The sequence below is a fragment of the Comamonas jiangduensis genome (genome assembly GCF_030162955.1).
GTDB lineage: Bacteria > Pseudomonadota > Gammaproteobacteria > Burkholderiales > Burkholderiaceae_C > Comamonas > Comamonas jiangduensis.
In genome coordinates, this window is record NZ_JARXOV010000002.1 from 228,232 (window position 1) to 283,914 (window position 55,683).

General features: G+C 58.3%; 57 protein-coding genes and 1 pseudogene (2 of these 58 cut by a window edge). 41 read left to right on the forward strand and 17 right to left on the reverse strand.

Going from position 1 to position 55,683, the window contains the following annotated elements:
• Window positions 1–315 carry the end of an arginine/lysine/ornithine decarboxylase gene (locus tag QEP12_RS02500; RefSeq protein ID WP_284213264.1) on the forward strand. It extends 2,085 nt beyond the left edge of the window, so the window shows 315 of its 2,400 coding nt (coding positions 2,086–2,400); its start codon lies beyond the left edge, outside the window; its stop codon occupies window positions 313–315.
• 134 nt (window positions 316–449) lie between these two features.
• Here QEP12_RS02500 and QEP12_RS02505 read toward each other — a convergent pair whose 3' ends face one another.
• The 5 genes from QEP12_RS02505 to fabI form a co-directional block, all read right to left on the reverse strand.
• Window positions 450–1,319, reverse strand: coding sequence for a DNA ligase (locus QEP12_RS02505; protein WP_284213265.1), 870 nt, complete (start codon window positions 1,317–1,319; stop codon window positions 450–452).
• Between the two features lie 180 nt (window positions 1,320–1,499).
• Window positions 1,500–3,374 (reverse strand): potassium transporter Kup, encoded by a 1,875-nt coding sequence (locus QEP12_RS02510; protein ID WP_284213266.1) that lies wholly within the window; start codon window positions 3,372–3,374, stop codon window positions 1,500–1,502.
• A gap of 292 nt (window positions 3,375–3,666) precedes the next feature.
• Window positions 3,667–4,194, reverse strand: coding sequence for a superoxide dismutase family protein (locus tag QEP12_RS02515; RefSeq protein WP_284213267.1), 528 nt, complete (start codon window positions 4,192–4,194; stop codon window positions 3,667–3,669).
• A gap of 160 nt (window positions 4,195–4,354) precedes the next feature.
• Window positions 4,355–5,293: a ZIP family metal transporter gene (locus QEP12_RS02520; protein WP_174863750.1), complete on the reverse strand. Its 939-nt coding sequence runs from the start codon at window positions 5,291–5,293 to the stop codon at window positions 4,355–4,357.
• 243 nt (window positions 5,294–5,536) lie between these two features.
• Window positions 5,537–6,337 carry an enoyl-ACP reductase FabI gene (gene fabI, locus QEP12_RS02525; RefSeq protein WP_284213268.1) on the reverse strand — a complete coding sequence of 267 codons (801 nt, stop codon included), beginning with the start codon at window positions 6,335–6,337 and terminating at the stop codon, window positions 5,537–5,539.
• Window positions 6,338–6,436: 99 nt separating this feature from the next.
• Between fabI and QEP12_RS02530 the strand changes: the two genes are divergently transcribed.
• The 5 genes from QEP12_RS02530 to QEP12_RS02550 all read left to right on the forward strand — a co-directional run bounded on the left by QEP12_RS02530 (window position 6,437) and on the right by QEP12_RS02550 (window position 12,609).
• Window positions 6,437–8,284 (forward strand): extracellular solute-binding protein, encoded by a 1,848-nt coding sequence (locus QEP12_RS02530; RefSeq protein WP_284213269.1) that lies wholly within the window; start codon window positions 6,437–6,439, stop codon window positions 8,282–8,284.
• A gap of 3 nt (window positions 8,285–8,287) precedes the next feature.
• Window positions 8,288–9,316: a microcin C ABC transporter permease YejB gene (locus QEP12_RS02535; RefSeq protein ID WP_284213270.1), complete on the forward strand. Its 1,029-nt coding sequence runs from the start codon at window positions 8,288–8,290 to the stop codon at window positions 9,314–9,316.
• 3 nt (window positions 9,317–9,319) lie between these two features.
• On the forward strand, window positions 9,320–10,435 hold the full coding sequence (locus tag QEP12_RS02540) for an ABC transporter permease (protein ID WP_284213271.1): 1,116 nt from the start codon (window positions 9,320–9,322) through the stop codon (window positions 10,433–10,435).
• Window positions 10,432–12,051, forward strand: a complete 1,620-nt coding sequence (locus tag QEP12_RS02545; RefSeq protein WP_284213272.1) for an ABC transporter ATP-binding protein — start codon at window positions 10,432–10,434, stop codon at window positions 12,049–12,051. The genes QEP12_RS02540 and QEP12_RS02545 overlap by 4 nt, the downstream gene beginning before the upstream one ends.
• 114 nt (window positions 12,052–12,165) lie before the next feature.
• Window positions 12,166–12,609: an RcnB family protein gene (locus QEP12_RS02550; RefSeq protein WP_284213273.1), complete on the forward strand. Its 444-nt coding sequence runs from the start codon at window positions 12,166–12,168 to the stop codon at window positions 12,607–12,609.
• Window positions 12,610–12,775: 166 nt separating this feature from the next.
• Here QEP12_RS02550 and QEP12_RS02555 read toward each other — a convergent pair whose 3' ends face one another.
• Window positions 12,776–13,495 carry a lipocalin family protein gene (locus QEP12_RS02555; protein WP_284213274.1) on the reverse strand — a complete coding sequence of 240 codons (720 nt, stop codon included), beginning with the start codon at window positions 13,493–13,495 and terminating at the stop codon, window positions 12,776–12,778.
• Window positions 13,496–13,764: 269 nt separating this feature from the next.
• Between QEP12_RS02555 and QEP12_RS02560 the strand changes: the two genes are divergently transcribed.
• From QEP12_RS02560 to QEP12_RS02600, 9 genes are all read left to right on the forward strand, one after another.
• Window positions 13,765–13,932, forward strand: a complete 168-nt coding sequence (locus QEP12_RS02560) for a hypothetical protein (protein WP_219164369.1) — start codon at window positions 13,765–13,767, stop codon at window positions 13,930–13,932.
• Between the two features lie 212 nt (window positions 13,933–14,144).
• Window positions 14,145–14,534, forward strand: coding sequence for a thioredoxin family protein (locus tag QEP12_RS02565; RefSeq protein WP_284213275.1), 390 nt, complete (start codon window positions 14,145–14,147; stop codon window positions 14,532–14,534).
• A gap of 192 nt (window positions 14,535–14,726) precedes the next feature.
• A complete protein-coding gene (rimP, locus tag QEP12_RS02570; protein ID WP_284213276.1) occupies window positions 14,727–15,305 on the forward strand; it encodes a ribosome maturation factor RimP in 579 nt (192 codons plus the stop codon).
• A gap of 73 nt (window positions 15,306–15,378) precedes the next feature.
• Window positions 15,379–16,866, forward strand: coding sequence for a transcription termination factor NusA (gene nusA, locus QEP12_RS02575; protein WP_219164372.1), 1,488 nt, complete (start codon window positions 15,379–15,381; stop codon window positions 16,864–16,866).
• A gap of 25 nt (window positions 16,867–16,891) precedes the next feature.
• Window positions 16,892–19,738, forward strand: a complete 2,847-nt coding sequence (infB, locus tag QEP12_RS02580; protein ID WP_284213277.1) for a translation initiation factor IF-2 — start codon at window positions 16,892–16,894, stop codon at window positions 19,736–19,738.
• Window positions 19,739–19,830: 92 nt separating this feature from the next.
• Window positions 19,831–20,211, forward strand: coding sequence for a 30S ribosome-binding factor RbfA (rbfA, locus tag QEP12_RS02585; RefSeq protein ID WP_174863747.1), 381 nt, complete (start codon window positions 19,831–19,833; stop codon window positions 20,209–20,211).
• A 2-nt stretch (window positions 20,212–20,213) separates the two neighbouring features.
• Window positions 20,214–21,179: a tRNA pseudouridine(55) synthase TruB gene (truB, locus tag QEP12_RS02590; protein WP_284213278.1), complete on the forward strand. Its 966-nt coding sequence runs from the start codon at window positions 20,214–20,216 to the stop codon at window positions 21,177–21,179.
• A 24-nt stretch (window positions 21,180–21,203) separates the two neighbouring features.
• The gene (gene typA / locus QEP12_RS02595) at window positions 21,204–23,030 is read left to right on the forward strand and encodes a translational GTPase TypA (protein WP_284213279.1); all 1,827 of its coding nucleotides are present in this window, start codon (window positions 21,204–21,206) and stop codon (window positions 23,028–23,030) included.
• 208 nt (window positions 23,031–23,238) lie between these two features.
• On the forward strand, window positions 23,239–24,336 hold the full coding sequence (locus QEP12_RS02600; protein ID WP_284213280.1) for an enoyl-CoA hydratase/isomerase family protein: 1,098 nt from the start codon (window positions 23,239–23,241) through the stop codon (window positions 24,334–24,336).
• A 417-nt stretch (window positions 24,337–24,753) separates the two neighbouring features.
• On the opposite strand, the gene smpB is transcribed toward QEP12_RS02600, so the two are convergent.
• Window positions 24,754–25,227, reverse strand: a complete 474-nt coding sequence (gene smpB, locus QEP12_RS02605; protein WP_219164377.1) for an SsrA-binding protein SmpB — start codon at window positions 25,225–25,227, stop codon at window positions 24,754–24,756.
• Window positions 25,228–25,379: 152 nt separating this feature from the next.
• Between smpB and QEP12_RS02610 the strand changes: the two genes are divergently transcribed.
• Together QEP12_RS02610 and QEP12_RS02615 are read left to right on the forward strand one after the other, a co-directional pair.
• Entirely contained in the window at window positions 25,380–25,820 is a 441-nt protein-coding gene (locus QEP12_RS02610) for a type II toxin-antitoxin system RatA family toxin (RefSeq protein ID WP_284213281.1), read from the forward strand.
• Window positions 25,821–25,830: 10 nt separating this feature from the next.
• Window positions 25,831–26,145 (forward strand): RnfH family protein, encoded by a 315-nt coding sequence (locus QEP12_RS02615; protein WP_174863742.1) that lies wholly within the window; start codon window positions 25,831–25,833, stop codon window positions 26,143–26,145.
• Between the two features lie 45 nt (window positions 26,146–26,190).
• On the opposite strand, the gene QEP12_RS02620 is transcribed toward QEP12_RS02615, so the two are convergent.
• Window positions 26,191–26,586: a DUF4124 domain-containing protein gene (locus tag QEP12_RS02620; RefSeq protein ID WP_246254417.1), complete on the reverse strand. Its 396-nt coding sequence runs from the start codon at window positions 26,584–26,586 to the stop codon at window positions 26,191–26,193.
• A 241-nt stretch (window positions 26,587–26,827) separates the two neighbouring features.
• Here QEP12_RS02620 and guaB point away from each other — a divergent pair, with 241 nt between their 5' ends.
• From guaB to QEP12_RS02690, 14 genes are all read left to right on the forward strand, one after another.
• A complete protein-coding gene (guaB, locus tag QEP12_RS02625) occupies window positions 26,828–28,303 on the forward strand; it encodes an IMP dehydrogenase (RefSeq protein WP_284213282.1) in 1,476 nt (491 codons plus the stop codon).
• 99 nt (window positions 28,304–28,402) lie between these two features.
• A complete protein-coding gene (locus QEP12_RS02630; protein ID WP_174863739.1) occupies window positions 28,403–28,663 on the forward strand; it encodes a type II toxin-antitoxin system Phd/YefM family antitoxin in 261 nt (86 codons plus the stop codon).
• Window positions 28,660–29,094: a type II toxin-antitoxin system VapC family toxin gene (locus QEP12_RS02635; protein WP_174863738.1), complete on the forward strand. Its 435-nt coding sequence runs from the start codon at window positions 28,660–28,662 to the stop codon at window positions 29,092–29,094. Before QEP12_RS02630 ends, QEP12_RS02635 begins: the two co-directional genes overlap by 4 nt.
• A 35-nt stretch (window positions 29,095–29,129) precedes the next feature.
• Complete coding sequence (guaA, locus tag QEP12_RS02640; RefSeq protein ID WP_284213283.1) at window positions 29,130–30,746, forward strand: glutamine-hydrolyzing GMP synthase; 1,617 nt, start codon at window positions 29,130–29,132, stop codon at window positions 30,744–30,746.
• Window positions 30,747–31,050: 304 nt separating this feature from the next.
• Window positions 31,051–32,253: a tyrosine-type recombinase/integrase gene (locus QEP12_RS02645; protein WP_000954590.1), complete on the forward strand. Its 1,203-nt coding sequence runs from the start codon at window positions 31,051–31,053 to the stop codon at window positions 32,251–32,253.
• A gap of 147 nt (window positions 32,254–32,400) precedes the next feature.
• Window positions 32,401–32,622: a helix-turn-helix transcriptional regulator gene (locus tag QEP12_RS02650; RefSeq protein WP_001179606.1), complete on the forward strand. Its 222-nt coding sequence runs from the start codon at window positions 32,401–32,403 to the stop codon at window positions 32,620–32,622.
• A 4-nt stretch (window positions 32,623–32,626) separates the two neighbouring features.
• Window positions 32,627–33,454 carry a helicase RepA family protein gene (locus QEP12_RS02655; RefSeq protein WP_001162384.1) on the forward strand — a complete coding sequence of 276 codons (828 nt, stop codon included), beginning with the start codon at window positions 32,627–32,629 and terminating at the stop codon, window positions 33,452–33,454.
• Window positions 33,441–34,322: a replication protein C, IncQ-type gene (repC, locus tag QEP12_RS02660; protein WP_000743064.1), complete on the forward strand. Its 882-nt coding sequence runs from the start codon at window positions 33,441–33,443 to the stop codon at window positions 34,320–34,322. Before QEP12_RS02655 ends, repC begins: the two co-directional genes overlap by 14 nt.
• A gap of 1,032 nt (window positions 34,323–35,354) precedes the next feature.
• Window positions 35,355–35,543, forward strand: coding sequence for a FitA-like ribbon-helix-helix domain-containing protein (locus tag QEP12_RS02665; RefSeq protein WP_000024442.1), 189 nt, complete (start codon window positions 35,355–35,357; stop codon window positions 35,541–35,543).
• Between the two features lie 140 nt (window positions 35,544–35,683).
• Window positions 35,684–36,463 (forward strand): P-type conjugative transfer protein TrbJ, encoded by a 780-nt coding sequence (gene trbJ, locus QEP12_RS02670; protein ID WP_000836966.1) that lies wholly within the window; start codon window positions 35,684–35,686, stop codon window positions 36,461–36,463.
• Between the two features lie 12 nt (window positions 36,464–36,475).
• Window positions 36,476–36,712: an entry exclusion lipoprotein TrbK gene (trbK, locus tag QEP12_RS02675; protein WP_000718002.1), complete on the forward strand. Its 237-nt coding sequence runs from the start codon at window positions 36,476–36,478 to the stop codon at window positions 36,710–36,712.
• Window positions 36,713–36,722: 10 nt separating this feature from the next.
• The gene (trbL, locus tag QEP12_RS02680; RefSeq protein ID WP_001405816.1) at window positions 36,723–38,150 is read left to right on the forward strand and encodes a P-type conjugative transfer protein TrbL; all 1,428 of its coding nucleotides are present in this window, start codon (window positions 36,723–36,725) and stop codon (window positions 38,148–38,150) included.
• 4 nt (window positions 38,151–38,154) lie between these two features.
• Window positions 38,155–38,403 (forward strand): hypothetical protein, encoded by a 249-nt coding sequence (locus tag QEP12_RS02685; RefSeq protein WP_000213809.1) that lies wholly within the window; start codon window positions 38,155–38,157, stop codon window positions 38,401–38,403.
• A 63-nt stretch (window positions 38,404–38,466) separates the two neighbouring features.
• The gene (locus tag QEP12_RS02690; protein ID WP_000211355.1) at window positions 38,467–38,691 is read left to right on the forward strand and encodes a type I toxin-antitoxin system ptaRNA1 family toxin; all 225 of its coding nucleotides are present in this window, start codon (window positions 38,467–38,469) and stop codon (window positions 38,689–38,691) included.
• A 36-nt stretch (window positions 38,692–38,727) separates the two neighbouring features.
• On the opposite strand, the gene QEP12_RS02695 is transcribed toward QEP12_RS02690, so the two are convergent.
• The 5 genes from QEP12_RS02695 to QEP12_RS02715 form a co-directional block, all read right to left on the reverse strand.
• Window positions 38,728–38,931 (reverse strand): hypothetical protein, encoded by a 204-nt coding sequence (locus QEP12_RS02695; protein ID WP_000131871.1) that lies wholly within the window; start codon window positions 38,929–38,931, stop codon window positions 38,728–38,730.
• A 114-nt stretch (window positions 38,932–39,045) separates the two neighbouring features.
• Entirely contained in the window at window positions 39,046–40,113 is a 1,068-nt protein-coding gene (gene arsB, locus QEP12_RS02700) for an ACR3 family arsenite efflux transporter (protein WP_001272375.1), read from the reverse strand.
• Window positions 40,110–40,616: an arsenate reductase ArsC gene (locus QEP12_RS02705; RefSeq protein WP_000140066.1), complete on the reverse strand. Its 507-nt coding sequence runs from the start codon at window positions 40,614–40,616 to the stop codon at window positions 40,110–40,112. The genes arsB and QEP12_RS02705 overlap by 4 nt, the downstream gene beginning before the upstream one ends.
• A complete protein-coding gene (gene arsH / locus QEP12_RS02710) occupies window positions 40,613–41,380 on the reverse strand; it encodes an arsenical resistance protein ArsH (protein WP_001239389.1) in 768 nt (255 codons plus the stop codon). The genes QEP12_RS02705 and arsH overlap by 4 nt, the downstream gene beginning before the upstream one ends.
• Complete coding sequence (locus tag QEP12_RS02715) at window positions 41,377–41,709, reverse strand: ArsR/SmtB family transcription factor (protein ID WP_000447876.1); 333 nt, start codon at window positions 41,707–41,709, stop codon at window positions 41,377–41,379. The genes arsH and QEP12_RS02715 overlap by 4 nt, the downstream gene beginning before the upstream one ends.
• 147 nt (window positions 41,710–41,856) lie before the next feature.
• Between QEP12_RS02715 and QEP12_RS02720 the strand changes: the two genes are divergently transcribed.
• The 3 genes from QEP12_RS02720 (at window position 41,857) to QEP12_RS02730 (ending at window position 44,519) form a co-directional block, all read left to right on the forward strand.
• The gene (locus QEP12_RS02720) at window positions 41,857–42,594 is read left to right on the forward strand and encodes a recombinase family protein (protein WP_001366550.1); all 738 of its coding nucleotides are present in this window, start codon (window positions 41,857–41,859) and stop codon (window positions 42,592–42,594) included.
• Window positions 42,591–42,815 (forward strand): hypothetical protein, encoded by a 225-nt coding sequence (locus tag QEP12_RS02725; RefSeq protein WP_000743213.1) that lies wholly within the window; start codon window positions 42,591–42,593, stop codon window positions 42,813–42,815. Before QEP12_RS02720 ends, QEP12_RS02725 begins: the two co-directional genes overlap by 4 nt.
• 210 nt (window positions 42,816–43,025) lie before the next feature.
• Window positions 43,026–44,519, forward strand: a complete 1,494-nt coding sequence (locus QEP12_RS02730; RefSeq protein WP_001120888.1) for an IS91-like element ISCR2 family transposase — start codon at window positions 43,026–43,028, stop codon at window positions 44,517–44,519.
• A gap of 235 nt (window positions 44,520–44,754) precedes the next feature.
• On the opposite strand, the pseudogene glmM reads toward QEP12_RS02730, so the two are convergent.
• Window positions 44,755–44,997 (reverse strand): annotated as a pseudogene (glmM, locus tag QEP12_RS02735) (phosphoglucosamine mutase); the annotation flags it as partial.
• Between the two features lie 86 nt (window positions 44,998–45,083).
• Window positions 45,084–45,899, reverse strand: coding sequence for a sulfonamide-resistant dihydropteroate synthase Sul2 (sul2, locus tag QEP12_RS02740; protein WP_001043260.1), 816 nt, complete (start codon window positions 45,897–45,899; stop codon window positions 45,084–45,086).
• A gap of 408 nt (window positions 45,900–46,307) precedes the next feature.
• On the opposite strand from sul2, the gene QEP12_RS02745 reads away from it, so the two are divergent.
• The 7 genes from QEP12_RS02745 (at window position 46,308) to QEP12_RS02775 (ending at window position 52,939) form a co-directional block, all read left to right on the forward strand.
• Window positions 46,308–47,315 carry an ion transporter gene (locus QEP12_RS02745; protein ID WP_284213285.1) on the forward strand — a complete coding sequence of 336 codons (1,008 nt, stop codon included), beginning with the start codon at window positions 46,308–46,310 and terminating at the stop codon, window positions 47,313–47,315.
• 247 nt (window positions 47,316–47,562) lie between these two features.
• Entirely contained in the window at window positions 47,563–48,168 is a 606-nt protein-coding gene (locus QEP12_RS02750; protein WP_284213286.1) for a hypothetical protein, read from the forward strand.
• A 328-nt stretch (window positions 48,169–48,496) separates the two neighbouring features.
• The gene (locus QEP12_RS02755) at window positions 48,497–49,543 is read left to right on the forward strand and encodes a methionine ABC transporter ATP-binding protein (RefSeq protein ID WP_284213287.1); all 1,047 of its coding nucleotides are present in this window, start codon (window positions 48,497–48,499) and stop codon (window positions 49,541–49,543) included.
• A gap of 3 nt (window positions 49,544–49,546) precedes the next feature.
• Entirely contained in the window at window positions 49,547–50,212 is a 666-nt protein-coding gene (locus tag QEP12_RS02760; RefSeq protein WP_219164412.1) for a methionine ABC transporter permease, read from the forward strand.
• Between the two features lie 247 nt (window positions 50,213–50,459).
• Complete coding sequence (locus QEP12_RS02765) at window positions 50,460–51,257, forward strand: MetQ/NlpA family ABC transporter substrate-binding protein (protein WP_219164413.1); 798 nt, start codon at window positions 50,460–50,462, stop codon at window positions 51,255–51,257.
• Window positions 51,258–51,320: 63 nt separating this feature from the next.
• Window positions 51,321–51,839, forward strand: a complete 519-nt coding sequence (locus tag QEP12_RS02770; RefSeq protein ID WP_284213288.1) for a cupin domain-containing protein — start codon at window positions 51,321–51,323, stop codon at window positions 51,837–51,839.
• Window positions 51,836–52,939, forward strand: coding sequence for a DUF6817 domain-containing protein (locus tag QEP12_RS02775; RefSeq protein ID WP_219164415.1), 1,104 nt, complete (start codon window positions 51,836–51,838; stop codon window positions 52,937–52,939). The genes QEP12_RS02770 and QEP12_RS02775 overlap by 4 nt, the downstream gene beginning before the upstream one ends.
• Before the next feature lie 329 nt (window positions 52,940–53,268).
• On the opposite strand, the gene QEP12_RS02780 is transcribed toward QEP12_RS02775, so the two are convergent.
• Both QEP12_RS02780 and QEP12_RS02785 read right to left on the reverse strand, forming a co-directional pair.
• Window positions 53,269–54,666 (reverse strand): APC family permease, encoded by a 1,398-nt coding sequence (locus tag QEP12_RS02780; protein ID WP_257469246.1) that lies wholly within the window; start codon window positions 54,664–54,666, stop codon window positions 53,269–53,271.
• A gap of 590 nt (window positions 54,667–55,256) precedes the next feature.
• Window positions 55,257–55,683, reverse strand: partial view of a MetQ/NlpA family ABC transporter substrate-binding protein gene (locus QEP12_RS02785; protein WP_284213289.1) — the 3' portion only. Its footprint extends 365 nt past the window's final position; 427 of the gene's 792 nt are visible here — the last part of the coding sequence; its start codon lies beyond the right edge, outside the window; its stop codon occupies window positions 55,257–55,259.

The window sequence follows — 55,683 nt, forward strand, 5'->3', positions numbered from 1 at the left end:
GTGGGCCGCACCACCGTGGGTTTGGTGACACCATACCCACCCGGCATTCCGCTGCTGATTCCCGGTGAAGTCTTCAACAAGAAGATCGTGGACTACCTGCTGTTCGCCCGCGAATTTGCCAAGGAGTGCCCCGGCTTTGAAACCGATATCCACGGTCTGGTGGAGATCGAAGACGACAAGGGTGAAGTGCGCTACTACGCAGACTGCGTGGTGCAAGACAAGCCCCAACCCGCTGCCAAGAAGGCTGTGGCACCCCGCGCCAAGTCGCCCGTGCGCAAGCCTGCTGCCAAGTCCACCGGGGGCGCAGCGAAGTAAATAGCTGCCGCAGTCAAAGCCTTGGCCAATGTGCGAAGGCTTAAAAATAAGAGCTTGTAGCGCTTGTCTTGCTTGGTTTTCAGGTGTTAAAGCATCTGAAACCCTCTAGATATAAGCGCTGCAAGCTCTCTTTTTTATCGATCCGGGCTGGAGGCGGGAGCTGAAGCTTCGCCGCGCACACGCCAGTAGCGGGCGAAGCGCGGCAACCCACTGGGGTGGGAGCCGTTGTGGCGATAGGTGATGGTGCTGCCAACCGGGGGCGGGTTGGCGCGGTCTGCGTCGCTCAAGCCACTGCCAATTTTGAAGCGCTGCCCGCCGGGCAGCTCCACCAGCAGCGCGCCCGTCATGCCTTGGTATTTGCCTTTGCCGGGCAGGTGGGCCACCACCACGGCTTCCGCATCGTCAAACAGTTTGAGTTTGATGAGGTCATCGCTGCGGCCTGCGCGGTAGGGGCTGTCGGCACGGCGCAGCATCAGCCCTTCGGCGCCTTGCTGGCTCACGCTGCGCAACTGGCGCATCAGCGCCTCGTGGCTGGTCACCTGCCATTGCGGTGCCTGCTGCACCCAGCTTTGGCCAATGGCGCGCACGTTGCGCTGCAACTGCTGCTGGCGCTGCACCAAGTTGCCAGCATGCCCGGGCACATCAAACACCATATAGCGTACAGCACGCCAACCGGCTTCGTCGACAGCGCCTTGTGCCACGGTCGATTGCACGGCTGCAAACTGGCCGCGGCCGGCCCATAACTCACCGTCCAGCGCTGTGCTGGGCCAGTGGTGGGTGAACCATGCCGGAGCAGCAATCGGAATGCCCTGGCGGCTGAGCAATTGCTGGCCTGTCCAGTGGGCGCGAATGCCATCGTATTTTTCACTGACCCAGTAGTGGGCAAGGTTCAAGCCGGGGTGATAGCCGTTCGCCAGGGTGAGTGTCGACCCTTGTGCGTGCGCAGGGGCGCACACCAGCACGCTGAAGGCAACAAAACCGAGCAAGTAAGTGCGACGCAACATGGCTGCAGCATAAAAAATGTGGCGCTGCTGGCTAGTCCGCTGGTCTGGTTGTTGGAGAAAGTTGACCTGCCTGCACAGTCGGATGTGCAGGCAACGCACGCACTGCGCTGTGTGTTGCTGGTACAGGAGCGTATGCGTAGGTGGGTGCAGTGTGGGGCGCGCGGTGCGCCGCACCGCGTCTCAAATCACAATTTGGCTGCCCAGTTCCACCACATTGCGGTTGGGCAGATGCAAGAAATCTGCAGCAGAGCTGGCGTTACGGTACATCTGCGCAAACAGTTTTTCGCGCCACAGCGCCATGCCACGGCCATGCTGCGCCACGATGATGTCGCGCGAGAGAAAGTAACTGGTTTCCATCACAGAGGCCTTGGGCAACTCACCTTTGAGAGACAGCAGCTTCAGGGCATTGGGCACATGCGGCTCATCTTTGAAGCCAAAGTGCAGCACCACCTGCCAGCAGTCGTGGCCCAGGTCATGCGCGGTTGCTCGGCTGTCCGACGGTACGTGGGCGACTTCGTGGTTGCGCACCGTGACGAAAACATTGCGGGCATGCAGCACCTTGTTGTGTTTGAGGTTGTGCAGCAAAGCACTGGGCACGGTGCCTACTTGGGAAGACAAAAACACCGCCGTACCTTCCACGCGGGTGACGCTATCGCGGCGCAGCATGGTTAAAAAATCGATCAAAGGCAGGGCGTGTGGCCGCAATGATTGCAGCACCAACTCGCGCCCGGTATGCCAGGTGCGCATGAGCAAAAACATGCCTGCGCCAATGGCCAGCGGGAACCAGCCCCCATCGGTCAGCTTGAGCAAATTAGAGGCAAAAAAGCTCACATCCACGGCCAGGAAAAAGGCGGTGGCTGCAGCGATGGGCAGCAGCGGGTATTTCCAGCCCCAGCGCACCACAAAGAAGGTCAGCACGGTGGTGATCAGCATGTCCAGCGTGACTGCAATGCCGTAAGCCGCAGCCAAAGCACCGGAGGACTGGAAGAAAATGACGGCCAGCGCAATGCCTGCGCACAGCCCCCAGTTCACCAAAGGCAGATAAATCTGGCCCGTGTCTGTTTCGCTGGTGTGCAGCACTTGCAAGCGCGGCAGATAGCCCAGCTGTATGACCTGTTTGGTGACGCTGAATGCGCCTGTAATCAGCGCTTGCGAGGCAATCACCGTAGCCGCCGTGGCCAGCACCACCATGGGCAGCAGCAGGGCGCGTGGTGCCATGGCAAAGAAGGGGTTGCTGACGGCATCGGGCTGCTGCAGCAGCAAAGCCCCTTGGCCCAGGTAATTGATCAGCAGTGCGGGCATGGCAACGCCAAACCACGCTTGTCGAATGGGGCGTTTGCCAAAGTGGCCCAAGTCTGCATACAGCGCTTCAGCACCTGTGACGCACAGCACGACGGCGCCCAGCAGCAAAAATGCCACCCCCGGCTCCTCCCACACAAATGCGAACGCATAGTGGGGGCTGAGGGCCCACAAAATTTGCGGATGCTGGGCAATGTGCCAAAAGCCCAATGCAGCCAGGCTGAGAAACCACAGCCCCATGATGGGGCCAAACCAGCGGCCAATGCCGGCGGTACCGCGCTTTTGCACCGCAAAAAGCACGAACAAAATCAGCAAAGTCAGCGGTACCACCGCCGAGGAAAAACGGGGGGAGAGCACCGCCAACCCTTCCACGGCCGACAGCACGGAAATTGCCGGGGTAATCACACCGTCGCCGTAAAACAGGCAGGTGCCAAAAATACCAATGGCCATCAACCAGCGGCGCAAACGCGGGTGGCCTTCTACGGCGCTCGCTGCCAATGCCAGCATGGCCACCAGGCCGCCTTCCCCACGGTTGTCAGCGCGCAGCACCAAGGTGACGTATTTGAGTGAGACGATGACCGTCACTGTCCACACCACCAGCGACAGCACACCGTACACATGGGCCGTGGTGAGCGCGACATGGCCAGAACTAAAAACTTCTTTGAGCGCATACAGCACGCTGGTGCCGATATCGCCATACACCACGCCCAAAGCACCAAGGGTGAGGGCGGCCAACGATGATTTTTCAGATTGCACAAACAAAGCCTGCAGATGCGATGGTCGCCATTGTCTGAGTTCGCGCCTGCGTCGTCGATGGCCGTACAAGGCTATGTTGCATGCAGGGGTATGCGCCGCCAGAGGCTTGCGGTGCAAGGCGTTGTTTGATAGGTAAGAAAAACATAGCTGTCTGCGCTTGCTGTATCTGCGTTAGATGCCAAAAAAAGTAAAAAACCGACAGTCCAAGATGTCGGTTTTTTAGGGTGTGGAGGCGTGTTGGCTCTGGGGCGCAACTGCTACTCGGCGCGCCGTTGCCGCCAGCGATGGCTTGTTACTGCGGTTGAATGACCCCGCAGGCCAGTCGCGCCCCAGCGTTGCCTGTGGGTTGGGTGGTGTAGTCGTCAGGGTCAGCATGCACGATCAATGCACGATTAGCGATATTGTTGGTGCCGCTGCCCAGGCTGATTTGGTTGGTTTCATAGTGCACGACAGCCATGCCATTGGCATTGGCATGCAAACTAGGCAAGTCGCCAGCGTGCTGCGGTGCATGGCCGTGCTTGCCATGGGCGGTGTTTTGCGGGTTGAAGTGACCGCCTGCGCTGGTGCCATCGGGGCTGGAGCAGTCGCCTTTTTCATGGATGTGAAAGCCGTGCTCGGAGTTGGGCTTGAGACCACTGATTTGCCCTGTCACCTTCACCATGCCGTGTTTGTGCTGCAAAAAATGCACTTTGCCGGTGACCGTGCTGCCGGTAGTGGGTTTGAGCTCGGCAGTGGCGGAAGGGTCGTTGAGAACGCCTGCGCAGCCAGCCAGTGCTGCGGCCACGGCCAAGCTTGAGAGCAAGAGGGGGTAGGTGGTCATAGGGTCTCCCTTGGGGTGAAGTGGTTAAGCAATGAACACACTTTTTCACAGCTATTGCCTGCGCGGGCGTACGCGCAGTCTGAGCTTGGCGTAGTGTTTTGCCGTATGACAGCCCTGTTCAGCCCCCCGCCGTGCAAGCGCAGGGTGCACGGGGCAGGCGCTAGCCGAAAGCGGTGTCCATCACCATCATCAGCACAAAGCCCAGCATCAGGCCGCCGGTGGCAAAGGTTTCATGGCCTTTGCGGTGTGATTCGGGAATGATTTCGTGGCTGATGACAAACAGCATGGCACCTGCGGCAAAGCCCAGCCCCCACGGCAAAATGCCTGCCGATGCGCTGACCACGGCAGCACCCAGTACGGCACCGACAGGCTCCACCAAGCCACTGAGCATGCCCAGCGTCACAGATACTTTGCGGCTGTAGCCTGCCGTCAGCAACGCCATGGCAACCACCAAACCCTCGGGTACGTCTTGGATGGCAATGCCCGTGGCCAAGGCATTGCCTGCCATGCCATCACTGGCGTAGCCAACGCCAATTGCCAGGCCTTCTGGCAGGTTGTGCAAGGTGATGGCAAACACAAACAGCCAAGTGCGTTGCAGGCGCCGTGCCGCGTCCAGATCCATGCCTTCACGGCCCTTGATAAAGTGCTCGTGGGGCAGCAAGCGGTCCATCAGCAGCATGACGGCAGCGCCCAGCAAGATGGCGGCACCGATTACCAACGCCGCAGCGCTATCGGAGCCGCCAAACAACGCTTGGCTACGCACAGCCTCCATACCGGGCAGGATGAGTGAGAACGCACAGGCCGCCAGCATCACTCCCGCACCAAAACCAAACAAGGTGTCCTGGGTGCGCGCACTCATGCTGTGGGAAAACATGACAGGCACGGTTCCCAAGGCGGTCGCAAAGGCCGCGACCATGCCGCCGCCCAAGGCTTGAAGCACGACGGGTTGCTGCTGCGCATAGCTCCAGAACATGCTAAATAGCGCCCAAATACCTGCCACAGAGATGGCAAAACCGACCCACAAGCGCACGCTGTGCTTGATGCCAAGCACGCCCACGCTCAGAGGGGTGTGCGTATCTGAGGCAGCGTTCTTTTTCATAAGTGCTTATCCAGAGTGGTCAGTGCAGCGTGATAGTGGTTGTGCGGCAGCGGTGTCAGTCAATCACTGATTGTCGTTAGATGCGATTCATTCTTGTTTTGGTGGGCGTAAATTCCCCGCAAACCTTCGTGGTTGCCGCCTGGGGTAGAGGGGATGCACAGCAATTGGCCTAATAAAAAAAGCAAAAAGGCCCTGCAGGCCAATGGACCTGCAGGGCTTGGGGCAGCAGCGTGTGCGGAGTTTTTAGACTTGGTCTGCAGACAGGCCGGCTGTCTGGCTGAAACCACCGTCCACATAGGTGATCTCTGCGGTAATGCCCGAGGCCATGTTCGACAGCAAGAAAGCGGCGGTGTTGCCCACATCTTCAATGGTCACGTTGCGGCGCAGGGGGGCTGCATCGGCCACGCGGCCCAGCAGCTTGCCAAAGTCCTTGATGCCCGAGGCGGCCAAGGTCTTGATGGGGCCTGCAGAAATGCCATTCGCACGGATGGCGCGGCCATCTGCGGTGCGGCCTACGGCTTCGGCCAGGTAGCGCACAGAAGCTTCCAGCGACGCTTTGGCCAGACCCATGGTGTTGTAGTTGGGGATGGAGCGCAGGGCACCCAGGTACGACAGCGTCAGCAGCGAGGACCTGTCGTTCAGGTAAGGCAGGGCCGCCTTGGCCATGGCGGGGAAGCTGTAGGCGCTGATATCGTGGGCGATCTTGAAGGATTCGCGACTCAGACCGTCCAGGAAGTTGCCCGCAATCGCTTCGCGGGGTGCAAAACCGATGGAGTGCACAAAGCCGTCAAACGTGCCCCAGGCTTCGCCCAGGCCCTTGAACATGGCTTCGATTTGCGCGTCGTCGGCCACATCGCAGTCAAACACCAGCTTGGAGTCAAACTCCGCGGCAAACTCGGTGATACGGTCTTTGAAGCGCTCGCCCACATAGCTGAAAGCCAGCTCTGCACCTTGTTCGTGGCAGGCTTTGGCGATGCCGTAAGCGATGGAACGGTTGGACAGCACGCCCGTAATCAGCAGCTTCTTGCCGGTCAAAATACCCATTGTTCTTCTCCTTGAGGAAATACGTCGATGGCCGGCCGCGTGGTTTTGCGTGAAGCAAAAAAAGCAGGGCGGCGGGCCGCTGTGGTGCAGAATTGTCTCATGCGCTTTTGGAAGTTTTGTTTCTTGCTCGCAGGAGCCTCTACGGTGACCCCCACTTGGGCTGACCACGCCTATGCTTTGTGGGGCCAGCCCAAATATGCGCAGAGCTTTGCGCACTTTGACTATGTGAACCCGCAAGCCCCGAAAGGTGGGGAGTTGCGGTTGGTGAGCAATCTGCGCACCTCCACCTTTGACAAATACAACCCCTTCACCATCAAAGGCAGTGCGCCGGCGTATTTGTCCAACTTGATGTTTGACACCTTGCTCACGGGCAGCATGGACGAAACGGCCACCGGCTATGGTTTGCTGGCCGAAGATGTGACCGTGGCAGCCGATGGCTTGTCGGCCACGTTCCGGATTCGCCCGCAGGCCCGCTTTCACGATGGCAAGCAGGTGCTGGCACACGATGTGAAGCACAGCTACGAAACGCTGGTGGGTCCCCACACTTCCCCAGGTTACAAAACCATGCTGGCGGAGGTTGCTGCGTGTGAGGTGCTCAATGACCGTACCGTGCGTTTCACCTTCCGGTCCCCCAACCGCGAGTTGCCATTGACCGTCGGCGGTTTGCCGATTTTTAGCCGCGACTGGGGGGCAGGCAAGCCTTTCAACGAAGTGGTGATGGACACGCCCATAGGCAGCGGGCCCTACAAAATCGGCCCCGTGCGCTTTGGCAAAGACATCACCTATGTGCGCGATGCCCATTACTGGGCCAGAGATTTGCCCGTACGCCGGGGTACGGTCAACTTTGACCGTATCAGCGTCAAAATTTACAAAGACAACACCGCCAAGCTGGAAGCGCTGAAGGCCGGAGAGTTTGACTTGATGCGCTTTTTCAGCGCAGGTGATTGGGCGCGCCGGGTGGATGGGCGCAAATTCCGCACGGGGGAGTTGGTCAAAGGGGAGTTCGCGCACAAGCTGCCCACGGGCTTTCAAAGTTATGTACTCAATACGCGCAGGCCTTTTTTGCAAGACGTGCGTGTGCGCGAAGCGCTGGGCCTGGCGCTGGACTATGAATGGATGAACCGCCAGATGTTCTACGGCGCCTACCAGCGCGTGAATGGCATTTTTGGCAACACCGTGTGCCAGACCACGGGCAGCCCGTCCCCCCAAGAGTTGGCCTTGATGCAGCCTTTCGGGGATGTGCTGCCGCCCGCTGCGTTTGGCCCGATGACCGTACCGCCACGCACCGATGGCGACAGCAGCTTGCGCGATAACCTGCGCAAAGCCCAAGGATTGCTGGCCGCAGCAGGCTGGACGGTGCAAGGCGGCGTGCTGCGCAACAGCGATGGCCAGGCGCTGGTGCTGGAATACATGGACAGCGGCGAAGGCGGCCAGCGCACCGTGGCACCCTGGCAGCGCAATCTGCAAAAACTGGGGATTGAGCTGAAATACCGTGCCGTGGACTTTGCGCTCTACCAGCAGCGCCTGCAAAAGTTTGACTTCGACATCACCAGCATTGCCTACCAAGGCACCAACAATCCGGGCCAGGAGTTTGCCGATTTGTTTGGCAGCGCGGCGGCAGACCAGGAAGACTCGGGCAACTTCCCCGGTGTGAAAAGCAAAGCGGTGGATGCGTTCATCCATGCCATGGTCTCGGCCAAGACGCAGGAGCAGCTGCTGCCCGCCTGCCATGCGCTGGAGCGTGCCATTGCCCACGGCCACTACCTGATTCCGCAGTGGTCGGCCAACACGCACCGCATGGCCTACAACCAGTGGCGCCTGGAGCACCCGGCTGTGATTCCGCCCTATTCCAGCGGTGAAGGCTGGGTGATCGATACGTGGTGGGCGCGCATGCCACCGCTCACGGCAGACACTGCCGCTGCTGCACTGCGCAAAGGGGGGCAGTAAGCCATGTTCGCCTATATCCTCAAGCGTATTTTGCTTATGGTGCCTACGCTGCTGGGGGTGCTGCTGCTCACTTTTATGGTGATCCAGTTTGTGCCCGGTGGCCCGGTGGAACAGTACCTGGCCGAGGCCAAGGCCGGTGCGGGCGCTGGTGCCGAAGGCGGTGGCATGGCCTACCGCGGCGCGCAGGGGGTGGACCCGCAACGTATCGAGCAGATCAAAGCCCTGTACGGTTTTGACAAGCCTGCGCACGAGCGTTTTTTCCAAATGCTGGGGCAGTTTGCGCGTTTTGATCTGGGCCAGAGCTTCTTCCAGAACAAGCCGGTGTGGGCGCTGATTGCCGAGAAGCTGCCGGTGTCCATCAGCCTGGGGTTGTGGACGTTTTTCATCAGCTACCTGGTGGCCGTGCCGCTGGGCGTGGCCAAGGCGGTGCGCGCCGGTTCGCGCTTTGACCTGGTGACCACCTTGCTGATCTTGATTGGCTATGCCATTCCGGGTTTTGTGCTGGGCGTGGCGCTGCTGGTGATTTTTGGCGGGCAGCTGCAGTGGTTTCCGTTGCGCGGGCTGACCTCGGCCAACTGGGACGAGTTGAGCCTGCTGGGCAAGGTGGTGGACTACCTGTGGCACATCGCCCTGCCGGTGACGGCCATGGTGGCAGGCAGTTTTGCCGTGACGGCCATGCTGACCAAGAATGCATTTTTGGAAGAAATCCGTAAGCAATACGTGCTCACAGCCCGCGCCAAGGGGCTGAGTGAAAAGCAAGTGCTGTACAAGCACGTGTTTCGCAATGCGCTGATTCCCATCATCACCGGCTTTCCGGCCGCTTTCATCGGTGCGTTTTTTGCGGGCTCGCTGCTGATTGAGACGCTGTTCTCGCTCGATGGTTTGGGCCTGCTCAGCTATGAAAGTGTGATTCGCCGCGACTACCCGGTGGTGCTGGGCTCGCTGTACCTGTTCACCCTGATCGGCTTGGTCACCAAGCTCATCAGCGACCTGTGCTACGTCTGGGTCGATCCCCGTGTGAAATTTGATTGAAATATGGCTCTAACGCAAGCACAGTCTGCGCAAGCAGCTATATCTATAGAAGCGCGTGACGCAGTTCCAGCGCGCTCGGTGTCGCCCAGCCAGCGCGCGTGGCAGCGCTTCAAGCGCAACAAGCTGGGCTTTTACAGCCTGGTGATTTTTTGCGTGATGGTGGTGCTGAGCCTGTGCGCCGAAGTGGTGAGCAACGACAAACCGCTGATCGTGCGCTACGAAGGCCAGACTTACTTTCCCTTGCTGAAGGACTACCCGGAAACCGTGTTTGGCGGCGACTTTGCAACGCCCACCGACTACCTCGACCCGTTCATTCAGCAGCAGTTGCAAAAGGGCAGCAACTGGGCGCTGTTCCCCATCAACCGCTACGGCACGGACACCATCAACTATTTTGCGCAGTCTCCCAACCCTGCACCGCCTTCGGCCGCCAACTGGCTGGGCACGGATGACCGTGGGCGCGATTTGTTGGCGCAGCTGCTCTATGGGTTTCGCGTCAGCGTGCTGTTTGCACTGGCGCTGACGGTGGTAGGTGTGCTGCTGGGTGTCATTACAGGCGCTATCCAGGGCTTTTTTGGGGGCAAGACGGACTTGGCCTTTCAGCGCTTTATTGAAATTTGGGGCTCTATGCCGGAGCTGTATCTGCTCATCATCTTCAGCGCCGTGCTGGCGCCCAGCATCAGCTTGCTGCTGGTGCTGCTGAGTCTGTTTGGCTGGATGGGGCTGTCCGACTATGTGCGCGCCGAGTTTTTACGCAACCGCCAGCTGGACTATGTGAAAGCCGCACGGGCGCTGGGTGTGCCCAATGGGCAAATCATCTGGCGCCATATCTTGCCCAACAGCTTGACGCCCGTGGTCACCTTTTTGCCCTTTCGCATGAGCGCCGCCATTTTGGCGCTGACTTCGCTGGACTTTCTGGGTCTGGGGGTGCCGCCCGGCACCCCCAGCCTGGGCGAGTTGCTCAGCCAAGGCAAAAACAGCATTGATGCGTGGTGGATTTCATTGGGCACTTTTGCGGTGCTGGTCATGACCTTGCTGCTGCTGACCTTTATGGGCGACGCCTTGCGCGATGCGCTGGACCCACGCAAGGCGCAGGTCACCGACGTGAAGGAGGGCGCATGATGGCCAACGCTGTAACAACGCCGCCGCCTTTGCTGTCCGTGCAAGACCTGAAGGTGCGTTTTGGCAGCAAAAAAGTGGTGCAAGGCGTGAGTTTTGATTTGCACGCGGGCGAGAAACTGGCGCTGGTGGGAGAGTCGGGCTCCGGTAAAACCATCACGGCGCTGAGTTTGCTGCGCTTGGTGGCTGATGCCCATATCAGCGGCAACGTCATGCTGGACGGGCGCAGCCTGCTTTCATTGCCAGAGCGCGACATGCGCGCCATACGTGGCGGTGATGTGGCCATGATCTTCCAGGAGCCCATGACGGCGCTCAACCCCCTGATGCCCGTGGGCACCCAGGTGGCCGAGGTGCTGCAACTCAAGCAAGCGCTGAGCAAGCAGCAAGCCTGGGCGCAGGCGGTGGAGTTGCTGGCCACCACCGGCATCCCCGATCCGCAGCGCCGTGCGCAAAGCTACCCGCACCAGCTCAGTGGGGGGCAACGTCAGCGCGCCATGATTGCCATGGCGCTGGCCTCAAGCCCCAAGCTGCTGCTGGCCGATGAGCCCACCACGGCCCTGGATGTGACGCTGCGCATGCAAATTTTGCAGCTGCTGGGTGATTTGCAGCGCCAGACGGGCATGGCGATCTTGCTGATTACGCACGATTTGCACTTGGTGCGCCGCTTTGCTGACCGCGCAGCCGTGATGGAGCACGGCATGCTGGTGGAGCAGGGCCCGGTGGCGCAGCTGTTTGACCACCCGCAGCACCCCTACACCCACAAGTTGTTGCACAGCCAGCCTGAGCGGGCCGTGTCGCCCGCCAACCCCAAGGCCAAGCCGGTGGTGCAGGCGCAGAAGCTGCGCGTGGGCTATCCGGTGCCGCTGCCCGGCCTCAAAGGCTGGTTCCAAAAAGGGGAGTTTGTGGCCGTGCAGGGCGCCGATGTATGCCTGCGCCAGGGGCAGACGCTGGGCGTGGTGGGTGAATCGGGCTCGGGCAAGTCGACGCTGGCGCAGGCGATCTTGGGCTTGTTGCCCAGCCAAGGGGCACTGCAAATTGCCGGCAAAAGCTGGCAGCAGCCAGCCATGCGCAACACGCCAGCCAACCAGGCGCTGCGCCAAGCGGTGCAGGTGGTGTTTCAAGACCCGTTTTCCTCGCTGTCGCCGCGTATGACGGTGGAAGAGATTGTTGGCGAAGGCTTGCGCGTGCATGCGCCGGACGTCAGCGAAGCCGGGCGGCGCGAGCAGGTGCTGTCGGTGCTGCTGAGCGTGGGACTGAGCGAGGAGCAATTTCCCGGCTTGCTGCAGCGTTATCCGCATGAGTTCTCAGGCGGTCAGCGCCAGCGCTTGGCGGTGGCGCGGGCTTTGATTTTGCGCCCCCGGATTTTGGTGCTGGATGAGCCGACCAGCGCGCTGGATGTCACCATCCAAAAGCAGGTACTGGGTTTGCTGCAGCGCTTGCAGCGGGAGTTGGGCTTGAGCTACGTGCTGATTACGCACGATATGGACGTCATTCGCGCCATGGCGCATGAGGTGCTGGTGATGCAAAACGGTGAAGTGGTGGAGCAGGGGGCGGTAGACGCCGTGCTGAACCAGCCGCAGCACCCCTACACCCAGCAACTGGTGCATGCCACTTTGTAGGACCGCTGTAGGCCGACATCATTTTTTGCCGCAACTTTACAAAAGTTGTACATGCTGCTTGCAAGGCCGTCTTAGCATGCGGCTTAACGCAATCAGCCACGAAAGGGCTTCATCATGAAAAAACAACGCATAACCGCAGTGATGACCGCATTGGTGCTCGGTGTTTCCTCACTGAGTGCTTTTGCACAACCAGGCCCACGTGGCCCGCAGGGGCCAGAACATGGCCCGCAAAAAAAGCACCAAAAAGGCCCGCAGCACGCACAGCCAGGGCGTCACCACCCAGCCTCGCACTATCAGGCGCAGCCTCAGCACCCCGGCCACCCGCATGGCATGCCTCCCGGGCAGGCCAAACGCATGGGGGCTGGGCCCAATCACAATTGGGTAAAGGGCTCGCGCGTGCCGCCGCAATACCGCTCGCACCAGTACGTGGTCAACGATTGGCACGGACATGGGCTCAAGCGCCCACCCCGTGGCTATCACTGGGTGCAGTACGGCAGTGATTACCTCCTGGTAGCAATTGCCACGGGCGTGATTGCGCAGTTAATTTTGGGTAATTAATCCGCGAAGGAGTTGCTACCTGTGCGCAGTCAGCGGCTGTGCACTTTGGGCGAAACACAAAAAAGGCTCCTGTGGAGCCTTTTTTATAGCAGACGGCGCTTGTAAATCAGAGTTTTTAGTGTGAAATCAAACTGAAAGCATTGCTGAAAAAGCGCAACATGCTTTCTTATTTATAGCTGCCCGTGGGGTTGACGCCGTCTTGGTGTACCCAAAGTATTTTTTGGGTGTCTACCCCGAGCAGGTGGGCCTGGTGCAACAGCCGCTCTTCCACCCCCTTGGGCAAGGATGGCGAGCGCGAAAGAATCCAGAAATACTTCAGTGATGAGCCAATCACCATGGCCCACTGGTAGTCGTCATCCAGCGCAACCACGTTGTAGCCCGCGTAAAACGGGCCAAAAAAGGACACTTTCAGTGCGGCAATGTCGGCAGCAATTGTTGGCTTGGCCCGGCCGCGAGAAATTTTCCATTCCCTGCGCTTGGGGTCGTAGCCACGGTTGGTGACATCAATGCCCCCCTGGTGGTTGCGGCTGTATTCCGCCTGGGTGCGCTGTAAGCCCTTTTCAAAACTGTGATCGATACGCGCCAATTCATACCATTTGCCCAGGTATCGGTCGATATCAAAATTTTCTACCGGCCGAATTCCCTCTGGTACACGAGGGCTGCGCGAGGCATACAGTGCTGCACCTGCCAGCGCTGCCAAGCCTACGGTGCACAGCGCCGCGCTGCCCAGGCGCATGTTGCTGCGCTCAGGGGGCAGGTGGGCGCTGGTGTGTTGCTGCAAGCTGGTTTTGAGGCTGTGCAAGCAGTGGTGCAGTTTGTCTTGGGCCTCGCAGCGAGGGCAGTGAGAGGTCATGTCGGTCTTGCAAGATCGGCGAAAGAAAGACATAGGCAAAGTCCTGTGGCAAATAACGTGGAGCACCTGGGTGGTGCGCTCGCAAAGCACACAGTATTTGTAGCAGAAGGCGAGCCAGGTTGTAGGTCGCGCCCGTGAATGCGTGTCCAGATGCGCGCAAGCTGTGGCGCACATGCCCAAAATGGCCTGAAAAAGATTGAAATGCCAAGATATGAGACAATTTTTCCAATCCCGCCGTCACGTTGCCCTGCAGTGTGTGGAAAAATACCGGGTTTACTGAAACCTCAACTGGAGAGATTGCCATGGGCAATAAGATCGTTACTGAAGCTGATCGCAAGCGCACCCCCCGTCCCGTTGCTCCTAACGGCGTGACCCTGTTGGCTCAAGGTCGTGGTCAGCGTGTGAGTTTGGAACGTGGTTCGCACACTCGCAGCAAGAAGAATCCAGGCAAGCGCGCTCACGCAGGTTAATCTGCGTGGCTGGGGTGGCTTGATCGCTATCTCCACTTGCTCCAAAAGCCTCAGGCTCTGCCTGGGGCTTTTTTGTTTTGCTCTGCTGCTCTAGCTAAATCTGCGGGCGGCACTTTGTCTTTGCCCGCATCAAAGTGGAAGGTGCCTCGAATGGTTACGATGCAAAGCTTTGGATTTTCGAGGCAGCCTTGTGCTGTGCAAAGAAAGTAAACATGGGCAGTGACAATTCTGCGAAAGTCGGGCAGCCAGCGGCACCTGTCGGTGCAACCTGGAGTGTGGTGTGTCTGTGCGCCGCGTGGTGCGGTGTGTGTCGCCAGTACGAGCCGCAATTCCAAGCGCTAAGCAAAAAATTTCCGCAGGTGCGTTTTGGGTGGGTGGATGTTGAAGACCAAGAAGCGTTGGTAGGTGACGTGGATGTGGAAACCTTCCCCACACTACTGATTGGACGCGGTGACCATGCCATGTTCTTGGGGCCTCTGTTGCCGCAGGTGAAAGTGCTGGAGCGGTTGCTGCAATCGCTGATGGATGGCCAGCCAGCGTCGTCTTTGTTGCCGGTGGAAACGAACGCTCTGTGGCAGCGTATTGCAGGGCATTTGCGCTAAACGCTGCAGGAATTCATGCAGCTTGACATTGCGAATCAATGCTTTGCGGATACAATAAAACATTCACGACCAAACGGGCGGGTACCAACCGCCCTTTTTTTTGGTCGCTTGCATTTGGAGCTCGAAGCCGCCAGCAAGCTAATTGCAGGATGGTTATCGGGTTTTTTGTACTTCCGGGATAGAACTTCGCACGTGGCACTACAGCAAATTGTTGAACAAACCGTAACGGGTCTGGGCTATGACCTGGTGGAGATTGAACGATCCGCAGGTGGATTGCTGCGCATCACCATCGACTTGCCTTGGCAGGCGCCTGAAGAAGGCGTGGATCCGTTGCCAGAAGCTTTTGTGACAGTCGAAGACTGTGAGAAAGTTACGCGTCAACTGCAGTTTGCATTGGAAGTCGACGGTGTGGACTACGCCCGTTTGGAAGTCTCGTCTCCTGGTATTGATCGACCTTTGCGCCACGAGCAAGACTTTGTGCGTTTCGTGGGTTTCGAAATCGACATCACTCTCAAAGAGCCGATTGGCGCTGCCGGCGGCGGTGTTGTGAACGCAAATCGTAAAAAGTTTCGTGGAACGCTAGAGAGAGCGGACACAGGGGGCTGGCAGATTGTCTGGAGTGACGAGCCTGCGCGCAAACCCGGTGCAAAAGTGAGTAAAAAACGTGAGCCCGCGCCGTTGCAGGCTATGGGCTTTGCGCTGGATGAGTTGCGAGAAGCGCGTCTGGCACCTGTGGTGAACTTCAAGGGGCGTGGCACCAAGCCCGCTTGAGATGCATGTCACAGCAAACAGGTGCCCCTTCAGGTGCCACGCTTGAAAGAATTGAAATTAGGAGAGTCATCGCATGAACCGCGAACTGTTGATGTTGGTTGAGGCCATTTCGCGCGAAAAGAACGTAGAACGCGATGTGGTGTTTGGTGCTGTTGAATTGGCTTTGGCACAAGCTACCAAGAAGCTGTATGAAGGCGAAGTAGACATTCGTGTTGCGATTGATCGCGATAGCGGTGATTACGACACTTTCCGACGCTGGATGGTGGTGCCCGATGATGCGGGTCTGCAAAATCCTGAAGCAGAGGAAATGCTGATGGATGCGGAAGAGCGCGTGCCGGGTATCCAAGTCGGTGAGTTCATTGAAGAGCAGATCGAGTCTTTGCCGATTGGTCGCATTGGTGCAATGACCGCCAAGCAGGTAATCTTGCAAAAAATTCGTGACGCTGAGCGCGAAATGCTGCTCAACGAATTCATGGCACGTGGCGAAAAAATCTTCACGGGCACTGTCAAGCGCATGGACAAAGGCGACATCATTGTCGAATCTGGTCGTGTGGAAGGCCGTCTGCGTCGCAGCGAGATGATCCCTAAGGAGAACTTGCGCAATGGGGATCGTGTCCGCGCCATGATCATGGAAGTGGATCTGACCTTGCGTGGTGCTCCGATCATTCTGTCGCGCTCTGCACCTGAGTTCATGATTGAGTTGTTCCGCAACGAAGTGCCAGAGATTGAGCAAGGTCTACTGGAAATCAAGAGCTGCGCGCGCGATCCCGGCAGCCGTGCCAAGATCGCAGTGGTTTCACATGACAAGCGTGTAGACCCTATCGGTACCTGTGTAGGTGTGCGCGGCACACGTGTCAATGCCGTGACTACGGAGTTGGCGGGTGAGCGTGTGGACATTGTGTTGTGGTCTGAAGACCCTGCGCAATTTGTGATCGGGGCCTTGGCTCCGGCGAATGTCTCTTCTATCGTTGTGGATGAAGAAAAGCACGCCATGGATGTGGTGGTAGATGAGGAAAATCTCGCTATCGCGATTGGCCGTGGTGGTCAGAACGTGCGTTTGGCTTCGGACCTGACGGGCTGGAAGATCAATATCATGGATGCGGCCGAATCTGCTCAGAAGCAAGCTGAAGAGACAGACTCTGCACGCAAGCTCTTCATGGAAAAGCTGGATGTGGATGAAGAGCTGGCTGGCATCCTGGTAGAAGAAGGCTTTGGCAGCTTGGAAGAAGTGGCTTATGTGCCGCTGTCTGAGATGCTGGAAATTGAAGCTTTTGATGAGGAAACTGTGGCTGAGTTGCGTGCCCGTGCCAAGGATGCGCTGCTGACCATGGAGATTGCTCAAGAAGAAAGCGTAAGCGGTGTCTCGCAAGAGTTGCGTGACCTGGAAGGTTTGACACCTGAACTGGTGGCCAAGTTGGCTGCTGGTGGCGTGTTGACTCGTGATGACTTGGCCGATTTGGCCATCGATGAACTGACCGAATTGACCGGTCAAACCGAAGACGAAGCCAAGGCTTTGATCATGAAGGCGCGTGAACATTGGTTCACCGACGGTCAGGAATAAGGGTCAGGGAGGATCGAACGGAGATATGTCTTTGAACACTGTTGCCGAGTTCGCTAACGAACTTAAAAAATCCCCTGAGACTCTGTTGGAACAACTCAAAGCCGCAGGCGTTGGGAAGAATTCCAGCACCGACGCGTTGACGGAAGCTGATAAGCAAAAACTGCTGTCGTACCTCAAAGCCAGCCATGGCTCTGATGACAGCAAAAAGAAGATCACGCTGACGAAAAAGTCGACCAGCGAGATCAAGCAGGCTGATGCCACTGGCAAAGCCCGCACCATTCAAGTGGAAGTGCGCAAAAAGCGTACTTTCATCAAACGTGACGATGCCCCCGAGGTGGTTGCAGAGGCTGCAGCCCGTTCTGCTCAAGCTGCGCAAGCTTCTCAAGAGTTGGTACGCCGCGAGGAAGAGGCCCGCAAGCAAGCAGAGATGATTAGTCAAGAAGAAGTTGAGTTGGTGCGCGAGCGCCAAGAGCGAGAAGAGCGCGAAGACCGTGCACGCAAGGAGCGTGAGGCGGAAGAGCGCGCTGCTGCTTACGCAGCAGCAGAGGCCGCCAAGGCGCGTCAAGCCAAGGAAGCTGCGAAGGAAGTTGCTGAAAACAATGCAGCATTCGCAGAGGCCCGTGCCAAGGCGCAAGCAGAAGCACGCGCTAAGGCCGAGGAAGAATCGCGCCAACGTGCGGCAGAAGAAGCTGCACGTGCCAAGGATCTGGATGATCGCCGTCGCAAGGCTTTGCAAGAAGCTGAAGCGATTCGCGCGATGATGGCTGCGCCCAAGAAGGTGCTGGTTGCCAAGAAGCCTGAAGAGCCCAAGAAGGCTGTAGTCGCTCCAGCAGCAGATGCCAAGAAAGCACCTGCCAAGGATGCCAAGGGCGCTGCACCAGCCACTGCCAAGGAGAAAGAGTCTTCGACGGCTAACCGTGGTGGCAAGGACAAGGAAGTTAAGTCTTCTAAGTTGTCTTCGACCTGGGGTAATGACGCAGGCAAGAAGAAAGAAATCAAGACCCGTGGCGATAGCTCTGGTGGCGTAGGCCGCTCGAGCTGGCGCGGTGGTCCACGCGGTGGCCGTCGGGGCGATCGCAATGACCAGCATCAAAACCAGCAGCAGCAAGAGTTCCGCGCTTTGGAAATCTCGGTGCCAGAAACCATCACTGTGGCCGAATTGGCCCACAAGATGGCGGTCAAGGCTTCCGAGCTGATCAAGGTGCTGATGAAGATGGGCCAGATGGTCACCATCAACCAGCCGTTGGACCAAGACACCGCCATGATTGTGGTGGAGGAAATGGGCCACACCGCCAAGGTGGCGGCGCTGGATTCTCCTGAAGCGTTCAGCGAAGAAGATGCATCCAAGTACACGGGCGAGTTGTTGCCACGTGCACCCGTGGTGACCGTGATGGGTCACGTGGACCACGGTAAGACCTCGCTGCTGGACTACATCCGTCGCTCGCGTGTGGCTTCTGGTGAAGCTGGTGGTATTACCCAGCACATTGGTGCTTACCACGTGGAAACCCCACGCGGTATCGTCACTTTCTTGGACACTCCCGGCCACGAGGCGTTTACCGCCATGCGTGCCCGTGGCGCACAGTCCACCGACATCGTGATTCTGGTGTGTGCGGCCGACGACGGCGTGATGCCCCAGACCAAGGAAGCTATCAAGCACGCCAAGGCGGCTGGCGTACCTATCGTGGTGGCTATTACCAAGGCCGACAAGCCCGAAGCCAACCCCGAGAAGGTCAAGCAAGAGCTGGTGGTGGAAGAGGTGTTGCCTGAAGAGTACGGCGGTGATTCGCCCTTCGTGGCGGTGTCTTCCAAGACCGGTATGGGTATCGACGAGCTCTTGGAGCAGGTACTGCTGCAAGCGGAAGTGATGGAGCTCAAGGCGCCTGTGGATGCATCGGCCAAGGGGCTGGTGATCGAAGCGCAACTGGACAAGGGCCGCGGCTCGGTGGCTACCGTGCTGGTGCAGTCGGGTACGCTGAAGGTGGGCGATGTGGTGCTGGCTGGTCAAACTTATGGCCGTGTACGTGCCATGTTGGACGAAGACGGCAAGCAAACCAAGGAAGCCGGTCCTTCGATTCCTGTCGAAATCCAGGGTCTGTCGGACGTGCCTCAGGCGGGTGACGACTTCATGGTGATGGCCGATGAGCGCCGTGCCCGTGAAATTGCCACCTACCGCGCTGGCAAGTTCCGCAACACCAAGCTGGCCAAGCAACAAGCGGCCAAGCTTGAGAACATGTTTGCCGATTTGAGCGCTGGCGAAGTGCAGGTGCTGCCTTTGATCATCAAGGCCGACATGCAAGGCTCGCAGGAAGCTCTGGCTGCCTCGCTGCTCAAGCTGTCGACCGACGAAGTCAAGGTGCAGATTGTGTACTCGGGCGTGGGCGGTATCTCCGAGTCCGACGTCAACCTGGCGCTGGCTTCCAAGGCCATCATCATTGGCTTCAACGTGCGTGCTGACGTCCAAGCCCGTAAGACGGCTGAAGGCAACGACGTGGACCTGCGTTACTACAACATCATTTACGATGCGGTAGATGAAGTGAAGTCCGCCATGTCCGGCATGCTGGCTCCTGAGAAGCGCGAAGAAATCATCGGTATGGCCGAGATTCGCACCGTGTTTGTGGCGACCAAGATTGGCACGATTGCGGGCTCCTACATCACCCAAGGTCATGTGGTTCGCAATGCACACTTCCGTTTGCTGCGCGACAATGTGGTGATCTACACCGGCGAAATCGAATCGCTGCGCCGTCTGAAGGACGACGTCAAGGAAGTCAAGGAAGGCTTCGAGTGCGGTATCAAGCTGCGCAACTACAACGACATCCGCGAAGGCGATGTGTTGGAAGTGTTCGAAATCAAGGAAATCGCGCGTACGCTGTAAACCATAGCTGCCAGCGCTGATGAATAAAGGGTTTGAAGGTCGAAAGGCTTTCAAACCCTTATCTGACTAGCGCTACAAGCTCCTAATTTTTAATGGCACCTAAACGTAAATCTGCTGCGCCTAACCGCAGCTTTAAAGTCTCTGACCAGATCCAGCGTGATCTGTCGGAGCTGATCGCCCGCGAGTTGAAGGACCCGCGCGTAGGCATGGTCACCTTGCAAAGCGTGGAAGTCACGCCCGACTATGCGCACGCCAAAGTCTTCTTTAGCTTGCTCATTGGTGATCCAGATGAATCCCAAAAGGCCTTGAACCAAGCGGCAGGTTTTCTGCGCAACGGCTTGTTCAAGCGTTTGCACATTCACACGGTTCCCACGCTGCACTTCATTTACGACCGCACGACAGAGCGTGCTGCCGACATGAACGCCTTGATTGCCAAGGCTGTGGCGTCACGCGGACCTGAAGAGGCCCAATAAGCATGAATGCCACGCGCACACGGGTGCAGCGGCGCCCTGTGCATGGGGTAGTGCTGCTCGATAAACCGCTGGGCCTTTCCAGCAATGACGCTTTGCAGAAGGTGAAGTGGTTGTTGCGCGCTGAAAAGGCCGGGCATACTGGAACTTTGGACCCTCTGGCCACCGGCGTGCTGCCGTTGTGTTTTGGAGCGGCCACCAAGTTCAGCCAGCTGCAACTTGAAGCTGCCAAAACCTATATTGCAGTGGCCCGTTTGGGCCAGGTCACTACCACGGCCGATGCTGAAGGTGACGTGGTGCGCGAGCGCCCGGTGGATCTGTCCGCTATCACCCCTGAGGTGCTGGCACAGGTGCAGCAGCGCTTTACCGGCCCTATCAGCCAAGTGCCGCCGATGTACAGTGCCCTCAAAAAAGATGGCAAAGCCCTGTACGAGTATGCGCGCGCTGGCATAGAGGTGGAACGCCCTGCACGCGACGTGACCATTCATGCACTTGACATCATTTTGTGCAAGGATGCGGACGGCTGCGATGCGTTGCAACTGACGGTAACTTGCAGCAAAGGCACTTATATTCGAACATTGGCAGAGGATGTGGGGGAGGCGCTTGGTTGTGGCGCTCACCTGCGTTCGCTGCGCCGAACCGATACGGGCGGCATTGGTGTGGATCGTTGCGTCAGCTTAGATGCATTGATCAACATGCCCGAGGAAGAGCGCATGGCCTATGTGCAGCCAGCAGATTGTCTGCTGCATGCCCATACCCGTGTGACGTTGGATGCGCGTGAAAGTGGTCGTTTTTTGACCGGTTTGCGCCGCCGAGGTGACTGGCCCGATGCCGAGGCCGTTGCCGTGTATGGAGATGCGCCGCCCGCTTTGTTGGGTGTGGCACACATCACAAGCGGGGAGCTGATTCCTGATCGCCTGCTCAGCCCCCTAGAAATTCAACAAATTTTGGAAGCCACGCCGCGCCTTTGAAAAGCACGGTCATTTGGAAACATTATGAGCAAACAAATCCGCAACATTGCGATCATCGCGCACGTTGACCATGGTAAGACCACCATGGTGGACCAGCTGCTGCGCTCTTCCGGCACATTTGCCGAGCACGAAAAAGTCGTCGACACCGTGATGGATAACCACGCCATCGAACGTGAGCGCGGCATCACCATCTTGGCCAAGAACTGTGCCGTGTCCTGGAAGGACACCCACATCAACATCCTCGACACACCCGGCCACGCGGACTTCGGTGGTGAAGTGGAGCGCGCCCTGTCCATGGTGGACGGTGTGGTGCTGCTGATCGACGCGCAAGAAGGCCCCATGCCCCAGACGCGCTTCGTGACCAAGAAGGCACTGGCTCTGGGCCTGCGTCCTATCGTGGTGGTGAACAAGGTGGACAAGCCCGGTGCCAACCCCGACAAGGTGATCAACGCCGCTTTCGACCTGTTTGACAAGCTGGGTGCTACCGACGAGCAACTGGACTTCCCGGTGGTGTACGCCTCGGGCATCAATGGCTGGTCTTCCAAGGAAGAGGGCGAGCCCGGCGCTCAGTGGGGCCCCGACATGTCGGCCCTGTTTGAGACCATTTTGGAACACGTGCCAGCGGTGCAGGGCGATGCCAATGCGCCTTTGCAGCTGCAAGTGTCCGCGCTGGACTACTCCACATTCGTGGGCCGTATCGGCGTGGGTCGTATCACCCAAGGTACGCTCAAGCCCGGCCAGCAAGTGGCTGTGATGGCAGGTCCTGACGGTAAGGCTTATACCGGCAAGATCAACCAAGTGCACACTTTCCAAGGTCTGGATCGCGTGCAGGCTACGGAAGCTGGTCCTTCCGAGATCGTGCTGATCAGCGGTATCGAAAACATCGGTATCGGCGAAACCGTGACGGACCCTGCCAATCCCCAGCCGCTGCCGATGCTGAAGATTGACGAGCCCACATTGACCATGAACTTCTGCGTGAACACCTCGCCCCTGGCAGGTCGTGAAGGCAAGTTTGTGACCAGCCGTCAGATCTGGGATCGCCTGCAAAAGGAACTGCGCTCCAACGTAGCGCTGCGCGTCAAGGAAACCGATGAAGACGGTATCTTTGAAGTGTCTGGCCGTGGTGAATTGCACCTGACCATCTTGCTGGAAGAAATGCGCCGTGAAGGCTACGAGCTGGCAGTGTCCAAGCCCCGCGTCGTGATGCAAGAAATCGACGGTGTGAAGCATGAGCCTATTGAGCTGGTGACTGCCGACATCGAAGAAGGCCACCAAGGTGGCGTGATGCAAGCCCTGGGCGAGCGCAAGGGCGAGCTGGTGAACATGGAACCCGATGGACGCGGCCGTGTACGTTTGGAATACCGCATTCCTGCGCGTGGTCTGATCGGCTTCACCAACGAATTCCTGAACCTGACGCGTGGCTCTGGTCTGATTTCCAACATTTTCGACAGCTACGAACCCCATAAGGGTGACATCGGTGGCCGCAAGAACGGTGTGCTGATCTCCATGGACGACGGTGAAATCTTCACCTACGCCTTGGGCAAGCTGGACGACCGCGGCCGCATGTTCGTGAAGGCTGGCGACCCCGTGTACGAAGGCATGATCATCGGCATCCACAGCCGTGACAACGACCTGGTGGTGAACGCCACACGTACCAAGCAGCTGACCAACTTCCGCGTGTCCGGCAAGGAAGACGCGATCAAGATCACGCCTCCTATCGATCTGTCGTTGGAATACGGTGTGGAATTCATCGAAGACGACGAGTTGCTGGAAATCACTCCCACCAGCTTGCGCGTGCGCAAGCGTCACCTGAAGGAACACGACCGCAAGCGTGCTTCGCGTGACGCGTAATTGAATTGCGGTGCTGCGGCGGTTTGCCAGTCAAGCCGCCCCAACACCACATTCGGAAAGGCCGCCTTGTGCGGCCTTTTTTGCGTCTGTACTCCGTTGGTGTAGACCTATCGTTTGTCCTAGGAATGCAGCGTGGGTGACAAAGTGAGTGACTGCGCTGCGGTATGGTGCGTGCTTTGTTGGAGACACCCCAAGGGAGCAAAACACCATGTCCGAAATTACCGCAGACGTTCTGGCTGAAGTACGTGGCCGCGTCGGCTTTATCACGCTCAACCGTCCCAAGGCCATCAACGCGCTGTCGTTGGGCATGGTGCGCGATTTGCTGGCCCAGTTGCTGGCGTGGAAAGATGACCCGCAGGTGCTGGCCGTGGCCATTCGCGGCAGCAGCAAAGAAGGTGTGTTTGGGCATTTTTGCGCAGGTGGCGACATTCGCTTTTTGCACCAGGCCGGCAGCACGGGGAACCCTGAGCTGGAAGACTTTTTTACCGAAGAGTACGCGCTCAACCACCTGATCTTTACCTACCCCAAGCCGTATATCGCCTTTATGGATGGCATCGTCATGGGCGGTGGCATGGGGATTAGCCAAGGTGCCAGCATGCGCATCGTGACCGAAAAGACCAAGATGGCCATGCCCGAGACCATCATTGGTCTGTTCCCCGATGTTGGTGGGGGGTATTTTCTCTCGCGCTGCCCCGGTGCGGTGGGAGAGTGGCTGGCGCTGACCGGCGACACCATTGGTGCGGCCGATGCCCTGGCGTTCAATCTGGCGGATGCTTTTCTGCCCGCTGCGCAGCAGGCGGCACTGTGGGACGCGCTGGCTGCGCAAAGCTTTGACGGCGGCGACGCGGTGCAAGCTTTTGTGCAAGCGCACACCGCCCGCCAAGCGCCGGGTGCTGCGCGCAGCACGGCGGAGATTGATCGCGTATTTGGTCTGCCCACAGTACAGGCCATGATCGATGCGCTGGAGGCAGATAACGCCAGCGAATGGGCGCAAGCTACCGCAGCCGCACTGCGCAAGCGCTCGCCGTTGATGCTGTTCGTGGTGCTGGAGCAAATTCGCCGGGCGCGCAGCATGGATGTGGCGACGGATTTGCGCATGGAGCGCGACATGGTGCGCCACTGCTTTTACCTGCGCCCGGGCCAGAGCGAAACGGTGGAAGGCATCCGTGCACTGGCGGTGGACAAAGACCACAACCCGCAATGGAACCCTGCACGGATTGAGGATGTGCCAGAAGCGCTGTGGCGTGCATTTTTTGTCAGCCCCTGGCCTGCGCACTCTCACCCGTTGCAAGCCTTGCGTGACTAGCAGGCTCTGTGCTGGTGCCCTGTGCACCTGTGCGTACGGGGGGCGGCACCTGCTGGCTTTGATTGCAAGCGCCTGAATCCACGGCCTGGATGCGCGTGGATTTGTAGGCTGCCTCAATCCTCCAAGCGCAGCCGCAAGGCCAGTGCTACCGCTGCTTTGAGCGTGCGATGTGGAGCAGGGTGAAGGCCTTGCCTTGGGTCTCCGTATGCATGCAGGAACTGCGTCGTGATTGACGGCAGGCTAGCGAGTGAAAGGCGTAAGGCGCGCTGGGAGAGAGGGTGTACCAAGCGCAAGCAAAGTTGACCGGCGCTATGAGATAAAGAGCTGCTTGCGCAGTCTTTGCAAGGTTTTTGGGCTTTTATGGCTTGGAAACCTAGTGCTGACGTGCGCATGTAGCTCTTTTTTTTGATGGTCGTTTTAACGGTGGCGACTCTTCATGGCGCGCTCTACTTCGCGCTTGCCTTCTCGGTCACGGATGACATCGCGCTTGTCGTGCTCGGCCTTGCCCTTGGCCAGCGCTACATCGCACTTGACCAAACCGTTTTTCCAATACAGTTTGGTGGGCACTAGCGTGTAGCCTTTTTGCTCTACCTTGCCGATGAGGCGACGAATTTCGTCTTTTTTCATCAACAGTTTTTTGATGCGTGCTGCATCGGGGGTGACGTGGGTGGAGGCAGTTTTGAGCGGCTGGATCTGGCAGCCAATCAGGTACAGCTCACCTTCCTTGATGATGACGTAGCCTTCGCTGATTTGCGCCTTGCCACTGCGCAGGGCCTTGACTTCCCAGCCGTGCAGCACAATGCCTGCCTCGTGGCGCTCTTCAAAGAAATAGTCGAACGCGGCCTTCTTGTTTTCCGCGATGCGCGATGGTGCTTCTGGTTTTTTTGCCATGGGTCTTTCTGAGCGGGTGACCCGCAGATGCCGGGCTCTACCTACAATGGGCGTTTCTCCCGCTTAAGCAGCAATTCTAGTTTCTCCAGCCCAGCGTAACCGGTATGGCATCACAATGCCCCAAGGTTCAGCTGCGCTGGCTTTGTGCTTTCATGAAAAACGTCAACAAGTCCGTCCTCATTTGGTATAGCCCTGAAGAAATGTTTGCCCTGGTGGCCGACGTGGCACGCTATCCGGAGTTTTTGCCCTGGTGCTCACACACCAAAGTGCTGGAGCAGGACGAAAAGGGCATGACGGCCGAAGTGGGGATGTCCATGGGGGCGCTCAAAAAATCCTTCGTCACCCGCAATGTGCATGAGGGCAAGCACAAGATCAGCATGCGGTTGGTGAAAGGGCCTTTTTCGCGCCTGGAAGGGCATTGGATTTTTCACCCGGTCGGAGATGGTTCACAGCGCGCCTGCAAAGTTGAGCTGCAACTGGATTACGGCTTTGACAGCATGGCAATTGCGACGCTGATTGGCCCCATCTTTGACCGTATTGCCAACTCCATGGTGGATGCGTTCATCAAGCGCGCAGAAAAAGTCTACGGGTGAGAGGCGCTACATGCTGCGTATCAACGTCGTATGGGTCCATACCCAAGGTCAACTGCAAGAGCAAGCCGTGCAACTGGAGCCGGGCGCTTGTTTGCAAGATGCACTGCGAGCCTGTAATTTGACGCTGCACAGCGCGCAAAGCTGCGGTATTTGGGGGCGTGTGAAAGCGCTGGATCAAGCCTTGCAAACCGGTGATCGTGTAGAGGTTTACCAGCCGCTCAAAGTAGACCCCAAGGTGGCGCGTCGAGAGCGTTTTGCCAAGCAAGGTGCGCGCAGTGCAGGTCTGTTTGCCAGCCGCCGCGCCCATAGCAAAGCCGGCTATTGATCCGGTTTGCTGGGGGCTTGGCCTTCGGCGCTTTGCCAACGGGTGTTATTTGCAGTTGTCTTTGACGATTTTTTGCGCGCGTTGCAAATCGGCTTGGCGACGCTCTTCCGTCATGATGCCGCGCTCGCCTTTTTCATTCACATAGGTAACAAGACCGCCCGATTGCAAAGAGGCCTGTGCTGCACGTGCGCGCTGGCAGTTTTCCTGGCGGGCTTTGGCCTGCAGGGCCTCTTGCTTTTTGCGCTCTGCTTCATCGGCTTTGCGTTGTGCCTCAAGGGCTTTGTCGTGCGCCGCGTTCTCGGCGTCTTCCTTCGCGCTGGGCTCAGGTGCTGGGCTAGCGGGCGTGGGTGCAGCAGGCGCTACAGGCGCAGGCAGCTCATTGGCAGGGCTGGGATAGAGCACTTTGTCCACGGCCTGCGGAGTGCCAGGGGGCTGTTTCACAATCTGCTTTGGCGATATGTGTGCTGGTGGCGGGCGATCGCTGAAAACTTTGCGCCCTGTCTCGTCTATCCACTGCCATTGGGCAAAAACACTGGAACTGCAAGCGCTGAAAGCGAGGGCGAGCAAGAGTTGGTGTGTGTTCATGGCCGCCAGTTTAGCGCCCACTCACAAGGTTTCTTGTTGCGTACATGGCACGGGTTTGCACGGACAAAGCTACAATCTTTCTTTTGGAGCCTTCACAATGCGCCTTCTCGGAAAAGCACTCACTTTTGACGACGTTCTGCTCGTTCCCGCCTACTCCGAAGTCCTGCCTAAGGACGTATCTCTCTCCACCCAGTTCACACGCAACATCACGTTGAACCTGCCTTTGGTCTCTGCGGCCATGGACACGGTGACGGAAGCGCGCTTGGCGATTGCGATTGCCCAAGAAGGCGGTATTGGCGTGATCCACAAGAACATGACTGCCGAAGAGCAAGCGGCTGAAGTGTCCAAGGTCAAGCGCCATGAATCTGGCGTGGTGCACGACCCGATTGTCATCACCCCTGCGCACACCGTACTGCAAGTGCTGCAGTTGTCGGAAGAGCGTGGCATCTCCGGCTTCCCCGTGTGCGATGGCGGCAAGGTGGTCGGTATCGTGACCAGCCGTGACGTGCGCTTTGAAACGCGCTATGACGTCAAGGTCAGCCAGATCATGACGCCCCGCGAAAAGCTGATTACCGTCAATGAAAAAGACGGTACCACGCCCGCCGAAGCCAAGGCGCTGCTCAACAAGCACAAGCTGGAGCGTATCTTGGTGGTGAACGATGCCTTTGAACTCAAGGGCTTGATCACCGTGAAGGACATCAACAAGCAAACCAACTTCCCCAACGCCGCGCGTGACTCCGCAGGTCGCCTGCGCGTGGCTGCTGCCGTGGGTGTGGGTGCTGGTACCGAAGAGCGCGTGGAGCTGCTGGCCAAGGCCGGTGTAGACGCTATCGTGGTTGATACTGCGCATGGTCACTCCAAGGGCGTGATCGACCGCGTACGTTGGGTTAAGCAAAATTACCCACAGATCGATGTGATCGGCGGCAATATCGCCACCGGCGCTGCTGCGCTGGCACTGGTGGAGGCTGGCGCTGATGCCGTGAAGGTCGGTATTGGCCCTGGTTCGATCTGCACCACACGTATCGTGGCCGGTGTGGGCGTGCCCCAGATCATGGCGATCTCTAATGTGGCTGAAGCGCTCAAGGGCACAGGCGTACCTCTGATTGGTGACGGTGGTATCCGCTTCTCGGGCGATATCTCCAAGGCACTGGCGGCAGGCGCCTCCACCATCATGATGGGTGGCATGTTTGCAGGTACCGAAGAAGCGCCTGGCGAAGTAATTCTGTTCCAGGGTCGCTCGTACAAGAGCTACCGCGGCATGGGTTCCATCGGCGCGATGCAGCAAGGCTCTGCCGACCGTTACTTCCAAGAGTCTTCGACGGGCAACCCCAATGCCGACAAGTTGGTGCCCGAAGGTATTGAAGGCCGCGTGCCCTACAAGGGCTCCATGGTTTCTATCGTGTACCAAATGGCGGGCGGTGTGCGTGCCTCCATGGGCTACTGCGGTTGCAGAACCATCAAAGAGATGAACGAGAAGGCCGAGTTTGTAGAGATTACGGCTGCTGGTATCCGTGAATCCCACGTGCACGATGTGCAGATCACCAAGGAAGCGCCCAATTACCGGGCCGACTAAGGGTCTGTGCTGAATCTGGCCTGAATACCCTTATTCTGGTCAGAATGCTAAAATCTGGTCTGAGCTACTGGCTTGGGCCAGATTTTTTTGTTTCTACCTATGCAATCTGTTGGTATCTACGAAGCCAAAACCCGTTTTTCTGCCTTGATCGAACTGGTTGAGCAGGGAGAAGAGGTGCGCATTACGCGCCATGGCAAAGAGGTGGTGCGCATGCTGCCCGTGCGCCGTCGCCCCGTGATTACCGATGAGCAGATTGCCCGTGAATTGGAACAAATTCAGGCGTTGCAGCAGACAGTACGGGCGCTTCCAGCTACAGAAACTGTAGTTGCATTGCGCCAGGCAGGGCGGAGCCAAGCATGAGTGCCTTTGTCATGGATGCCTCTGTCACCGCTGCCTGGCTGCTGCCTGACAACGCCAGTAGCGACACGCAGCGCCTGTACACCCGTATTCGCCGCCATGAGGTGGATCCGCAAGCCCCCAACCTGTGGCAGTGGGAATGCGGCAATTTGATTGCCTCGGGTGTCAATAGTGGGCGTATTCCGCACAGCTCGGTCGAAGGGCTGTGGGGTGTGCTGGAAGCCATTCGCCACCGTGTCGAATTGCATGATTTGGCTCCCGCCCAGCACAAAGCCGTGCTGGACGTGGCGTTGGACACCGGGTTGCCCGTGTACGACGCCGCTTATTTGTGGCTGGCGCAGTCCCTCAAACTGCCGCTGGCAACATTCGATCCTGCCCAGATCACTGCAGCGCAGCAGCGTGGAATCACGCTCTTGGCTGCAGCGGATTTTTGAACGGATTTTTCTTCCTCTTGCCTTTGGATCACACCATGCAACATGACAAGATTCTGATTCTTGACTTCGGTTCGCAAGTCACTCAGCTGATCGCACGCCGCGTGCGCGAAGCCCATGTGTACTGCGAAGTTCACCCCTGCGACGTCAGCAGCGACTGGGTGCGCGAATTTGCCGCAGACGGCAAGCTCAAGGGCATCATCCTGTCGGGCAGCCACGCTTCGGTCTATGAAGTGGACGACCGCGCACCCGACGCCGTATTTGAGTTGGGGATTCCCGTGCTGGGCATTTGCTACGGCATGCAAACCATGGCCACCCAACTGGGCGGCAAGGTGGAAGGCTCGGACAGCCGTGAATTTGGCTACGCCGAAGTGCGCGCGCACGGTCACACCAAGCTGCTGGAAGGCATCGAAGACTTTGTTACGGCCGAAGGTCACGGCATGCTGAAAGTGTGGATGAGCCACGGCGATAAGGTCACCCAGCTGCCCGAAGGCTTCAAGGTGATGGCATCGACGCCATCGTGCCCCATTGCCGGTATGGCTGACGAAGCCCGCCGTTACTACGCCGTGCAGTTCCACCCCGAAGTCACGCACACCGTGCAGGGCCAGGCCATGCTCAACCGCTTTGTGCTGGACATCTGCGGCACGCAAGCGGACTGGATCATGGGCGACTACATCGAAGAAGCTGTTGCCAAAATCCGCGAACAAGTGGGCGACGAAGAAGTGATTCTGGGCCTGTCTGGCGGCGTGGACTCGTCTGTGGCGGCTGCCCTGATTCACCGCGCCATTGGTGACCAGCTGACCTGCGTGTTTGTGGATCACGGTCTGCTGCGCCTCAATGAAGGCGACATGGTCATGGACATGTTCGAAGGCAAGCTGCACGCCAAGGTCATTCGCGTGGATGCTTCCGAGCTGTTCCTGGGTAAGCTGGCAGGTGTTTCCGAGCCTGAAGCCAAGCGCAAGATTATCGGCGGCCTGTTTGTGGACGTGTTCAAGTCTGAAGCTGCCAAGCTCAAGGCGGCAACCGCTGGTTCCAAGGGCGCAACCTTCTTGGCCCAAGGCACCATCTACCCTGACGTGATCGAGTCGGGCGGCGCCAAGTCCAAGAAGGCGGTCACCATCAAGAGCCACCACAACGTGGGCGGCTTGCCAGAACAATTGGGCTTGAAGCTGCTGGAGCCCCTGCGCGACCTGTTCAAGGACGAAGTGCGCGAACTGGGCGTGGCCTTGGGTCTGCCTCGTGGCATGGTCTACCGCCACCCCTTCCCTGGCCCCGGTCTGGGGGTGCGCATCTTGGGCGAAGTGAAGAAGGAATACGCCGACCTGCTGCGCCGTGCCGATGCCATCTTCATCGAAGAGCTGAACAACTGGATCGACGAGAAAACCGGTAAGAGCTGGTACGACCTGACCAGTCAGGCCTTCACCGTGTTCTTGCCCGTCAAGAGCGTGGGCGTGATGGGCGACGGCCGCACCTACGACTACGTCGTGGCCCTGCGCGCCGTGGTGACCAGCGACTTCATGACCGCCGAGTGGGCCGAGCTGCCCTATGGCCTGCTCAAGAAGGTGTCTGGCCGCATCATCAACGAAGTGCGTGGCATCAACCGCGTGACTTACGACGTGAGCACCAAGCCACCAGCAACGATCGAGTGGGAATGATTCCGCGTCTGGCACAGCCAGGCACCTGATGGCATGAAATGCCGCTAAGCCCGCGTAATTGCGGGCTTTTTTTTGTTTGTGTTTGGCACGATCTGGCAACGGGAGGAAGCGCCAAGCACCGTTTGAGCATGGCATTAAAGCTGGTATTATGGTTTGGCGATGCCATGATTGATGCCGATACCATGCTGCGTTCTTTTGTGTGTTCATGGTATTAATATTCTATAAGTTACTGTTTCGTAAGAAAAAATACGATAAATTCGAGATTTTTTCAGCATGGTATCGGAGACGAAGAAGGACAAGGTACATGCTGACCGATACCAAGCTGCGCAATCTCAAGCCCAGGGACAAACTCTACAAAGTGAATGACCGGGAAGGTCTCTATGTGGCAGTGACTCCAGCCGGCTCCATCTCGTTCCGTTACAACTACTCAATCAACGGTCGGCAGGAGACCATCACCTTTGGGCGTTATGGTGTCGGTGGCATCACCCTGGCCGAAGCCCGCGAGCTGTTGGGTGACGCCAAGAAGATGGTTGCGGCGGGCAAGTCGCCGGCCAAGGAGAAAGCCCGAGACAAGGCGCGGGTGAAAGATGCAGAGACGTTCGGTGCCTGGGCGGAGAAGTGGCTGCGTGGCTACCAGATGGCCGACTCCACCCGCGATATGCGCCGCTCGGTTTATGAGCGTGAGCTGAAGCCGAAATTCAGCAATCAGAAGCTGGTGGAGATCACCCACGAAGACTTGCGGGCGCTGGCTGATGCCATTGTTGAGCGAGGCGCACCGGCCACCGCCGTTCATGTGCGTGAAATCGTGTTGCAGGTATTTCGCTGGGCCATCGAGCGTGGGCAGAAGGTCGAAAACCCGGCAGAACTGGTGCGCCCAACAAGCATCGCTCGATTCGAGCCACGTGACCGAGCGTTGACGCCAGAAGAAATTGGGCTGATGTACCAGTACATGGAGCGAGTGGGCACAAGCCCAACAAACCGTGCGGCGGCCAAGCTGTTATTGCTGACGATGGTGCGCAAGAGCGAGCTGACCAATGCGACCTGGAGCGAGATCAATTTCAGCGAAGCGTTGTGGACGATTCCAAAGGAGCGGATGAAACGCCGTAACCCGCACCTGGTATTTCTGTCCCAGCAGGCTCTGGATATTTTCATTGCCATGAAAACCTTTGCCGGTGGTTCCGACTTCGTTTTGCCATCACGGTACGACTCGGATGCGCCGATGAGCGCTGCCACACTTAACCAGGTGCTGACGCTGACTTACAAGGCGGCGCAGAAAGATGGGAAGTCACTTACCAAGTTCGGACCGCATGATTTGCGGCGCACAGCCAGCACGCTGTTGCATGAGGCCGGCTACAACACCGACTGGATCGAGAAGTGCCTGGCGCACGAGCAGAAGGGCGTGAGGGCTGTCTACAACAAGGCTGAGTACCGCGAGCAGCGGGCGGCGATGTTGCAGGATTGGGCCGATATGATTGATGAGTGGACTTCGGGAGGCAGTAAGGGTTGATGTTTTTGCTATCTTTGATAGCATTGAAGTTGATGCCGTGAATTTATAAATAAGGCCGCCATTGGCATCGGGCAGGTCAATTACCGATTAGCTGCTTCGCGCAGCTACTCGATGAATAGCAACTATTCATTTGAGAGGTATTGACCCATGCAAAATATAAAGACCCTCATCAACAGGAAGAAGCTCCTGGAGATGATCCCGCTTTCGACACGAACAATTTATAACCTGGAGCAGCGAGGGGATTTTCCACGCCGTATCGCGTTAACCAGTAGAAATGTCGCCTGGGATTTGTCAGAGGTCGAAGAGTGGATTGAGGCACGTAAATCATCGGGTGATCAAGCTGCGCGACCTGGCCCTATAGAGGGCTAGTTATATGGCTCTTGATCTTATGGCGGCTTTCACGGAATTGCCGCCACCCATTGATTATGTTCTGCCTAATATGGTTGCTGGCACTGTTGGTGCTCTTGTGTCGCCTGGTGGGGCTGGTAAATCCATGTTGGCCCTTCAATTGGCTGCACAGATTGCAGGCGGGCCTGATTTACTTGAAATAGGCGAGTTTCCCACCGGGCAAGTGGTCTATCTGCCTGCTGAAGATCCACCGGCCGCTATTCACCATCGTCTGCACGCCCTTGGGGCACACCTCAGCGCAGCGGAACGGCAAGCCGTGGCTGATGGTTTGCTCATTGAACCCTTGATCGGTAAATGCCCAAACATCATGGCTGCTAGCTGGTTCGATGCTCTCAAACGAGCCGCTGAAGGTCGTCGCTTGATGATCTTGGACACTTTGCGGCGCTTCCACATTGAGGAGGAGAACGCTAGCGGGCCGATGGCGCAGGTTGTTGGGCACATGGAGGCCATAGCCGCTGATACAGGCTGCTCCATTGTGTTTCTGCACCACGCGAGTAAAAGCGCAGCCATGATGGGGTCGGGCGATCAACAGCAGGCCAGTCGTGGATCGTCCGTACTGGTTGATAACATCCGTTGGCAATCGTACCTATCCGGCATGACGCAAGGCGAGGCCGAGATACTGGGGGTCGATGATTGTCAGCGTGGGTATTTTGTCCGCTTTGGCGTCAGCAAGGCCAACTATGGCGCACCTTTTCAAGAACTCTGGTTTAGACGGCACGACGGCGGCGTGTTGAAGCCTGCTGTACTGGAGCGGCAGTGCAAGGTGAAAAGGAGACAGCGTGAAGAAGCCTAAGCATGACCTGACCCACGTCCGACATGATCCCGCGCACTGTTTGGCACCTGGCCTGTTCCGCAGCCTCAAGCGTGGCGATCGCAAACGCTGCAAGCTGGACGTGACCTACACCTTTGGCGAGGACGAATCCATGCGTTTCGTCGGATTCGAACCTCTCGGGGCCGATGATATGCGTCTTTTGCAAGGCATCGTGGCCCTTGGCGGCCCGAACGGCATCTTGCTAACCCCGGAACCGACCAGTGAGACGGGGCGACAGCTACGGCTATTCCTTGAACCCCGTTTCGAAGCCATTGAGCAAGACGGCTTGGTGGTTCGTGAGAGCCTGACCAAACTGCTCTCAGAAACGGGCATGACGGATAGCGGCGACAACATCAAGGCGCTCAAAGCCAGCCTGCTGCGCATGTCGAACGTCACCATCCTTGTGACGAAGGGACGGCGGCAAGCCGCGTTCCACCTGATGAGTCATGCTTTTGACGAGACGGACGGCAGGCTATGGGTTGCCCTGAATCCGCGTATTGCCGAAGCGATCCTGGGGCATCGTCCATATGCCCGTATCGACATGGCGGAAGTGCGGGTGCTACAGACTGATCCGGCACGGCTGATGCACCAACGGCTATGCGGCTGGATCGACCCCGGCAAATCCGGGCGCGTGGAACTGGACACGCTTTGCGGCTATGTCTGGCCAGATGAAGCCAATGCCGAAGCTATGAAAAAACGCCGTCAGACTGCCCGGAAGGCACTGGCCGAACTTGCCGCCGTGGGTTGGGTAGTGAACGAATACGCCAAGGGAAAATGGGAGATCAAGAGGCCTGGCCCCACGGCAACTGCACCCGTTTACCGTCGTAACGTTCCCTTGTTACCGTCGTAACGCTCCCCTTCTGCCGTCGTAACGTTCCCCGTCCCAATTTGGAAAACCCAGACGGTGCGCTGCTTTGCGGGCAGTTTGGGAAATCCATCCAAGATTATCTAAAGATAATCCATCATGCGCGGTGCAGCTCGCGCCTTGAGGGCGCGTTCTGACCTTGCCAATAAAGCCCTGGCGGGCTTTATCAATCGGCCATAGGCCGATGGTTTAACGCCAAGAAGAGAAGGCGGCTTCAGTGGCCGCTGAAACGCCTTGTGAGAGGGGAAAACAACCCGGAGTCCCTTATTCCATGAGCTGAAGCAGAATCTGCGTCTAACGGTGCTGGAGGGCCGCTGTGTGCACTTGTAGTTATCTGTACTGAAACCTTGGCTCGAAACGTGAAATGGCTAAGCAGTGCCCATTCGTTCGGTAAGAATAATAAGAAGATTATTATTCTTATTATTACCAAGCAGGAATGAGCCGTGTGTGTTGGACGCCCATAACCAGTAACCTGCGTGAAGGTGTCAACATCAGGAAAGGTTGCCCCTCAAGTATCAATACGTCGCCTTAGTGGTATGACGGGAGGGGAGGCAAATTTCTTGTGTTCATTGACACTTGAGGGGCGGGTTATGCCCTTCTTTTTTGGCGTCCAACTCGCCCCATCGGGGCGAATGGTTTGTGTCGATTGTTGGCATTTTAGGTTCCGATTTAAAGCCGATTGAGCAGCGATTTTGAAGCGACTATGTCGATTGCAGGCCGATTTGGTGACGATTACGGTTATGTTGCCAAGAATCGGTGTTTGTTTGACGATAAAACGCTTTACGTTCGATATGCGCTAGATTTTCAATAGTGGGTGAAATGCGGGCAGGATGGGTGAAGTTAGCTAACCGGCAAGCCGGTTATCTATCTTCACTGTCCCTTATTCGCGCCGGGGGCACTCAACGGGAATCCTGCCCTGCGGGGCTGATCGGCTACCGCCGGTTGCAAGAGTATAGGTCTTGCTATTTTTAATATCTTTGATAGCATGGTTGTCGGGTACACCAAAAGGGTATTGATATGGCAAATGTGCTTATCAGGAATTTACCCGCCGAGGTGCACCGTGCGTTGAAAGTTCGAGCAGCGCTCAACGATAGGAGCACCGACGCGGAAATACGCGAAATACTGACGGCGGCAGTACAGCCGCTAGAGCTTGAAGAGATTGGCCGGGAAGTTGGCTTGTCCGAAAGCGATAAAAAAACAGAGTAGTTTTACGTTTGTAAGTCCGGGCCTCAGCGCCAAGGGCAATACCGATCAGCTAGTGGCGTAGCTCTTCGATGAAACGTTGCCGAGAACAAGCACAACGCTTGGTCAAGGCAATGCCTTCTTTTCATCGACGGAGTACGACCATGAAGTCCAAAATTTTAGCGGCTAAAAAAACCGCTCTAGCCGTTGCACTCGCAACCGGCTTTATCACCACTACCACCGCCCCTGTGCAAGCTGGTATCCCCGTCATCGACGGCGGCAACCTGGCCCAGAACATCATGACGGCCATCGAGTCGGTGGCGCAGACGCTCAAGCAGATTGAGCAGTACCAGACCCAGTTGCAGCAGTACGAAAATCAGCTCCAGAACACGATGGCCCCAGCCGCGTATATCTGGGATCAGGCGCAGACTACGATCAACCGGCTGATTGCCGCGCAAAACACGCTGGCCTATTACGAGAACCAGCTAGGCAGCCTGGATCGTTACCTGGCCAAGTTTCAGGACGTGGCCTATTACCGCAGCTCGCCATGCTTCAACGGCAGCGGCGGATGCACGCCGGCCGAAAAGGCAGCGATGGAAGAGAACCGCCGCCTGGCGTCAGAGTCGCAAAAGAAGGCCAACGATGCCCTGTTCCAGACCGTTGCCGACCAGCAAAAGGCTTTGAAGGATGACGCCCGTACCCTGGAGCGGCTGCAAGGCGCGGCCCAGGGTGCAACTGGCCAGCTACAGGCCATCGGCTACGCCAACCAGCTCGCCAGCCAGCAGGCCAATCAGCTCTTGCAGATTCGCACCATGTTGACCGCCCAACACAACGCGGAGGCAGCCCGGATTGCAGCAGAACTCGATGCCGAGGCGCGAGGTGATGCCAGGGCCGAGCAAATGCGTACCTGGACGTTTCGCCCGAGTCCGGCAGACAACTACTAGGGAGGCGGTGAGATGAAAAAAATCTTTTTTACTACCGCGGCTACGTTGCTGTTGTTGGCTGGATGTGAACAGGAAAGGATGCCCGAACCAAATGCGGCGACGTGTGCCCCCGATGCGTTCCAGGCAGCACTGAATGAAATGCGCAGCGAAGCGAACCGAGAGGCCTTTACCGAGGAATGCAGAGCATTCCAGAAGGCCAAGCAGATGCGTCAGTGGGAGTTCAAGCCCAGCCCTAAAGATGATTATTGAGGTGGTCGCCATGAGAAAGAAAATTGCTCTAGGTGGCTTGATGATGGTCGCCACAATGGTGCTGGCTGAACCTGCAATGGCGCAGGAGCTAAGTAGCAGCGGTGTTATGAATGATGTGCTCAAGCGTTTTCATGATGCTGCCGCAACATGGGGGCCAGCTATTGAGTCCGCTGCATCGCGTTTGTTCTGGACGCTGGTTGTGATTTCGATGGTCTGGACATTCGGCATGATGGCTTTGCGCAAGGCCGACATTGGCGAGTTCTTCGCGGAGTTCGTTCGCTTCACGATCTTCACCGGCTTTTTCTGGTGGTTGCTGACGAATGCGAACCAGGGCATGAATATCGCCGGTACGATTGTTCAGTCATTGCAAACTCTGGGCGCGCAGGCGGGGGGACTTTCCAATAGCAATCTTGGGCCCTCCAGCATCCTTGATCTTGGTTTCGAGTTATACAACCGCACAGTACAGGCCACCTCGGAGCTGGGATGGCGGCAGATGGCAACTGCTCTGGTCATGGAGCTAATGGCCCTGGCTGTTTTGTTTGTCCTGGCGTTGATTGCGGTCAACCTGTTGCTGTTGCTCGCATCAGCCTGGATTCTGTTGTATGCCGGTGTGTTCTTCCTTGGCTTTGGTGGAAGTCGTTGGACTTCCGACATGGCGATCAATTACTACAAGACCGTGCTGGGCCTGGCCGCACAGCTTATGGCAATGGTGCTTCTGGTTGCGATTGGCAAAGAGTTCATCAATCACTACTACACGCAAATCAGCGAGAACATGGCATCCCAGGAACTGGCCGTGATGTTGGTTATATCGGTCATCTTGCTTTTCTTGGTCAACAAAGTTCCGCCGATGATTTCTGGTCTTGTGTCTGGTGGTGGTATTGGCGCAGCCGGTGGAATTGGAAACTTCGGTGCGGGTGCGGCAGTTGGGGCGGCGGTGACGGCGGCCAGTATGGCAACTGGCGGCGCTGCCCTGGCAGGTAAAGCGGTTATGGGTGCCGCAGCCGGTGCAGCCGGAGGTGCAAGTGCACTCCAAGCGGCTTTTCAGAAAGCATCAGCGAGTATGGAAACCGGCGGTGACATGTCCAGCATGGGGTCAGTTGTCAGCAGTGGCGGAAACGGTGGTGGTGAAGCGGGTACTGCTGGCAGTAGCCCATTCGCCCAAGCGGCTGGCTTTGGTGACAGCGGCAGTAGCTCAAGCGGTGGCGGCTTTGCCAAGGCCGCGAAGCTGGCCACAGGCACGGCCTCCGAGTTAGCCAAGGGTGTCGGCTCTCAAGTGAAGCAGGGATTCCAGGAGCGAGTGAGCGAAACCACAGGCGGAAAACTGGCTGCTTCGATACGCGAAAGCATGGAGCCGAAAGAAGCAAGCCAATCTGGCCAGTTCGAGGGCAATAGCTTGGGCGCCGATTCTGGCCCAGATAGTAACGAAGTCAGGAGTTAGCACGATGACGACATCAACATACATGGCCGCATTGGCGGCCCTGGATGAAGCGCCAAGGGAAGAAGTCAGCCAGGTATTTATTTCGCCGCTGGGTGATCAATCGACCGAGGTCGATGCAGAGACAGAAACAGCCGCTTTTGTATCACGGCCAGACCCTATGAGAGAGAGCGAAACTAAGCCGATAAGTATTGAGGTTAATGGCGGCAGGAATGAGCGGTCAGCATTCGCGGAGGCGGCGGGGCTGTACCTGTAGGCGCACCGGGCTGGCCACAACCAGCCCGGCACTTTCAATCAACACCTACTGGAGAGGTGAATTATGACAACACAACATATTATCGAACCAGGGCAAGCAGTGCATCAAGCAGCGGCTATTCTTTCTTCTTTGGAGTACATCAACCAAGCGGAAGCGCGGAGCCTTGGGCCATTGGCCGAAGCCGTCGCTAATGCTTTTATGGTGGTGTACTACCAAGCTGAAACGGGCCGGGCGACACAGGCTGATTTTCAAGAAGCAATGAACGCCTTGCGCCAAGCGTGCAGCTAATGACGAAAGGGCGGCCACTCGAACTGGCCGCCTTTTTCAATCTTCACTGTTTGGCCATTCCCGACCCACAGACGGCGCATCCATCCATTCGCGTTCCTCCGGCGGCAGCGGGTAAGCCCCGGATGCTTCCGCGTCGGCCAGTAGTTCGGCCAGTGTGTAGCGCACCCGACCAGTGGAAACGGCGCGGGCCGGGTCGGCCTTCTCATGCAGCCTGTTCTCTAGGTTCTTTGGGTCTGTCATCGGGCGACCTCAGCAAGCATGGATACTAGGTGTTCCAGGTCAGTGATCGAATGCGCCAGGAAGCGGCCGGCGCGGCAATCTGCAATCATTTCCTCAGTTTTTTCCTACTCATGTTCAACCTCGTTCGTACCAGCTCTTCGAGCGATTCACCACGCGCACGACCAGCAGCATCACCGGCACTTCGACCAGGACGCCGACCACGGTTGCCAATGCAGCGCCGGAGTGCAGACCGAACAAGCTGATGGCGGCCGCCACGGCCAGCTCGAAGAAGTTGCTGGCACCGATCAGGGCCGAAGGACAGGCGACAGAGTGCTTTTCCCCCGCCCGCTTGTTCAGCCAGTAGGCTAACCCGGAATTGAAGAACACTTGAATCAAGATCGGCACGGCTAGCATGGCGATCACTAACGGCTGCCGGATGATGGCCTCGCCCTGGAAGGCGAACAGTAGAACCAACGTCAGCAGCAGCGCGGCCATCGACCACGGCCCGATCTTCTGCATGGCCCGTTCAAAGGCGGCCTGTCCTTGCTTGAGCAGATGCCGCCGCAAGAGCTGCGCCAGGATCACCGGCACGATGATGTAGAGCACGACCGAAATCAGCAGCGTGTCCCAAGGCACCGAGATCGAGGACATGCCCAGCAGCAGGCCGACGATGGGCGCGAAGGCCACGATCATGATGGCGTCGTTCAGAGCCACTTGCGAGAGCGTGAAAAGCGGGTCGCCGTTGGTAAGGCGGCTCCACACGAACACCATTGCCGTGCAGGGCGCGGCGGCCAGCAAGATCAAGCCCGCGATGTAGCTGTCCAGTTGATCGGCCGGCAGGAACGGAGCGAACACTTGTCGGATGAACAGCCACCCCAGCAGGGCCATCGAGAATGGCTTGACGGCCCAATTCACGAACAGCGTGACGCCGATGCCGCGCCAATGCTCTTTGACCTGGTGCAGCGCCCCGAAGTCGATCTTGACCAGCATCGGGACGATCATTACCCAAATCAGCAGGCCCACCGGCAAATTGACCTGGGCCACTTCCATGCGGCCTATGGCCTGGAACACGTCAGGAAGGCCCTGGCCGAGCGCAACACCGGCGACGATGCACAGGGCCACCCACAGCGTCAGGTAACGCTCGAAGCCGCTCATCGGGGCCTGGCGCGGCTTCGCGGCGATGGCCTGTGCGCCGGCGCTCATGCTTCCTGCTCGGTCTTGCCGATGTTCGCCAGCTCGCGCTTGATGGCCGTCTGGTCAAGCATTTTGAGAGGCAGATTCACGAACAGGCGGACGCGGTTCATCATGTGCCGGAAGGTTTGTTCGAAGGCCCGGCGCTTCTCGGCGTCAGTGCCTTCGACGGCGGCCGGGTCTTCAAATCCCCAATGCGCCGAGATCGGCTGACCAGGCCACACCGGACACATTTCGCCGGCGGCGTTGTCGCAGACGGTGATGATGAAGTCCATCTTCGGTGCGTCGGGCGTGGCGTACTCGTCCCAGCTCTTGCTGCGCAGATTCTCGGTCGGGTAATTCACCGACTCCACCTTTTCGACGGCGAAGGGATTGACCTTGCCGGTTGGGTGACTGCCGGCGCTGTAGGCGCGGAAGCGCCCTTGCCCCATCGTGTTGATGAGAGCTTCGGCCATGATGCTGCGCGCCGAATTGCCGGTGCAGAGGATGAGGACGTTATAGATTCTTTCGGTCATGATGTTTCGCTTTCTGGTAGTGGCTGGGGAGCAATGGCGATGGATGAAAGATCGGTGGCCTCGTCGATGACGTGGCCGGCCGCTTTCCGTTCGGAATAGCGGTCTGTCAGTGCTTCACGGTGCGGCCGTACCAGCGCCGTGAAGCGCACCAGTTCTTCCATCACATCGGCTATTCGGTCGTAGTACGGCGAGGGCTTCATGCGGCCCGCCGCGTCGAACTCTTGGAACGCTTTGGCGATACTCGACTGGTTCGGAATGGTGAACATTCGCATCCAGCGGCCGAGCAGACGCAAGGTGTTCACGGCGTTGAAGCTCTGCGAGCCGCCGGATACCTGCATCACGGCCAGGGTGCGGCCTTGGGTCGGCCGGATGCCGGCCATTTCAAGCGGCAGATGGTCAATCTGCGCCTTCATGACACTGGTAATCTGACCGTGGCGTTCCGGGCTGCACCAGACTTGTCCCTCTGACCACTCGGACAGGGCGCGCAGCTCCTTGACGGCCGGGTGATCGTCGCTTTGCACTTGATCGGGCAACGGCAAATCGGACGGGTCGAAGATGCGTGTTTCTGCGCCAAAGAATTGCAGCAGCCGGGCCGCTTCCTCGACGGCCAGCCGTGAGAACGAGCGGGCGCGCAGCGAGCCATACAGCAGCAGGATACGCACCGGCGGGGCGTCGGGTGCCAGCCCGAGCGCCGGGCGCTCGATGGCAAAGGATTTGTCCAAAGCGGGCAAAGAATCGGGGTCGGAAAGATGGCGAAGTCTCATGCCAACACCTTCCCGGCTTCCGTGGTGCAAGACAGGTTGCACACCTGGCCGCCGCAGCAGTTTTCCGTGAGAAAGGCCACCAGGTTAGTGGCCGTCGAAAAGTTCGCCTCGTAGATCACAAATCGGCCTTCTTGCCGCGACGTGACCATGCCGGCGTGTGCCAGCTCTTTCAGGTGGAAGGATAGCGAAGACGGCGGGATGCCGGCCGCTTCGCTGATTTTTCCGGCGGCCATGCCGGCGGGGCCGGCCTGGACGAGAAGCCGGAACACCGCGAGGCGCGATTCTTGAGCGATGGCCGCCAGGGCGGCTACAGCATTTATCGTTTCCATGTTTCAATAATAGTCGAAATATGGAGTGTGCTCAATAGCTCATTTAAGCTGTAAAAATGAGCTAGGCGCATTTAGATCGATATGTGATAAATTGGCCTGCCAGTTTAAGATGGGTGCATTTGAGTATGCCCAAAGGAGCCCGCAAGTATGCGCAGGACGAAGCCAGTAGCCGCGCCGATGGTGGCGCGGGTCTATCTGCGCGTCAGCACCGACGCGCAGGACTTGGAACGCCAAGAGGCGATCACTACGGCCGCGAAGGCCGCCGGCTACTACGTCGCCGGCATCTACCGTGAGAAGGCATCCGGCGCACGCGCCGACCGGCCTGAGCTGCTGCGCATGATCGGCGACCTACAGCCCGGCGAGGTGGTCATTGCCGAGAAGATCGACCGCATCAGCCGCCTACCTTTGCCCGAGGCCGAGCGCCTGGTGGCCTCGATACAGGCCAAAGGCGCACGCCTGGCCGTCCCTGGCGTGGTCGATCTATCCGACCTGGCGGCCGAGGCCCAGGGCGTCGCCAAGATCGTGCTGGAAGCCGTGCAGATCATGCTTTTTCGCCTGGCCTTGCAGATGGCCCGCGACGACTACGAGGACAGGCGCGAACGCCAGCGCCAAGGCATTGAGTTGGCCCGCCAGGCCGGGCGGTACAAGGGCCGCCGTGCTGATCCGAAGCGCCGCGCCCAAGTTGTCGCGCTGCGCAAGTCCGGCTACAGCATCAACAAGACCGCCGAGCTGGCCGGGTACAGTGCGGCCCAGGTGAAACGGATATGGGCCGAGGTCAGCCAGGCCGAAGCGAAGCAGCACGGCGCGTTCGTGGAGGACGCATTGACGGAAGCCGATGCCCTGGCCGCTGTCGGCCAGGATGAGCGCCAGGAGGAAAGGGCATGAAGAAGCCGAACCAAGACGACGAGCCGTTTTTCATCACCGAGGAGATTGCGGCCGAAATGATCGCCGGCGGCTATGAGTTCGAGCTGCCGCCCATTCCTTGCACCATCCGCCTACGCGACGTGCTGGAGCGCATGACCGATGCTGAGCTAGCATTGCAGCCGGGCGAGATCGCCGACCAGGAGCGTGAACGCTGCCGGCGCAAGCCGTGTTCAACCTCATGATCTGGTCATGGTATTTTTCATGGCACTGAGCCTGATAGTTCTTGCAAATTGTTGTCACTAAAGGGTTTTGTGTGCTTGTTTACAATCGAGTGGGAGTGACGGGCACTGGCTGGCAATGTCTAGCAACGGCAGGCATTTCGGCTGAGGGTAAAAGAACTTTCCGCTAAGCGATAGACTGTATGTAAACACAGTATTGCAAGGACGCGGAACATGCCTCATGTGGCGGCCAGGACGGCCAGCCGGGATCGGGATACTGGTCGTTACCAGAGCCACCGACCCGAGCAAACCCTTCTCTATCAGATCGTTGACGAGTATTACCCGGCATTCGCTGCGCTTATGGCAGAGCAGGGAAAGGAATTGCCGGGCTATGTGCAACGGGAATTTGAAGAATTTCTCCAATGCGGGCGGCTGGAGCATGGCTTTCTACGGGTTCGCTGCGAGTCTTGCCACGCCGAGCACCTGGTCGCTTTCAGCTGTAAGCGTCGCGGTTTCTGCCCGAGCTGTGGGGCGCGGCGGATGGCCGAAAGTGCCGCCTTGCTGGTTGATGAAGTACTGCCTGAACAACCCATGCGTCAGTGGGTGTTGAGCTTCCCGTTTCAGCTGCGTTTCCTGTTTGCCAGCCGGCCCGAGATCATGGGGTGGGTGCTGGGCATCGTTTACCGCGTCATTGCCACGCACCTGGTCAAGAAAGCGGGCCATACCCACCAAGTGGCCAAGACGGGCGCGGTCACCCTGATCCAGCGTTTTGGATCGGCGCTCAATCTGAATGTTCACTTCCACATGCTGTTTCTCGACGGTGTGTATGTCGAGCAATCCCACGGCTCAGCGCGTTTCCGCTGGGTCAAGGCGCCGACCAGCCCAGAGCTCACCCAGCTGACGCACACCATCGCCCACCGGGTGGGTCGCTATCTGGAACGGCAAGGCCTGCTGGAACGGGATGTCGAAAACAGCTATCTGGCCTCGGATGCGGTGGATGACGACCCGATGACACCCCTGCTGGGGCACTCGATCACTTACCGTATCGCTGTCGGTTCACAGGCGGGGCGAAAGGTGTTCACTTTGCAAACTCTGCCGACCAGTGGTGATCCGTTCGGTGACGGGATTGGCAAGGTAGCCGGGTCCAGCCTGCACGCCGGCGTGGCGGCCAGGGCCGATGAACGCAAGAAGCTCGAACGGCTGTGCCGGTACATCAGCCGCCCGGCGGTATCCGAGAAGCGGCTGTCGTTAACACGAGGCGGCAACGTGCGCTACCAGCTCAAGACGCCGTACCGGGACGGCACCACGCACGTCATTTTCGAACCATTGGATTTCATTGCAAGGCTGGCCGCCCTGGTACCGAAGCCCAGAGTCAACCTAACCCGCTTCCACGGGGTGTTCGCACCCAACAGTCGGCACCGGGCGTTGGTCACGCCGGCAAAACGGGGCAGGGGCAACAAGGTCAGGGTGGCTGATGAACCGGCAACACCAGCACAACGGCGAGCGTCGATGACATGGGCGCAACGGCTCAAGCGTGTTTTCAATATCGACATCGAGACCTGCAGCGGCTGCGGCGGCGCCATGAAAGTCATCGCCTGCATTGAAGACCCTATAGTGATCAAGCAGATCCTTGATCACCTGAAGCACAAAGCCGAAACCAGCGGGACCAGGGCGTTACCCGAAAGCCGGGCGCCACCGGCTGAGCTGCTCCTGGGTCTGTTTGACTGACGAGCCTGAAGGCCAACGATACCAATCAAAATGCTGCGTTCACAGCGCCGCGGCAGGGATCCGCCGTGCTGGTTGTCGGAAAAGGAGCCGCTAGTGGGAAAGAGGAGGGTAAATTTTCAGCGTTGCTGGCTCCCCGTCAGCCGGATTGGGTTGCATCGCAGGGGTGTCGAAAGAGTCAACTGCGGTCCAAAGCTGTTGGACTTGGGTGAAAAGGGCGTTTATTCTTCCTATACGTTGTCGGCAGCGGGCCAAAAAGGAATACGTCCATGCCCATCGAGGTGAAACCGGCTGTGAGCGCGGGTTCAAGCATATAGCCCGACAGGCGCGTATCCTTGCCGATCACGACACGATGGCGGTGGTCACCGCGACGAAAGACACGGCCAGCCGCCATGCCGACGCGCAAGGCGGTTTCCGCCGTCATCGCGCCTTCGTTGGCTTTGCCACGAATACCGTCTGTGCCGAAATATTTGCGCACCATAAGGTCGATTATCCTGTCGTCGGGTCGCCCTCAAAGGGGACATGCCTGCTGAACCGCGAATATAGAGAAATATCCCGAATGTGCAGTTAACGAATTCTTGCGGTTTCTTTCAGCGCCGCCAATACCGCCAGCCCGTCGCGCAAGGGGCGCGGCTCGTGTGTGCGGATGAAGTCAGCTCCACCTGCGGCGGCGGCAAGCTCTGCAGCGAGTGTCGCGGCCCCGACATCCCCCGGACCACGGCCTGTGAGCGCGCGCAGAAAGGATTTGCGCGAAACAGACAGAAGCACCGGCAAATCGAAGCGCAGCCGCAATTCATCGAACCGCGCCAGCACCGAGAGCGAGGTTTCGGGAGCAGCCCCCAGAAAAAACCCCATGCCGGGATCAAGGACAAGGCGGTTGCGTTTGATACCGGCACCCGTCAGCGCCGCGATGCGCGCGTCAAAGAACGCCGCAATGTGATCCATGATGTCGCCAGCGGGTGCCTCGCGCCGATCTGCCTGCCCGTCTTGCACCGAATGCATAACGACGAGTTTGGCAGATGATTTCGCCAATTGCGGATAGAACGCAGCGTCTGGAAAACCGCGAATATCATTGAGATAGGCCACACCACGCGACAAGGCATAGGCTTGCGTCGCGGGTTGATAACTGTCGAGCGAGACGGGAATGCCATCTGCCTTGAGCGCGTCCAGCACCGGCGCGATACGCGCGATTTCTGTGTCGGACGAAACAGGCGCGGCGTCGGGATTGCTGGATGCCGGACCGAGGTCGATCACATCTGCCCCCTCGGCCATCAGCTTACGCGCCTGCGCAATGGCTGCGTCTGGCGCCAGATACCGGCCTCCATCGGAGAAACTGTCCGAGGTTATGTTGACGATGCCGAAAATGATGAGCGATTTATTCATGGGGGCTTCTATAATAATAATAATCGAGCATGAGTCTCATACGGATGCTCGGGTCGAAAGGGAATCCCCAGGCGAGTAACCTGTTTGCGGTGATCCATTAGCTGCAGGAGCAGAAGAGCATACATCTGGAAGCAAAGCCAGGAAAGCGGCCTATGGAGCTGTGCGGCAGCGCTCAGTAGGCAATTTTTCAAAATATTGTTAAGCCTTTTCTGAGCATGGTATTTTTCATGGTATTACCAATTAGCAGGAAAATAAGCCATTGAATATAAAAGATAAAAATGTCTTGTTTACAATAGAGTGGGAATAATCGCGGTTTTCGCGTCTCCTGCAGACCCAAGCCCTGCCCGCGTTCGCCCGGCAGGGCTTTTTTACATCTGAGGCATGGGGCAGGGTTTCTACAATCCACGCATGCAATGGCTGGCTTCTCTTTCTGAATTTTTCCGCGACAACTACCCTTCCGCCGAGCGGCTGGGGGTGCCCGTGGCGCGCTGGCGCCAGAGCATCTACCGCACGGTGTTTGAGACGAACACCGAGATGGGAAAGCGCTTTGAGCGACGGCTTACGCTGGCCATCATCTTGAGTTTGTGCGTGGTGATTGCGCACAGCATTCCCTCGATCGCGGGGGATTGGCGCCTGTACTACCTGCTGCGCGCGCTGGAGTGGATTTTTACCATCGGCTTTACTGTGGAGTACGTGCTGCGCCTGGTCTCGGTGCGCCACCCGCTGCGTTATGCACTGAGTTTTTACGGGTTGGTGGATTTGCTCTCTATCGTGCCCACCTACTTGGGCATTTTTTACCCCGAAGCACATTTCTTGGCGGCGGTGCGGGCGCTGCGCTTGGTGCGCACGTTCCACATCTTTCCCATCTTTCGCAACTTCTTGAATGAGTACCTGATGCTGGGTCAGGCGCTCAGGGCCAGTGCACGCAAGATTTTTGTGTTTTTGAGTGTGGTGGCGCTGATTGTGTTTGTGATGGGCGCTTTGATTTTTGTGATCGAGGGGCCGCGCAATGGCTTTACCAGCGTGCCCATGGGCATTTATTGGGCCATCTCTACGGTCACCACGGTAGGTTATGGGGATGTGACGCCCTCAACACCGATGGGGCGTATTTTTGCCTCCATCATGATGCTGCTGGGTTGGGGGGTACTGGCGGTGCCCACGGGCATTGTGGGGGCGGAATTGTCGCGCAATGTGGGCACCAAAGCGCGGCTCAAGGGGGTGGAGTGCGAGGCCTGTGGCCTGGAGCGGCATGAGGAAGACTCCCGCTACTGCCGCCGCTGCGGCACGCGGCTGGATCGCGCTACCAAACCTGTGGCAAACCCGCCTGCAACCGCTGCAGCGGCGCAGCCGGCAGGGGCGAAAAAGGCAGCAGATAGCGCGCAGGCAACAGACCTCCCCGCCATGCACAGCGAATAAATGGATAGCTGTTAGCGCTTGCCATTGCATGCTTTTGCACATGAATACTGTGAAAGCGCTTGAGCAAAGCGCACCAGCTGCTCTCTGTTTTGCCTGTTGGCGCCTGCCAGTGCGCAAGAGGGTGCCTGGTGCTGGTGCAGCCAAGACTGATAGGGCGGTTACCCCTTCGGTGCACTGGGGCGCGTCTGCCCATCGTGTGTCGGCATTCGTGGCAAGATCGGCGTCTTTAGATCTTAGGGGTGAGGGCATGCGCATGAAGCAGCGGTTGTGGGCAACATTGGCCATGGTGGCAGGTGCCGTGGCACTGACAGGGTGCGGTAGCGCCAGCAAAAAAGGTGGTACCGAAGCCGTTGTGCAAGTGAAGGTGGACAACACCCAGCGCGCCACCACCATTGAGTTTGCCCCGCAGCTGATTGACTGCGGCCGTGTGGCGCGCTGCCCCACGTTGGGTGCGATCTGGCACAGCGAAACCCCGAACCGCGCCACGCTGCTGGTGGGGACTTGGGGGGGGCAAGCCAAGGTGGAATCGATCGAGTTCAACGTGCGCCCGCACGCACCACTGCGGGTGCGCTCGCTGGCCAAAGACGCATCCAGCCTGCCCGGCGTGACAGCGTTTGTGGTGCCCATGGACACCATCGAGCGTATTACCTTGGGCAAGGGTGGCTGGGTACGTGTAGCCACGGACAGCGGAGTGATTGAAGAAAATATGTACAGCGGCGAGCGCTCCAGCCCCGCAGCAGATGCGTTCAAGCGCTTTTTGTACGAAGCCTATAAAGGCACGGACAAGGAACTCTCCAGCGGCTTGCTGGGCGTGTTCAGCGATAAACCCTACCAGCCCAACTACGGAAAATAAGAGCACTTAGCGCTTGTCTGCTAAGACTTTCACAGCGTTTCGATGTGAAAGTCTACGTTTAATCAGCGCTAAAAGCTCTTGAATACATAGCGCATGGCTGCAAAGCAGTGCGCTTTCGGCATGGTTTTAGCCAGCGCGCACATAGGTGGGCGGCTAATTCAGGCATCATTGCGGGTTAGCCCTAGGCATCGCCGGTAGATATAACCAAAGCATCTTATTACTTAAGTATTGATTCTTTGGTTTTTATATGCCAGCGCGTTACATTTCCACATCCTATTTTTGAGAGCACGTGGCCTGCTGTGTGGCAGCGCGTGCTGTAGCTACTGACATGATCGACATTCGGGACCTGTCCCTGACCTACCAAGGCCCCAAAGGGCCCGTCGAAGCGCTCAAGCACATCAACCTGACCATTGAGCAGGGTGAAATCTTCGGCATCATCGGCCGCTCTGGCGCGGGCAAAAGCTCGCTGGTGCGCTGCATCAACTTGCTCAACCGCCCCACATCGGGCCAGATGGTGGTGGATGGCCGCGATCTGATGACCATGACCGATGCGCAACTGCGCGCAGCGCGCCATGAAATTGGCATGGTGTTCCAGCACTTCAACCTGCTGTCCTCGCGCACCGTGTACGACAACGCCGCGTTGCCCCTGGAGCTGGCGGGCATGACCAAGGCGCAGATCAAGGAACGTATTGATCCCTTGCTGGAACTGGTGGGGCTGACGCACTTGGCAGACCGCTATCCCGCACAAATCTCGGGCGGCCAAAAGCAGCGCGTGGGCATTGCACGTGCGCTGGCGTCCAATCCCAAGGTGCTGCTGAGCGACGAAGCCACTTCCGCGCTGGACCCTGAAACCACCCGTTCCATCTTGGACTTGCTGCGCAAGGTCAACCGCGAACTGGGCGTGACCGTGGTCTTGATTACCCACCAGATGCAAGTGATCAAACAGATCGCGGATCGCGTGGCGGTGATTGACGCGGGTGAAATCGCGGAAATGGGCTCGGTCATTGAGGTGTTCACCCAGCCGCAGCAAAGCATTACCAAGAGCTTGATCGACGAAATCGTGCCGCAAGAGCTGCCCGCCAGCGTGCTCAATCGTGTACGTGCTTTGGCCGCCAAGCTGCCTGCGGGCCAAAGCGGCCAGTTGCTGCGCCTGTCGTATGCCGGTGAAAGCGCGTACGAGCCGATTCTTTCGCACCTGATTCGGGAGCTGGGCTTGGATTTGTCCATCTTGCACGGCCAGATTGACGAAATTCAAGAACAAACCTTTGGCTCGCTGGCCGTGTTTGCCAGCGGTGATGCAAGCAAGATTGAGGCCGCTATCCGCCACTTGAAGAGCAGTGGTGTGGTGGTGCAAGTGGTGGAAGTGAAGGGCTAAGCGATGTTCGAGAATTTTTCGGAAATGATGATCGAGTTGTTCATCGACTCGTTCTGGGAGACGCTGATCATGGTGGGCATTTCCGGCCTGCTGGGCGGCATCATCGGTATTCCGCTGGGCGTGTTTTTGCGCCTGACCGACAAGGGCGGCGTGCTGGAAAACGCACCGCTGAACAACTCGGTGGGCTGGGTGGTGAACGCGGTGCGCTCCACGCCGTTCATCATCTTGCTGGTGGCCATCATTCCCTTCACACGGCTGATCACCGGCTCGTCGATTGGTACATGGGCGGCAGTGGTGCCTTTGACCATTGCGGCCGCGCCGTTCATTGCGCGTTTGGTAGAGACATCGCTGCGTGAAGTGGACAACGGCCTGGTCGAAGCGGCGCAGTCCATGGGTGCGACCACCAGCCAGATCGTCTGGAAGGTGCTGCTGCCTGAGGCCATGCCCGGTATTGTGGCGGGGCTGACCATCAGCTTTGTGAGCTTGACGGGCTATTCGGCCATGGCAGGCGCGATTGGCGGCGGTGGTCTGGGCGACTTGGGTATCCGCTACGGCTATCAGCGCTTCCTGCCCGACATCATGCTGGCCGTGGTGATTATCTTGATCTTCTTTGTGCAAGCCATCCAAAGCTTTGGCGACTGGATTGTGCGGCGCATCAGCCACAAGTAATCAGCCAGCGCCGCGCTGCACATTGTTGCGGCTCCGCATACCAAGCCGTGCCCTGTGCACGGCTTTTTTACGCCAGCGCCAGCGTGCTGTTAGGGCGCTTGCCCGAACACGCAGGCCGCCATACCAATTGGTGCGGGCTGAATAAGCTTATGCGTGTTTTCCCTGGGTTGCTTATGCGTTACTTTCTTGGCATGCCCCTGCAACAGGGGCCTTTGATTGAAGTTGAACCCGATTCAGGATATCCACCATGCACAAGCGTTTCCTTTTGAAAGCCCTGGCGACGGCCGCGTTCTTGCCCTCAGCCTTGATGGCACAAGCCCAAGACGGCAAAGTCACGATTGGCGTGACTGCCGGCCCCCACGCCCAGATTGCCGAAGTGGCCAAGCAAGTTGCTGCCAAGCAGGGGCTGCAGGTCAAACTGGTGGAGTTTGGTGACTTTATCCAGCCCAACGCTGCTTTGGTAGCGGGTGATATTGATGCCAACATCTACCAGCATCAGCCTTTTATGGATGCGCAAAACAAAGACCGTGGCTACAAGCTGGTGCCCGTGGCCAAGGCGGTGAACCAGCAAATGGGCGTGTACTCCAAGAAGGTGAAAAATCTCCAGGATTTGCAGAGCGGCGCCCGGGTGGGCATTCCCAACGACCCCACCAATGGCTCGCGCGCACTGATGGTGCTGGCCAAGCAGGGGTTGATCACCCTCAAAGCGGGTGCTGGTGCACGGGCCTCGGTGCTGGACATCACGGCCAACCCCAAAAAGCTGAAGTTGGTGGAGCTGGAAGCCGCGCAACTGGCACGTTCACTGGACGATTTGGATGCCGCCGCCGTCAACAGCAGCTACGCCGTGGCAGCAGGCCTGAAGCCCCAGGGTGACTCACTGGCGCTGGAAGATGTGAACACGCCGTATGTCACGGTGCTGATTGCCACGCGTGCAGGCCATGAAAAAGATGCCGACCTGCAAGCGTTTGTGAAGGCCTACCAGTCACCCGAAGTGGCGGCCTTTATTGCCACCACCTTCAAGGGTGCTTACACGCCTGCTTGGTAAACCGCGCAAATGGCTGGATCCACCCCGCGCGCCACGCACCACCACTTACCACTGGGAGATGCTGTGCATCCACATCAAACAGATCATGCTTTTGTGTCGGCACTGGGGGTGCAATGGCTGCACCGCCCTGTGCCTGATCAGCCGGGTTTGGCTGCGCTGCTGGCCCACGAGGCGCTGGATGCTGACCAGCAAGCGGCCGTGGTGCAGGCCGTAGGTGCCAGCGTGGCCGCGGAATGTGCGGCCCACGGCTATCACCGCATGGATTTGGTGGTGTTGCACCCTGCCACCGCAGGGCTGCAAGCCGCGCTGCAGCGCTTTGACCAGCCGCACACCCATGCCGACGATGAGGTGCGCTACATCCTGGATGGCGAAGGCATCTTCGGATTTCTGGATGCGCAGGGCCAAGAGCGTGTGGTGACCGTGCGCGCTGGCGATTACCTGCGTGTGCCCGCGGGCGTGGAGCACCGCTTTACGCTGACGGCAGTGCGTCGCATCAAGGCCTTGCGCCTGTTTACGGACACGGCCGGGTGGGCCGCGCACTACACCCAGCGCCCTGTGGGCGCTTTGGAGATGAAAGAATGAATTTGCCTTTGCATGCGCTGGATACGGCGCAGTTTGAACGTGCCCAGCAACTGCTGGGCGATGAGTGGCTGGCGCAGGATGCCGAACTGGCACCCCTGCTGCCGGTGGTGCTGGCGCGTGGCGTGGGGCAGGACTGGCACAAGTCCGGCACCTTTCGCCACCATCTGGCGGGCGTGGCCCGTGCTTTGACCTTGTGGCAGCAACCCCGTGAAGTGCGCCTACTGGGTTTGTTGCACAGCGTTTACGGCAACGCCTTTGTGGATCTGGTGAAGTTTGATGCCAGCAGCGAACGCGGTGCTTTGCGCGCCTTGGTGGGAGAGCAGGCCGAGCACCTGATCTATCTGTTTTGCACCATCAGCCGCACCGAATTCACCCAAAAGCTGCAGGCGCATGCCACGGCAGCAGATGGCACGATGGACGTGGCCCAAGGTGCCCAGCGCATCACCCTCACGCCGAGGGAAGTGGCGGCGTTTGCCATCGTCACCATGGCCGATGCGATGGAGCAGTGGTCCAGCTGGCAAGACGATGTGTATTCGCGCTTTCCGTATGTAGACCCTGCGCGCCAGCAAAGCGTGCATTGGGCCTCGTCGCTGTGGCCCGGCCCCATGCGGCCCACCAGCCGCATTGTCAGCCAGATCAACGCCTGGGGCCGTGCCCTGCAGCACCCCGTGCTGCGCCAGCAACTACCCCTGCCGCCCATGTTTGCGCAGTGCACGGCAGAGTTGACGGCGGGCCACGAAGCGGCAGCCATGTCGCTGTACTGGTCGGTGATTCAAATGGACCAGCCCTTGGTGGAGCCCGATTGCGCCATTGCCGTGCTAGAGCAGGCCGTGCGCCTGAACCCCTGGGTGGGTGAGCCCCAGATGGTGCTGGCCCAGCTGTATCTGGCGGCGGGCCGCCCACAAGAGGCTGAACGCGCTGCAGCCAGTGCGGTGCATTGCTACAGCTGCTGGGGCAATGCCTGGGACAAGCGCGTGCAGTGGGACGCCTGGATGGCATGGGCGCGCATTGTGCGCCAGTCGGCTCAGCAAGGTACTTGGCCCGGTCGCTTGGACAAGCTCAACAACATGGCGCTGCGGCAAGAGGTGGCGGGGGCGTAAGCCCTCAAACCTCAACTTGCTCTATAAAAAGTAGCTGTTGGCGCATGCATTCCTTACGTTTTCATGCTAAAAGGTATGGAAGTGAAGGGGTGGTAAGCGCTACCAGCTCTCTTTTTGATGAATACGCACTATTTCAAGCCCTGTGGGTGCAGCCTGCAGGGCTTTTTGTTTTCTTGCGGCTGCAGCTGGGGCTTCGTGCCGGGCCGCGTACCGGCAAAAAAAGACCCGGGACATAGCCCGGGTCATGCAGGGGTGTGACAGTCTGCGCGTCACGTCCAATCACGCTGCCGGAGCCTGAAGGCCGGTGGCAGCGTGGGCGCAACGCGTGCTTAGGACTCGTCGTCAGAGAAGTGGTGCTGGGGCGTTGGCTTGCGGAAGCCCTTGGTCAGCCAGGCCAGATAGATGATGCCCACTGCCGCCCAGGCAATGCCTGCCTTGAGCGATGTGTCCTCCACTTCCAGCCACAGCGCGCCGATGGAGATAAAGCCCAGCAGCGGCACGACGAAGAAGTTCAGGAAGTCCTTGGGCGTCTTCATGCGGCCATCACGAAAGCCGTAGCTGCAGATCACCGACAGGTTCACAAAGCTGAACGCGGTCAGGGCGCCGAACGAGATCAGGGCCACCACGAATTCCAGGCTCAGGAAACCTGCGGTCAGGCAGATCACGCCCGCCAGCCAGATGTTCAGGGCGGGGGTGAAGTTTTTGGGGCTGATGTAGCCAAAGAACTTCTTGGGCAGCACGCCGTCGCGGCCCATTACGTACATCAGGCGCGAGACGCCAGCGTGGGCGGAGATGCCCGAGGCCATCACCGTCACGATGGCAAAGGCCAGCACCACGGACTGGAAGAAGGCACCGCCCACCAGCAGCAGAATTTCAGGCTGGGTTTCGTCCACCAGCTCGAAGTACTGCGCGGGGTTGCCGGGGAAGTACAGCTGCATGAAGTAGGTGGAGGCAATGAAGATCAGGCCCGAGATCAGCGCGGTCAGGAAGATGGCGCGCGGCAGGGTCTTTTTCACGTCCTTGGTTTCTTCGGCCAGTGAGCTCAGCGAGTCAAAGCCGGTGAACGAGAAGCACAGGATGGTGGCACCCGTGATCAGTGCGCCAATTTCGGTGCTGGCGCTCCAGAAGGGGTTGAAGCTCCACAGCGCATCGGCGCCTTGTTCGGCAATGTCGCCCAGGGCGTTTTGGCCGGCGTACAGCTTGGTGTAGATCAGGTAGGTAAAGATGCCGATGACCAGCAGCTGCACCACCACAATCAGGCTGTTGAAGTTGGCCACAAAGCGTGCGCCGCGCAGGTTCACGCCCACCATCAACAGCGACAGGCCAATGATCCAGACCCAGTGGTTGACGTCAGGGAACAGTTCCGTGAGGTAGATGTTTGCCAGCAAGATGTTGACCATGGGGGACAACAAATAGTCCAGCAACGAGGACCAGCCCACCATAAAGCCCGCATTGGGATGGATGGACTTTTGCACATAGGTGTACGCAGAACCCGAGGAAGGGTGTTTGCGGATCATGTGGCCGTAGCTGATTGAAGTCAGCAACACGGCGATCAACGCAATCATGTAAGACGTGGGTACGTGCTGCAGGCTGTCTCGCGACACCATGCCGAACGTATCCAGCAACGTCATGGGCTGGATATAGGCCAGGCCGATGATGATGACTTGCCACAGGACAAGTGTCTTTTGGAGTTTGGCGACTCCATGGGAATCATGATGGGTGGTCAATTTACTTCTACCTCTTGAAAAAAATCAGGGAGTGGTGAACTCGGGTGGCTTCGCCTTGGGGCGATCGGGAAGCTGTGTCATAAGCAGCGCGTGGTTGGAAAAACGGTGTGTACTTCTGTCAGGCATAAAAAGTGGCCTCGCAGGGCCTGTTTTTTTCATCGGATATCGCCAGTGCCACAGCGCATCGTGCGACGGCTGGGGAGCGTGGCGATGTAAAAGCCCCGCTACGAAGTGACGCATAGCGGGGCTTTGATGTCGCTCTCGTGCGTACCAGGCGGACATTTGCTCCATGCAAGTGACATGCGCTGGCGCGCGCGATTCGGGGCGGATTCTAGCACCAGGTGTTTGCGCTGTAACAGTCTCCCCAAGTCCACGCCTGCCGCACAAGGAATTGCTGCTTTTATGGATTTGATAGCTGCCGCCGCTGGTGTTGGCTGCGCCTTGGTGTGTTATTGCATGGCAGTGCCCTATAAATTAACGCGATCAGCTATCTTTTTTGACAATAAAAAAGCCCTTGGTGGTGACCAAGGGCTTGCAGGATGCATGCCAGGGTGTGCCCTTGCGGGCACTGCTTGCCTCTAAGTTCAGAACTAAAAGCCCAGCAGCACCGAGCCTTGGAATTGCTTTTCCACAAATGCGCGCGTCGACTCGGACTGGTAAGCCTTGACCAGCTTGGCAGCCCAGGGCTGCTTCAGGTCGGCTTCGCGCACTGCCAAGATATTGACGTAAGGGCCGTCAGCGCGCTCCAGTGCAATCGCGTCTTTCTTGGGGTTCAGACCTGCAGAGATGGCAAAGTTGGTGTTGATGGCCGAGGCGTCCAAATCATCCAGCGAGCGGGGCAATTGCGCGGCATCCAGCTCCACAAAGCGCAGCTTCTTGGGGTTCTCCACCACATCCAAAGGCGTGGCCTTCAAGCCTGCGTTGGGCTTGAGCTTGATCAGGCCTTGTTCTTGCAGCAGCAGCAGCACGCGGCCACCGTTGGTGGGGTCGTTCGGAATGCCGAACTTGGCGCCTTGC

Excerpts from the sequence above, each read along its gene's own strand:
- QEP12_RS02650 (WP_001179606.1), top strand. The coding sequence starts at position 32,401 with ATGCAAAATATAAAGACCCTCATCAACAGGAAGAAGCTCCTGGAGATG.
- sul2 (WP_001043260.1), bottom strand. The coding sequence starts at position 45,899 with ATGAATAAATCGCTCATCATTTTCGGCATCGTCAACATAACCTCGGAC.
- QEP12_RS02665 (WP_000024442.1), top strand. The coding sequence starts at position 35,355 with ATGGCAAATGTGCTTATCAGGAATTTACCCGCCGAGGTGCACCGTGCG.
- QEP12_RS02725 (WP_000743213.1), top strand. The coding sequence starts at position 42,591 with ATGAAGAAGCCGAACCAAGACGACGAGCCGTTTTTCATCACCGAGGAG.
- QEP12_RS02635 (WP_174863738.1), top strand. The coding sequence starts at position 28,660 with ATGAGTGCCTTTGTCATGGATGCCTCTGTCACCGCTGCCTGGCTGCTG.
- smpB (WP_219164377.1), bottom strand. The coding sequence starts at position 25,227 with ATGGCAAAAAAACCAGAAGCACCATCGCGCATCGCGGAAAACAAGAAG.
- QEP12_RS02540 (WP_284213271.1), top strand. The coding sequence starts at position 9,320 with ATGGCTCTAACGCAAGCACAGTCTGCGCAAGCAGCTATATCTATAGAA.
- QEP12_RS02755 (WP_284213287.1), top strand. The coding sequence starts at position 48,497 with ATGATCGACATTCGGGACCTGTCCCTGACCTACCAAGGCCCCAAAGGG.
- trbK (WP_000718002.1), top strand. The coding sequence starts at position 36,476 with ATGAAAAAAATCTTTTTTACTACCGCGGCTACGTTGCTGTTGTTGGCT.
- QEP12_RS02615 (WP_174863742.1), top strand. The coding sequence starts at position 25,831 with ATGCTGCGTATCAACGTCGTATGGGTCCATACCCAAGGTCAACTGCAA.
- QEP12_RS02705 (WP_000140066.1), bottom strand. The coding sequence starts at position 40,616 with ATGACCGAAAGAATCTATAACGTCCTCATCCTCTGCACCGGCAATTCG.
- trbJ (WP_000836966.1), top strand. The coding sequence starts at position 35,684 with ATGAAGTCCAAAATTTTAGCGGCTAAAAAAACCGCTCTAGCCGTTGCA.
- fabI (WP_284213268.1), bottom strand. The coding sequence starts at position 6,337 with ATGGGTATTTTGACCGGCAAGAAGCTGCTGATTACGGGCGTGCTGTCC.
- QEP12_RS02760 (WP_219164412.1), top strand. The coding sequence starts at position 49,547 with ATGTTCGAGAATTTTTCGGAAATGATGATCGAGTTGTTCATCGACTCG.
- QEP12_RS02645 (WP_000954590.1), top strand. The coding sequence starts at position 31,051 with ATGCTGACCGATACCAAGCTGCGCAATCTCAAGCCCAGGGACAAACTC.
- nusA (WP_219164372.1), top strand. The coding sequence starts at position 15,379 with ATGAACCGCGAACTGTTGATGTTGGTTGAGGCCATTTCGCGCGAAAAG.
- guaB (WP_284213282.1), top strand. The coding sequence starts at position 26,828 with ATGCGCCTTCTCGGAAAAGCACTCACTTTTGACGACGTTCTGCTCGTT.
- QEP12_RS02715 (WP_000447876.1), bottom strand. The coding sequence starts at position 41,709 with ATGGAAACGATAAATGCTGTAGCCGCCCTGGCGGCCATCGCTCAAGAA.
- guaA (WP_284213283.1), top strand. The coding sequence starts at position 29,130 with ATGCAACATGACAAGATTCTGATTCTTGACTTCGGTTCGCAAGTCACT.
- QEP12_RS02695 (WP_000131871.1), bottom strand. The coding sequence starts at position 38,931 with ATGACAGACCCAAAGAACCTAGAGAACAGGCTGCATGAGAAGGCCGAC.
- QEP12_RS02690 (WP_000211355.1), top strand. The coding sequence starts at position 38,467 with ATGACAACACAACATATTATCGAACCAGGGCAAGCAGTGCATCAAGCA.
- QEP12_RS02560 (WP_219164369.1), top strand. The coding sequence starts at position 13,765 with ATGGGCAATAAGATCGTTACTGAAGCTGATCGCAAGCGCACCCCCCGT.
- QEP12_RS02555 (WP_284213274.1), bottom strand. The coding sequence starts at position 13,495 with ATGTCTTTCTTTCGCCGATCTTGCAAGACCGACATGACCTCTCACTGC.
- QEP12_RS02720 (WP_001366550.1), top strand. The coding sequence starts at position 41,857 with ATGCGCAGGACGAAGCCAGTAGCCGCGCCGATGGTGGCGCGGGTCTAT.
- QEP12_RS02530 (WP_284213269.1), top strand. The coding sequence starts at position 6,437 with ATGCGCTTTTGGAAGTTTTGTTTCTTGCTCGCAGGAGCCTCTACGGTG.
- infB (WP_284213277.1), top strand. The coding sequence starts at position 16,892 with ATGTCTTTGAACACTGTTGCCGAGTTCGCTAACGAACTTAAAAAATCC.
- rbfA (WP_174863747.1), top strand. The coding sequence starts at position 19,831 with ATGGCACCTAAACGTAAATCTGCTGCGCCTAACCGCAGCTTTAAAGTC.
- QEP12_RS02610 (WP_284213281.1), top strand. The coding sequence starts at position 25,380 with ATGAAAAACGTCAACAAGTCCGTCCTCATTTGGTATAGCCCTGAAGAA.
- QEP12_RS02535 (WP_284213270.1), top strand. The coding sequence starts at position 8,288 with ATGTTCGCCTATATCCTCAAGCGTATTTTGCTTATGGTGCCTACGCTG.
- QEP12_RS02765 (WP_219164413.1), top strand. The coding sequence starts at position 50,460 with ATGCACAAGCGTTTCCTTTTGAAAGCCCTGGCGACGGCCGCGTTCTTG.
- typA (WP_284213279.1), top strand. The coding sequence starts at position 21,204 with ATGAGCAAACAAATCCGCAACATTGCGATCATCGCGCACGTTGACCAT.
- arsB (WP_001272375.1), bottom strand. The coding sequence starts at position 40,113 with ATGAGCGCCGGCGCACAGGCCATCGCCGCGAAGCCGCGCCAGGCCCCG.
- trbL (WP_001405816.1), top strand. The coding sequence starts at position 36,723 with ATGAGAAAGAAAATTGCTCTAGGTGGCTTGATGATGGTCGCCACAATG.
- QEP12_RS02775 (WP_219164415.1), top strand. The coding sequence starts at position 51,836 with ATGAATTTGCCTTTGCATGCGCTGGATACGGCGCAGTTTGAACGTGCC.
- QEP12_RS02520 (WP_174863750.1), bottom strand. The coding sequence starts at position 5,293 with ATGAAAAAGAACGCTGCCTCAGATACGCACACCCCTCTGAGCGTGGGC.
- QEP12_RS02745 (WP_284213285.1), top strand. The coding sequence starts at position 46,308 with ATGCAATGGCTGGCTTCTCTTTCTGAATTTTTCCGCGACAACTACCCT.
- QEP12_RS02655 (WP_001162384.1), top strand. The coding sequence starts at position 32,627 with ATGGCTCTTGATCTTATGGCGGCTTTCACGGAATTGCCGCCACCCATT.
- QEP12_RS02730 (WP_001120888.1), top strand. The coding sequence starts at position 43,026 with ATGCCTCATGTGGCGGCCAGGACGGCCAGCCGGGATCGGGATACTGGT.
- arsH (WP_001239389.1), bottom strand. The coding sequence starts at position 41,380 with ATGAGACTTCGCCATCTTTCCGACCCCGATTCTTTGCCCGCTTTGGAC.
- QEP12_RS02630 (WP_174863739.1), top strand. The coding sequence starts at position 28,403 with ATGCAATCTGTTGGTATCTACGAAGCCAAAACCCGTTTTTCTGCCTTG.
- truB (WP_284213278.1), top strand. The coding sequence starts at position 20,214 with ATGAATGCCACGCGCACACGGGTGCAGCGGCGCCCTGTGCATGGGGTA.
- QEP12_RS02600 (WP_284213280.1), top strand. The coding sequence starts at position 23,239 with ATGTCCGAAATTACCGCAGACGTTCTGGCTGAAGTACGTGGCCGCGTC.
- QEP12_RS02505 (WP_284213265.1), bottom strand. The coding sequence starts at position 1,319 with ATGTTGCGTCGCACTTACTTGCTCGGTTTTGTTGCCTTCAGCGTGCTG.
- QEP12_RS02565 (WP_284213275.1), top strand. The coding sequence starts at position 14,145 with ATGGGCAGTGACAATTCTGCGAAAGTCGGGCAGCCAGCGGCACCTGTC.
- QEP12_RS02750 (WP_284213286.1), top strand. The coding sequence starts at position 47,563 with ATGCGCATGAAGCAGCGGTTGTGGGCAACATTGGCCATGGTGGCAGGT.
- QEP12_RS02545 (WP_284213272.1), top strand. The coding sequence starts at position 10,432 with ATGATGGCCAACGCTGTAACAACGCCGCCGCCTTTGCTGTCCGTGCAA.
- QEP12_RS02685 (WP_000213809.1), top strand. The coding sequence starts at position 38,155 with ATGACGACATCAACATACATGGCCGCATTGGCGGCCCTGGATGAAGCG.
- QEP12_RS02550 (WP_284213273.1), top strand. The coding sequence starts at position 12,166 with ATGAAAAAACAACGCATAACCGCAGTGATGACCGCATTGGTGCTCGGT.
- QEP12_RS02515 (WP_284213267.1), bottom strand. The coding sequence starts at position 4,194 with ATGACCACCTACCCCCTCTTGCTCTCAAGCTTGGCCGTGGCCGCAGCA.